A 57,671-nucleotide genomic window follows, 5' to 3' on the forward strand; every position below is an offset into this window, starting at 1 on the left:
GTTGTAGAAGTTGTCGTTGTGGTTGTTGTGGTCGTAGTAGTCTTATCTCCACTACCCTCACCTGAACCTGTTTCTAAACGGGTCAATGCACTGACTGAACGAGATTTTTGGAAGTTACTTGCTGACCATTCCAAAACATTGGCAACTTGAGTACCTTTTGGAAGTTCTGAAGTTAATTCTGTTGTGTACTCAATGTACATTGCCCAGTTCCAGTTGTCACCAAAGTTAATGGTGAACCCTGTGATTTTACCATCCGCATTTCGAGTAAATTCAGCTTTTTTGCTAAAGTTATCAATTGGTTCCAGTTTAAGAAGTGCTGCTTCATTTGGAATCTTCTCTGGTTGCGTTGCATAACGAACCGCACGGAAAGAGCTTTCCACCAAGACTTGTCCACTATCGCTAAAGTCATCTTTAATGACCATGTTGTTCAATTTATCTTGAACAGCATTCAAAACAACACGCCACTTGATGCGATTAGGATTTTCTGAATCTTGGTAACCATACTTCATTTCATAGTCACCAGCTTCACCGTCTGTTTTATTGTAATTGAGGGTATATTTTTCTGTCCCGAATTGGAAAGTATATTTACCAGATTCTGGTAAGTTCGTTACATTTGGACGCACAGAATATTTCAAAGACATTACCTTATCTTTGTAATTCTTAGAGAAATAATCTGTAAATGTGATCGTTACTTTTTGAGTGCTTGGATCTGTCACAGCATTCCCAATCACTTCACCACTACTATGAGTAATTGGAAATTCTAGCTTAGTAATCAAGCCCAATTCTTTAGGAAGGTCAAGTACCAGTATATCGCCTTCCTTAATTTGTTGAGTATCAGGGAAAGAAATGGTATTGGTTGCTTCCAAAACTTTACCTGTTCCGATTTGAGTGTCAGATGTCAATGGTTGACCATCAACAGTGATTGATGTTTTATTGGTATAGTCTGTAACATCAGCTGCAAATACTGTTGTCAGTACCGTCAAAGATAACACGATTATACCCAAAAATGCAAACACGCGCATCGTGTTCTTTTTAAAATAATTCATGGTTGACTCCTCTTAATTAATCAAATATATCATAGCATTTTTTGAATTCGTTTACAAGCTATTTTTAATAATATTCCAGTTTTCCCAACTTTTTATATAAAAATAGTCTTCAATGGTCGGATTTTTTATTAAATAAAAACCAGGAATAAAACCCTGGTTCATTACTTTACTATTAAGAGCCTAATTTTTCAAATACTTCTGAGAAATTTTTACTAATAGCTTCAAGAGAAACTTCTACTTCTTCTCGAGTTTGGTTGTTCTTGACCTGCACTTGACCGCTTTCAACTTCGCTCTCTCCTAGAGTGATAAGTGTCTTAGCTCCAAAGACATCAGCCGACTTAAACTGTGCTTTGAGTTTGCGGTTAAGGTAATCACGCTCTGCTTTGAAGCCTTGTTGACGAAGAGCTTGTACCAACTCTAAAGCCTTGATATTTGCTCCTTCACCAAGAACAGCAATATAAACGTCTAGGGCGTTTTCGATTGGGAGTGCTACACCTTGCTTTTCAAGAACTAAAAGGAGACGTTCTACACCAAGTCCAAACCCAAAACCAGCAGTCTCAGGACCACCAAAGTAAGCAACCAAGCCATCATAGCGACCACCTGCGCAGACTGTTAATTCATTACCCTCGATTTCAGTGATAAACTCAAAAATCGTGTGGTTGTAGTAGTCCAAACCACGCACCATGTTGGTATCGATGATATAGTCTACTCCAAGATTTTCCAGCATCTGACGCACAGCATCAAAGTGGGCTTGGCTTTCTTCATCGAGGTAATCCAAGATAGATGGTGCATTCTCCACTGCTGCCTTGTCTTCTTTTTCCTTAGAGTCCAAGACACGGAGAGGGTTTTCTTCCAAACGACGTTGACTATCCTTAGACAAGCTATCTTTGAGCGGTGTCAAGTAGTCAATCAAGGCTTGACGATAGGCCGCACGACTCTCAGGATTTCCAAGAGTATTTAGATGCAGTTTGACACCCTGAACACCGATTGCTTTCAAGAAGTGGGCTGCCATAGCGATTGTTTCCACATCTGTAGCTGGATTACTAGAGCCAAAGCACTCCACACCAATCTGGTGGAATTGACGCAAGCGACCTGCTTGTGGACGCTCATAGCGGAACATTGGCCCCATGTAGTAGAACTTGCTTGGTTTTTGCACTTCTGGTGCGAAGAGTTTGTTTTCCACATAAGAACGAACGACTGGAGCTGTTCCTTCTGGACGGAGAGTGATATGGCGGTCACCCTTGTCATAAAAATCATACATTTCCTTGGTTACGATATCGGTTGTGTCTCCAACAGAACGACTGATGACTTCATAATGCTCGAAAATAGGGGTACGCACTTCTGCATAGTTGTAGCGTTTGAAAATTTCACGCGCAAAGCCTTCAACGTACTGCCACTTGGCAGACTCAGCAGGTAAAATATCCTGCGTTCCTTTTGGTTTTTGTAATTTCATAGGGAATCCTCTTTATAACTTAATAGTCCTATTTTACCATAAATGAAAGGATTGGGACAGTCAGAGGAGTAAAGAAATAGCTTTAGTCTATTCCTCTTTCATCTAGTTTCCGGACAAATAGCAAATATCGGCCAGTATTTACAATCTAAGCCAGGCATGATACAATGAAAACCATCAGATATACGAAGGAGAACTTATGAAAAAGAATATCTTGACAACTCTTGTGGCTGCCCTTGTCTACTTTCTCTGTATCGGAGTGGGGGTTCTACTAGGAAACCTTATCGACCACACTGGAAATATGTTTTATGCCCCTGCCTTTTCTGCTCTTGTAGGTGGTAGCGTCTATATGATTCTTTTAGAAAAAGTGCCTCGCTTTGGAGCGATTACAACGATTGGGCTCGTTATCTCTCTCTTTTTCCTCGGGAGCAAGCATGGTGCTGGAGCCTTTCTCCCAGGAATCATCTGTGGACTTGCAGCGGATGGCATCGCCCATCTTGGTCATTACAAGGATAAGGTCAAGAACCTTCTTTCCTTCCTAGTATTTGCTTTTGGCACCACCGGTCCCATTCTACTTATGTGGATAACCCCTCAAGCTTATATAGCAACTCTAGTAGCTCGTGGGAAATCTCAGGACTATATTGACCGCATTATGGTCTCACCGAATCTCGGTAATATCCTACTTTTTATCGCAAGTGTCCTCATTGGTGCTTTACTTGGCGCCCTGATTGGACAAGCACTTAGTAAGAAGTTGACACATAAAAGATAAATAAAAAGAGCCGAATGGCTCTTTTTATTTATGACTTAATTTCTTGGTCAAGAAGTCTCCCAAAAACTGAATTGTAAAGATAATCAGGATAATGATGAGCGTCGCAAGGACTGTCACATCATGATTGAAACGGTTAAATCCATAAGCGATAGCTACGTTACCGATACCACCTGCTCCGACCGCTCCCGCCATAGCTGTTTCACCGACTAGTGAGATCAAGGTCACAGTTGTCACACGGATCAAGTCTGGTAGACCTTCTGATAGGTAAACACCTACGATGTCCCAGAAAGTAGCTCCACTAGCTTGAGCTGCCTCGATGACACCACCATCTAGCTCAGCTAATACCACCTGTACTTGACGAGCAAAGAAGGCAAAGACTGCAAAAGATAGGGGTACAATAGCCGCATTTGGCCCGATACTTGTCCCTACGATTAGATGAGAGAAGGGTGACAAGACAGCCAAGAGAATGATGAATGGCACCGCACGGAAGATAGAGGTAATCTTGTCCAAAATCCAGAAAACAACTTTATTTTCCAAGACACCACCTGGAGCTGTCAAGACAAGGAAAAGCCCTGCAACCAGCCCTAGGAAACCTCCGATGATGAAGGAAAGAACCGTCATATAAAGGGTCAAGTAGATTGCTGTTCCCCAGCCAGCTTGACCAGACCAACCCATCTTGTAGACGTTTGGTAAGTATGCTTTAATCAATTCTGCCATCTTACTGTCCTCCCTTCAATACTTTTAGTTGCACACCAGCCTGACGGATGGCATCTTGAGCGCTTGCCAAGGCTTCTTTTTCCCCTGACAAGACAACCACAAGTTCACCAACAGGAGTGCCATCCAAAATTTCAATATTTCCATAAAGAATATTGGCTGTTACTTGGTAGTGCTTGTACAATTCATTCAGAAGTGGTTCATCTGTAGAAGCGCCTGCATACTTGAGTTGTACCAAAATGCTGTTTTCAGATAAGTGCTCTACGATTTCTTGTTTCTCAATCTTGACCATAGCTTCATCGATACCTGTCGCCGTTGAGATAAAGTCCTGGGTCAATGGTTGCTTAGGATCTGAGAAGATTTCAAGAACGCTACCCTCTTCAATCAGACGACCATCCTGCATGACTGCTACACGGTTAGCAATGTCTTTGACAATCTGCATCTCGTGTGTAATCAGGACAATGGTCAAACCTAGTTTACGGTTCAATTCTTGCAAGAGTGACAAAATCTGTTTCGTTGTCTTTGGATCCAGAGCTGAAGTTGACTCGTCCGAAATCAAGATTTTTGGATCATTGGCCAAGGCACGCGCAATAGCCACACGTTGCTTTTGACCTCCAGATAGTTGTGAAGGATAGTTTTCGGCACGGTCAGCCAAGCCCACCAAGTCCAACAACTTAGCTACTTTAGCCTTCTTTTCTTCCTTGCTGAGTCCAGAGTGTTTGAGAGCAAAGGCTACATTTTCCTCTGCTGTTTTCTGGCTCATAAGGTTAAAGTGTTGGAAAATCATCCCAATATCTTGACGTTTATGGCGTAATTGCTCCGCAGTTAAGGTAACCTTGTTGTCAAAGATCACATCATCATCAATGGTAATTCGACCTGCAGATGGTTTTTGCAAAAGGTTAATAACACGAACTAGGGTTGATTTCCCTGCTCCAGAATATCCTACAATTCCGTAGATATCTCCTTCTTGGATGTGAATGGTCACATCCTTGACCGCTGTGATGGTTCTTTTCTTTTGGTGAAAAGTCACATCGATCTGATCTAATTTGATAATATCTCTACTCATAGCTTCTAATCAGCTCCTCTACTAATTCAATATGGGTGTAATAATCGGCGATTCGCACATTTTCATCTCCACCATGGTCTCGGCTATTAGCATTTCCTAGACCAAAGGCAACCATGGGTACTTCTAAGGCATCGAATACCGTATGCATAGGACCTGTCCCAGCCGTTGTTGGCAAGACCGATACGCCCTGTGGATAGAATTTCTTGGCCAGCTCAATAACATTGAGAATAGATGGTGCACTCATATCGCTTCGATAGCTCATCTCACCCAAGGTATAGTACAATTCTACATTATCAAAACCGTTTTTGTCTAGTTGTTTTCGGATTTTCTCCAAAACATCATGGGGTTCTAAGCCAGGAACCAAACGGACTTCTAGCTTGGCACTAGCCTCTGCTGGCAAAATCGTTTTAACCCCTTGGCCTTGATAGCCTGACTGAATTCCTTCGATATTGAATGCTGGTTCAAAGAAAAACCGTTTGAGAAAGGCTGTACGTTCCTCTTGTAAAAGTGGCAATTCCAAGCCATAAATCTGACTAATTTCCTCTGGATTGCGTTGGGCATAGGTTTCAATCAAGGCTAACTCACGTTCATTAGGCTCCTGCACATGTTCGTACAAGCCTTCAACTAAAATGCGCCCATCCGCAGCCCTCAAACTGGTCAAGGCTTGAATGAGATACCAAGGCGCTGACTCCACAACACCTCCATAGCTAGAGTGGATATCCACATCGGCACTCTTGACCTTGGCATCAAAGGTTACAATCCCCTTGTTCCCACCAGAGATTTCTAACTGTTCCAAGGCATTCTTTGTTCCTTGTTCCCAGACCAATAAATCTGCACCACGAAGTTTGTCCGCATGTTTTTCTAAATATTTATCCAAGTCCATAGAGGCAGATTCCTCTGCCCCTTCCATGATGAAGCTGATATTGACTGGAAGATCATCGTGATCTTGCATGTATTTTCTCAGCGCACTGAGTCGAGCAGTGATATGCCCCTTGTCATCATCAACCCCGCGTCCATACATAATGCCATCACGCACAGAGAGTGTAAAAGGATCCTCTGTCCAAACTTGATCACCATCTGCTGGTACTGTGTCATAATGGTTGTAGAAAATGATAGTCTTGGCATCTGGACGTGAACTTTTGAAATGCGCCATGACAAAAGGTGCTGTATAGCTCTCGTCAATCTCGACCTCTGCACCTACGCGCTTGAAGATTTCGCCTAGATAACGAGCCACCTCTTTCAGACCAACTTGTTGGGCAAAGACTGATTTTTTAGAAATCAAGGTACGCAAAACTTCAAAGTAATGCTGCGCTACATGATCCTTTTCAAACTTTTCAATTTGTTCTTCTTGGCTAGGGAAAACCATTTTCTCTCTACCTTTCTACTAGGACTTGTACCTTTGGAATCAATACAAGTGGATGTTCCTTTTCTTTAGTCTCTATATAAAAGCAAGAGGTGGAAAAATCTCTCCCACCTCCCTGTTTTTATTACCAAACTGGTTGATCCAAGCCGTCTGAAGTTTCTTCGATGACTTTTTTCACTTCGTCAGTGTGGTAAGCTGCGATAATTTTCTTGATTGCATCAGCTTTAGGTGATGATTCCCAATCTTTTTTCGCAACGATGATGTTGTACCATTGTTTTGAGTTTTCGTCAGCTTGCTCTTTAAAGAGTGCTTTCTTGTAGTCCAATTTTGCTTCTGTAACAAAAGTGTTGTTTACAACAGCTGCATCAACTGAAGTCAATGAACGAGCTGTTTGGCTAGCGTCCAACTCAGTGATTTTCAAGTTCTTTGGATTTTCTTTGATGTTTGCGATTGTAGCAAGTTCAGTTCCTGAAACATCCAATTTAATCAAACCTGCTGATTGAAGAAGGTAAAGGGCACGGCTTTCGTTAGTAGCATCATTTGGAATTGCAATTTCACCGTTATTTGGGATTTCTTCCACTTTAGTATACTTGTTTTCTTCACCGTTTTTACCTGAGTAAAGGCGGATTGGTGAGATATAAGTATCTGCAATCGCTACAAGGTCTTTACCGTTTTCTTTGTTCCAGTTGTTCAAGAAGTTGTAGTGTTGGAAAGCGTTCAAGTCTACTTCACCATCAGCAGTTGCTTTGTTTGGTTGTGAGTAGTCTGTAAACTCTGTGAATTCCAATTTAATTCCGTCTTTTTCAACCAATTCTTGGACTTTATCCCAACGCGCTTCTTCTGAACCGCTACGGTTAACAGTTGCAATTTTAACTGTAGTTGTATTGTCCGCTTTCTTGTCTGAATTTCCGCAAGCTGCAAGTGTAAGGCCTGCTACTGTAGCAATCGCTGCTACGCTTAACCATTTTTTGATTTTCATGATTCTTTCTCCTTTAAAAATAATACCGTAATAGTATCTCATACTTTATTTGATTTAGCAAATTGTTATTAGATAGGCAGACATATAGTTTGAAACTATATGTCTAAAAGTTACAAAATCATCCACCTACGAGAGAATGGATGATTTAAAAGCTTATTTAATGTCCGCTTCTGCTGGGAGGTAAGAACCACCGAAGAACTGTTGAGATAATTTTTCAAGAGTTCCGTCTTTATATAGTTCTTGGATGCGTTTGTCAACAAATGATTTCAATTCATCTTGATCTTTTGCAAGAAGTGGGTACACGTAAGGTTGTTGGTCGCTTGGAAGTTCGATGACTTTCAAGTTATCCAAACCTTGGTTTTTGATAACTGTTTCTACACCGATTTTATCAAAAATCTTGTAGTCAAATTGACCGTCACTCAAGCGAGACATGATTTGTTGGAAATCAGCTTTTGTATAGTTAAGGACAGTTGGATTATCTGCGTGTTGTTTGTTGTATTCTTCCAGCTGTTTAGCTGATGTTGTTCCTTGTACGACTTCAGTAGATTTTCCACCGATATCATCAAGTGATTTGATGCTGTTGTCATCTTTCTTCACTACAAGGACATTAGGGTTTTGGGCAGTTGGTGCTGCATAAAGATATTTTTCTGCACGTTCTTTAGTGTAGCTGATGTTGTTAACTGCCATTTGGTAACGATCTGCGTCAAGACCTGCAAAGATACCTGACCATTCTGTCTTTTCAAACTTGACATCATATTTGTCAGAGTCTTTAAAGATAGCACGAACAACTTCGATTTCGTAACCAGTCAACTCACCATTTTCTTCATAGTTAAATGGTTTTGGTGAAGCGTTGGTTGCAACGATAATTTCTTTCTTACCAGATGTTGCTTCGCTAGTTGCAGCATCTTTCTTCTCACCACCTGAGCAAGCTGCTAATACACCTGCGACAACAAGCCCTAGAGCAGCAAGTGATGAATATTTAACGATTTTTTTCATGATAATTCCTCCAAAATAAAATACATTCTTATCTTAACAGAAAAAATGAGATCGCGCCATTATATGATTTCTATATTTGTGATAGGTTTTCTTTATGGCTGATTAAAAGACCAAACGTAGGACTGCTATCAAGACTACTCCAAAGAGAACCGTCCCCACCAGATTACGGTAACGAAAGGCCACAAAGGCTGTTGGGAAGACTGCTAGAAAGTCTAGCCATTTTATCTGCGGGAAGCTTCCAGCTTTTCCTGTCACCACACTTGAAAGAATCAAGGCAAAGATAACAGAGACTGGGAGAAATTTCAAAAAGCGCTCTACGATAGGTGGCAACCCCTTGTACTTGGCAAGGATAAAAGGAATCATTCTCGGAATCCAAGTCACCAAGCCAGAAAAGACGATTGCCATTAAAATATACTTACTGACCATCCAAAATCACCCCCATGGTACAACCCAACAAGGTCGCAAATAGGACAGCTAGCGACTGAGACACTACTGTCAAGAGCACAAAAAAGGAAACAGCAACAACTCCCAGAATGATGAAGAGTTTCCGTAAGGGAATCCGTTTTTGCATAATCTGAAACTGGGAAGTGAAAATCCCGATAAACATCCCCACTAGGGCAAAATCTAGACCAAAAACTTCCGGATTTGGCAAAAGGCCACCTAGAGCGGTTCCGACAACTGTTCCCAAAAACCAAGAAATATAGCTATTGAGATTGTTTCCATGCATCCACATAGGGTTGACCTTATCCGTATGAACCCGTTCTCCCATCAAGACCCCATAGGTTTCATCGGTCAAAAGGCTAGACATGCTGATATTATGCCAGAGACTGGTATGACGGAAATAGGTCGAAGCATGCAAACTCAACAAAAAGAGACGTAGATTAATCAAAAAGACCGTCATAGCAATGGCTGCCACAGGTGCTTGAACTGCTATCAAGGCTATCATGGCAAACTGGGCGCTCCCAGCATAGACAAAGAGGCTCATCAAGCCCATTTCCACAGGTGTTACATAGGGAGAACCGATAATCCCACAAGCAAGACCGATGCTGATATAACCTAAAGCCGTCGGCACAGCTGCTTGTACACCCTCCCAAAATCCTTTTTCTTTCATAAACCTCCTCACTATTCATTACTTTATCAACTACTTTCCAGACAGTCACAGCAAAAATTATTATAACACATTCAAAGAGGAGAAAACAGTCTGGAATTTGAAACTAATAGCAAGTATCAGCCCCTGAACAGTATGGTTCATTATGGATACATGAGAAATTGATCAATTCGAATTCTATACTTATAGCCTTCATTTTTTTCAGTATATTCATTTTCTATCGGGTAGACATCAACCCAGAGCTCTCTCCTTTGGCCTTGCAATTTGACTTTATAGCGATAGCCATCATCGTATAATCCTACTGTCTCGGTAGTTACGGATTTGAAAGTCGGAAGAGCTTCAATTTCTTTTTTTATAGTCTGGGATAAATTGTAGAGCGCTACTTGTTGCTCCATTTTTGAAGCTACAGGAATATGAACTGTCGCTTCTTCCAAGCGATGTGATTTTGAAAATGTGAAATCTGCTCGACCTGTATAACCATTCAATGCAATATTTTCGTAATGATAGAAAAGCCGCCCTGTTTTATAGAAATAAGGATCCCTTGCATGCCAAGTGTCCCGATAGGCGGTTTCCGTTTCTTCTATCACTTCATCAGCTTCTCCAAACACTTTTTCAAGAGATTTGAGGGGCATATTGAATGACAGTGACTCAAATAGAATCAATTGTGTCTTTGGAATATGCTGGCAAGCTGACATACAAAGCAATAAAGCTCCAAGAGCAAGCAAACCACTGATTATTTTTGTAAATTTCATATATCTACTATACAAAAAAAGTCTCAGACTGACAAACTTTGGATTTTTCGATTACATTTTGAGATTTGTTCTCTGAATTTTGAGGAAACAAAGAATTGATCAAAAATTAGTAACAGACAGCCAAAATAAAAAAGACTGAAAAACCAGTCTTATTTATAATACTTAGCTAGTCAGTTCTTTTGTTTTTATGATTGGCAGAAACTCTAAAACAGCAAGGGGAGAGTCTGGCCAATGCCGTTGTAAACTATATGCAGTCCAATAGGCCAATAAATGGACTTTGTCACTCTAAACAAGACTGCAAATATGAGACCGCCACCCATATAGAAGAAAAAGTCTGTTAAAACCCAACCGTGGTTACTAATATGCAAGATCCCAAACAAAGCAGCCGAACCAAGCACATCCAGTCCCCATTTCTTTCCTTTCTCCAGAGCAGTCATCACCAATCCACGATAAATCATCTCTTCAAAAATGGGACCTGCAATTACAGGATAGAAAAAATACATCAAAAATGCCGTAGCTCCTGTAAAAGTAGGAACATCCAGTTGATAAGCAATTTCATTTTTAGTAGGTGGGAAAATAAAAAATGTGACGAAATTCCAAATAACAAAAGCAAGAAGAGCTAAAAAGGAATAGAAAAGATAGGAACCCTTAAATTTTCTGCTGCTGATTTTCTGCCATTTACCTAACCAAACCATAACAATAATAGCAAGCAAAACCACAAGAAAATTCAACATCATATCTGACAAATAATAGGCAAAGTCAGATAGACCTGCAGCAAGGTCGCTGTGTAAAACCAGACGAATCAAGAACTGGTCAGCAATGACAAGTAGAATAGCTATAAACAAGTAGTAGCGTGAGATTATCTTTTTCATTTTATTTTCTCCTATACTATGAAATTATGAAATAAGGACAGCATAAGACGAAAAGTGCCCTAGTTCAAACTTGGATAGCTGGGATGCTGTCAGTCCATCACAAGCAACATCTGACTGCTTGAGTTTTCTCGCCAGACGCAATTCCTTGTAAAATTCTCCCAATTCCATTTTTTCAATCATGGCCAAACTCCCCTTACTATTCTATTCGTAAAACTTTTCCTTTTTTAACATATTATAAAATATTTTAGCAAAAAAGTCAGCCTCAAGCTGACTCTTTATTCCATGGTATCAAAGGCGAGACTTGGTTTGGCATTGAGGTCCAGGCCTGCGAAGTTTTCTTTGTTCCACTCGCTGATGCTGGCATAGGCAATCATACCTGCATTGTCTCCACAGAGGCGCAGAGGCGGAATGATAACTTTGACATCGGTAATTTCGGCTGCTAGGCGTTCTCTAAGACCTTTGTTAGCTGCTACACCACCAGCCACGACTAGGGTTTTAACAGGATATTTCTCCAAGGCCTTCTTGGTTTTTGCCATGAGAATATCCATGACAGCTGCTTGGAAGGAAGCAGATAGGTCTTCCTTGGACAAGCTTTCTCCCTTTTGCTCGGCATTGTGGTGAAGATTGATAAAGGCAGACTTCAAACCAGAGAATGAAAACTCCAGATTGTCTTCCTTAATCATAGCACGTGGGAAGTCATACACATCCTGACCTTGATGAGCCAACTCGTCAATCTCACGACCTGCTGGATAGGTCAAGCCCATGACACGTCCAACCTTATCATAGGCTTCACCAACTGCATCATCACGGGTCTCCCCAACAATCTTATAATCACCAGCTTCAGAAACATAGACCAACTCTGTGTGTCCACCACTGACTAGAAGGGCTAGCAAAGGAAACTCCAAGGGTTCCACACTTTGAGCCGCCATGAGGTGACCAGCCATGTGATTCACAGGAATCAGAGGAAGACCATGAGCCCAAGCAAAAGCCTTGGCAGCTGACAAGCCAACTAGCAAAGCTCCAACCAAGCCCGGTCCGTAGGTAACCGCCACAGCTGTCACATCGTTTTCAGTAATTCCTGCTTCTGCTAACGCCTCCTCGATACAGGCTGTAATGACTTCAACATGGTGGCGGCTAGCCACTTCTGGCACCACGCCACCAAAACGTTTATGACTCTCAATTTGACTAGCAATGACATTGGACAAGAGCTCATCGTCGTTTTTCAGGACGGCGACACTGGTCTCATCACAGGATGTCTCAAATGCTAAAATATATCTATCCTTCATCTATTTCTCTCTTCATGATAATGGCATCCTCAACTGGATCATGGTAGTAGGCTTTTCGCTCAGCGATGACCGCCATTTTTTCTTTCTTGTAAAATGCTTGCGCTCGGTGATTTGACTTTCTAACTTCGAGGAAAATCTCCTTGTCTGTCGGCAATGTTGCAAACAAGGCTAAAGCTACCCCCTGTCCTTGATAGGCTTTCTTGACAGCGATTTGCAGGACTTCTGCTTCAAAAAGATTCTCCTGAATTGCTAGAAAACCTATCACTTCTGCCCCATCATAAGCTAGAGCATACCAAGTCTGGTCTTGAGACAGGTCTGCTTGGATTTGTTCCAGCGTCCAAGGGCTGACTGGGTAAACATCTACCATAACAGCATAGATAGCTTGAGCCAAGTCAGGTTGCTGTTGGATTCGTTTGATTCCTACCATAGGCGTTTAATGTAAGACTCGCCGGACTCGGCATGATTCTTAAGCCAGTTTTCCTCAGCTTCGACACGCTTGAGGTAATTCGGCACAAAGTCGTGCAAGGAGTCTGCTTCCTTGTCCCAGGCCCAAAGAGCTAGATTCGCTGCGTTTGGTATGGTTTCTTGGTAGTTAGCTTGTGGCAATTGTTCTTGGATTTGATCCACAAAGGCTCCAACTTCTCCAACAAAGGTTACCTGCTCAGCATCCTTGACTTTTTCTAACACCTCTTCAAAAGATAGATGCGCTTCTGGAAAGACTGGTTGGGCATTTTCATAAAATCCTGCATAAACATTGTTGCGACGCGCATCCATCAAAGGGACAACCAAACCTTGCTGCCGGCTCGGTACCAGGGCTAAAAGGCTAGACATCCCCACTAACTCAATGTTTAGAGTATGAGCCAAAGTCTTAGCAGTTGCTACTGCAATTCGCAAACCTGTATAGCTACCCGGTCCCTCTGCTACTACGATTCGATCCAAATCTCTAGGTGTCAAATCTAGACTGGCCATCAAAAAATCGATGACAGGCATGAGGGTAATGCTGTGATTTTTCTTAATATTGATCATAGTCTCGGCCAGAAGCTGCTTGTCCTCTAAAATGGCTAGAGAAAGAGCCTTGCTGGACGTATCAAAAGCTAATACTTTCATAACACATTCCTATCTTTTTGTCTGCTTACTATTATACTACAAAAGCTGACACATGGGAATTTTCTTTGTTTTGAAACAAAATTGTCCTGCCAAATAGACAGGACAAGCACTCAAGAATTCAAACCAAAGTAAAACACAAACCAGACCACATAGGTCACCAGGAGAAGGAAAAACGAATACAGAGTCACGAAACCAATCTTCCAAATGAGTTTGGCTTTCCGATACTCTAGCCGAGTATACAAAACATTTCCTCCGTAAACACAGGCAACGAATACCGCAAAGGCCAGAAGACGAATGATAATAGCTAGTTGAAACATATCCTGCCCTCCTTCATAAGGAAAAACCTCTTTTCTAACTTTATTATAGCACTTGATTCCAAAGTCTTCAAATACTTGTATCGGGCACAATGAAACACATTTCAAGCTCCTTACTTTCATGTTTCCTGCTTTTACTAATTCCCCTTTTTATGTTATAATTGAGATAATTGTAACGAATCAAGGTCAATACAGGCAGAAAATGAAATAGAAACAAACAGCTTCAAGCTGGTAATTTTTTGAATACAGCTGACCTGAAAACAGAAAGGAAACACATGATTTACAAAGTTTTTTATCAAGAAACTAAAGACCGTAGCCCACGTCGTGAAACAACACGCTCACTTTACTTAGACATTGATGCTAACTCAGAACTTGAGGGACGTATCATTGCCCGTGAACTTGTTGAAAAAAACCGTCCAGAATTCAACGTTGAATATATCGAGCTCTTGTCAGACAAATTGCTAGACTACGAAAAAGAAACTGGCGCATTCGAAATTACGGAGTTCTAATATGGCCTATACTCTTAAACCAGAAGAAGTGGGCGTTTTTGCCATTGGTGGTCTAGGAGAAATCGGTAAAAATACATACGGAATCGAATACCAAGACGAAATCATCATCGTTGATGCAGGGATTAAATTCCCCGAGGATGATCTTCTTGGTATCGACTACGTTATCCCTGATTACTCTTACATTGTCGAAAATATCGACCGCGTCAAGGCTCTCTTGATTACCCACGGACACGAGGACCATATTGGTGGGATTCCGTTCTTGCTCAAGCAAGCAAATATCCCTATCTATGCAGGTCCACTAGCTCTCGCTTTGATCCGTGGAAAACTCGAAGAGCACGGACTTTTGCGCAACGCTACACTTCACGAAATCAACCACAATACTGAGTTGACCTTTAAAAATCTTAAGGCAACCTTCTTTAGAACAACCCACTCGATTCCAGAGCCTTTGGGTATCGTTATTCACACCCCTCAAGGGAAAATCGTTTGTACGGGTGACTTCAAGTTTGACTTTACACCAGTTGGTGAACCTGCAGACTTGCACCGTATGGCAGCCCTAGGTGAAGACGGAGTGCTTTGCTTACTCTCAGACTCGACAAATGCTGAAGTGCCAACCTTTACAAACTCTGAAAAGGTCGTTGGTCAGTCTATCATGAAGATTATCCAAGGTATCGAAGGACGTATCATCTTTGCATCCTTTGCCTCAAATATCTTCCGTCTCCAACAAGCGACTGATGCTGCTGTCAAAACAGGGCGTAAGATTGCTGTCTTTGGACGCTCTATGGAGAAAGCCATTGTTAACGGAATCGAGCTTGGCTACATCAAAGCTCCTAAGGGAACCTTCATCGAGCCAAATGAAATCAAAGATTACCCTGCGGGTGAGATTCTTATCCTCTGTACGGGTAGCCAGGGTGAACCTATGGCTGCTCTCTCTCGTATCGCTAACGGAACTCACCGTCAGGTGCAACTCCAGCCTGGTGACACGGTTATCTTCTCATCTAGCCCAATTCCAGGAAACACCACTAGCGTCAACAAGCTGATTAACATCATTTCTGAAGCTGGTGTTGAAGTTATCCATGGTAAGATTAACAACATCCATACATCTGGACACGGTGGTCAGCAAGAACAAAAACTTATGCTCCGCCTCATCAAACCAAAATACTTCATGCCTGTCCACGGTGAATATCGCATGCAAAAAGTCCACGCTGGACTTGCCGTAGATACTGGAGTTGAGAAGGACAATATCTTTATCATGAGCAATGGTGATGTCCTTGCCCTTACTGCAAACTCTGCTCGTATCGCTGGTCATTTCAATGCTCAAGATATCTACGTCGATGGAAATCGGATTGGTGAAATCGGTGCTGCAGTCCTAAAAGACCGCCGAGACCTATCCGAAGATGGTGTTGTACTTGCTGTCGCAACGGTAGACTTTGAGTCTCAGATGATTATTTCTGGACCAGATATCCTTAGTCGTGGTTTCGTCTACATGCGCGAATCTGGCGACTTGATCCGTCAAAGCCAACGCATCCTTTTCAATGCTATTCGTATCGCTTTGAAAAACAAGGACGCTAGCGTCCAATCAGTCAACGGTGCTATCGTAAACGCCATTCGACCATTCCTTTACGAAAACACTGAACGTGAACCAATCATCATTCCGATGATTCTCACGCCAGATGAAGAATAAGAAAAAATTCTCTGAAATCCTATGACTTCAGAGAATTTTTATTATTTAACAACGATTTCGTAACGAGTTTTGCTGGTAAAAGTTTCACCTGCTTTGAGGATAACTTGATTTTTAAGATCACTATGAATAGCATCTGGTAAGGCTTGCGCCTCAAGAGCAATCCCATTATGTTGAATCATTGGTTGACCAGCTATCATGACACTCTCATCCACAAAGTTAGCTGTGTAGACTACAAAGCAAGATGCTTCTGTCTTGAAGAGCAGGAAGCGACCTGAAGCTTGGTCATAGAGGAAACCAGCATTATCATGTCCTGCAGGAAGAGCAAATGGATGGTCCAATCCAGATACGAGTTGAATCTGTTCATCTTCGTCTGCAAAGATATCTTTCAACAAGGCACCATTGTAGATATGTTTGACTACATCTCGGTTAGCATCTGGAGTTTTTGCAGGTACACCGTCAGGAGCGATTGGGTAAATACCTTCTGTATTCAGTTGGAAAACATGGCGATCAACCGTCTGAGTGAAATCCCCAGACAAGTTAAAGTAACTATGGTTGGTCGGATTGACCAAGGTATCCTGGTCCGTCGTCACCTTATAGCTAACTTCGTAAGCACCATTTTCTTCCAAGTGGTAGCTGATCCAGATATTAAGATTTCCAGGGAAACCTCCTGTACCGTCTGTTCTTTCTGTGTAAAGAGTCAAACCATGGTCGCTGACTTCAACCAATTCAAACAAGCTAGAATCCCAACCTGTCGAACCGCTGTGGTTACAGTTGCTAGCGTTGTTGACTTCGAGTTCATAGGTTTTCCCATTCAATTCGAATGTCGCACCTGCGATACGACCTGCAACTGGTCCTACACTCGCTCCATGTTTAGGACTGTTACCTACATAGCTGTCAAAATCATCAAAGCCTAGGATAACATTGGCAAAATTACCAGCCTTATCAGGAGTTACATAGCGTAGAATCGTTGCACCATAGGTCATGACTTCTAGTTGGTAGCCTGCTTCTGTTTCAAAGCGATAAGCGACAACATCCTTGTCATCCACTTTCCCAAATACACGTTCTGTGTATGCTTTCATCCTTCTCTCCTTATTATTTAAATTCGTGAATAATGACACCTTGAACGACGCGGTTTACTGTACCTGTAGGTGATGGTGTATCAGGTCTGTTGCCAACTTTAAGTGAAGTCAAGAGAGCAAATAATTGACCATAAACAATATAAGGGAATACACGGTAAACGTCATTCAAAACTCCACCACAGCCAAGTGCTACTTCCTTAACGTTTTCAAGACCAAAGGCTTGATCACTCAAGAGAACAACGCGACGAGCGATTTGGTCCCCTGCAACTTCACGAACCAAGTCTAAGTCATACTTACGAGTATAGTCTGTCGTAGTACCAAAAACTAAAACTACAGTATCTTCATTGATAAGAGATTTTGGACCATGACGGAAGCCAACTGGGCTTTCATACATTGTCGCAACCTGACCAGCAGTCAATTCCAAAATTTTCAGTTGTGCCTCATGAGCAAGCCCGAAGAATGGACCTGCACCTAAGTAAATTACTCGATTAAAGTCTAGGTCAACCAATTCTTTCACATCTGCCACATTGTCAAGAACTTTACAAGCAAGACTAGAAAGCACTTCAAAACGTTCAGCTTTAACAGCAAATTCAGTTGGATCGAAGACCAAAAGTGCTGTCAACATCATAGAAGTAAAGCTTGATGTCATTGCAAATCCAGCGTCATTTGAAGCTGCAGGTTGCAAGAGCAATAGATTACGATCATCTCCATGTGCTTGAAGAGCCAATTCCCCTTCAGCCGCACATGTGATTGTTACTTGATAAAGCTCATCAACTAAAGCTTTTGCCAAGTCAACTGTTGCTACACTCTCAGGTGAGTTTCCACTACGTGCAAATGATACCAAAACAGTCGCCACGTCTTTTTTCAAATAAGTTTGTGGGTTTGCAACGATATCTGTTGTCGCAATAGCATTGAAATTCCATTTACGTTCGTCATAGACTTCCTTGAAGTATGGAACTAAGGTGTCGCCTACATAAGCTGAAGTTCCAGCACCAGTCAGGATAACCTTGATGTAGTCATGTTTAGCTGCAATCCCTTGCAAGAATGCGGCAATTTCATCACGGCGGGCTTGATAGGATTCAAAAGCTTCCTTCCAAACATCTGGTTGTTGGTAAATTTCGCGTGTGGTGATCTCTGCTCCCAACTCAAGCAAATCTTCTTTTGTATAATCTAGCATTGAAAACCTCTAATCTAATATTGTTTCATGATTGAAAACATGGGAATGGGAGTCGCTCCCATTCCCATGTATATTTTTTATAAGATGGTTTGTGACATCTTATTCATCTTCATCGTCATCGAAGCTAGCCAATAAATCATTAACTTTCACAATGCTTTCTGAAGCACGACTCTTATAGTCCGCATCAATGCCTGTTAGGCTTGCATTGATAAATTCAATAACCATTGGAAGGTTCATTCCTGCATAAAGTTCAATGTCACGACCTTCCATAATCAGACGGCTCACCACGTTACATGGTGTTCCACCAAGAAGATCTGCAAAGACTAGGAAATCATCCAATCCTTCAATAGCAGCTTCAAATTTAGCAGTAAATTCTTCTGGTCCATCTTCTGGAAGAAGAGCCACCGCATGAATGTTGTCTTGTGGTCCCATAATCATTTCTGTGCTACCTTTAAGTTCTTCACAGAAACGACCGTGGCTCACTAAAATCAATGATTTAGTCATAAATTATGCGCCCATTCCAAGTGCAAATTTACCAAGAGCAGAAAGAGCCAAGGCAAGCACGATAATGATACCGATAGCTTTTGTAGAGTTCATGCCTTTCTTACCAAGCAACCAGAAGATGAATGCAGTGAAGATTGCTGGAAGCAAACGTGGGAAGATTGAGTTCAAGATGTCTTGGAAGTCAATCATCTTTTCACCGATTGGCAATTTGTATGAAATTTCAAAGTTGATCATTGTTGCTACAAGAGCACCCATCATGAATACACCAAGTACAGATGCAGCTTCAATCAAAGCTGTCAAAGTACTTTGCATGTTGTTGATAAGGTTAACCCCTTCTTTGTATGCAAATTCCAACTGTTTCCAACGGAAGATGTCATACGCTACTGCAACTGCGATCCAAAGGAAGATACCCCAAGGTTGACCAGCGATAGCCATTGTTGCAGCGATAGATCCCATGATAGCAGGTACAAGTGAACCAAAGATTGTATCTCCAAGAGGAGCGAATGGTCCCATCAAACCTGTCTTGATACCGTTAACCGCGTCTTTTGAGACAACGCCATCTTTTTCTTCCATGGCAAGGTCAAAACCAGCGATGATTGTGTGGAAGAATGGTGAAGTGTTGAAGAATTGAGTATGAACTTTCATCATTTCTTTCAACTCAGGAGTTCCATCTCCATACATTTTACGCAATTGTGGCAAGATCATGTAAAGGTAACCTGATGCTTGCATACGTTCGTAGTTCCATCCCAATTGGAAAGTGAACAAGCTACGTTTGTTAATTTGATTAAAATCTTCTTTTGTTAATTTGTAATTAGAATTCGTCATCTTCAATTTCCCCACTTTCTGATGGTGTAGAAGGTGCTGCTACAGCAACTTTTTGGCTGTTCTTGAAGTGAACAACCGCAAGGAAGATACCTACGATAGAGATACCGATCATAGACAATCCTTTGAAGTTGTTAGCAAAGCCAATTTTTTCAGCAACGTCAGCAGGAAGAGTGCCAATGATACCAGCAACTGCTCCACCAAGACCTGTTACGTATGAGTAAAGTACAGTCAACATAGCTGTCAAACCGAATCCCATAGCAAGGTAGTGAAGGTTACGTTTAACTGGAAGGTAACGAAGCAAGATAGCGAATCCAAGACCTGGAAGCATACGACCTGCAAGAGTCAAACCGTCTGCAACCCATTGGTATTCTTTAACAAGGTTTACAACACCTTGTACGAATTCTCCACCGAAAGCAAGGGCGAAGAATACTGGAAGGGCACGAGATAGAGCCCAAGGAACTGCACCAAGAAGATAGTTACGTTCGATTCCTTTGTAGTCAAAGCGTTCGATCGCAGCATCAATACGGTGAGCGAAGAATGTTGTAGTCATACGACCAAGTACGTCGAAGTAAGTCAAAAGTGCTGCTACTGGTACAGCGATTGTAGTGATCGCAAGGTCTGTTTCGATTCCTTGTGAAACTGAGAAAGCAGTCGCAAGAACCGCACCAGAAGTTGCGTCGATACGAGAAGCACCACCGAAGGTACCTACCCCAAGTACGAACAACTGCAAGCTACCACCGATAAACAAACCAGTTGTCAAATCTCCCATGACTAAACCAGTAATGAAACCAGCGAATACAGGCGAACCTGCAGAAGAAACGATCGTCAACTCATCACAGATTTGATAAGCTGAGTACAAAGTGAGAAGTAAAATTTGCCACCATTGTATCATAACAATGACCTCCTAAAAATTTTTTCCTATTTTAATAAGCTCAAAAAGTCTGAAACTGGATCATTTGGAACCATTTGAGCAGTAAGTTTAACACCTTTTTCCGCCAATTTGCGGAAATCTTCCACGTCTTTATCAACTACGTTGATAGAACGAGTGATAGCACGTGTTTCTGGTGTTTGCGACATATTGCCGACATTGAGAGTTTCAAGCGGAACACCTGCTTCTACCAAACCAAGAAAACGGTCTGGTTTACGAGCCACGATAAAGAGACGTTGGCTATCATATTTACCAGCAAGAAGATTCGCTGCCGCTTTTTCAACCGACAAGATACTAAGTTTTACACCTGGTGGTGTAGCAAGTTTCAAACCACTCTTTTCAATATCGTTGTTAACAACTTCGTCGTCTACAACCATAATGCGAGAAACATTTAGCTTCCCAGCCCAAAGATTGGCTACTTGACCGTGGATTAAACGTCCATCGATACGGCATCCTACTATTGTCATAAGTTTTCCCCCTTTATGTGTTTAAATGTAGGTTTACTAGTTAAATGTATGTGCTCTTTGTACTCCCCTTCAGTTTCAAAGATAATGATGCGGTTGGCACCCTCTTTGAGGTAACTATGTGGAATATAAAGAGATAGGGTCGGACCAACGTTCCAGAAGCGTCCTAGATGATGACCATTGACAAAGGCAATCCCTTTACCAAACTCAGAACAATCTAAATAGGTGTCCTTTGGAGTCTCAACTTCAAAGTCAAAGGCGTAAAAGGCTGGTTGCCCTTCTGTCCATCCTTTAGAAAAATCAATCTTCTCAGGATTATCTAATGGAAGTGGATAGTGTTCCCAGTTGAGCAAGAAATGCAAATCTTTACAAACACCTGTGCGAATCCCTTTTCGCTGTGTATCTGCTAAGAATTTGTGTCCATAGTTGACACGCCCCATATTTTCAATAAGGATGTCAAATCTAGAGAGCGTTTTCTTTTTACCTTGATAAAAGATATCTTCACCGATTTCTGTTTGGTACTGTGTTGCCACCCATTTACCATCGATAAAGAGTTGAGCTCTATCGCGTCCGTCAATGATTCGAATGCGTTCTTCATCCGCATCCCAACTTGCTTCCGTACGATAGAGTAGATATCCGTAACCTTGTCCCAGCTCTTCCATTTTCTTAGGGTAGAGACTTTCAATCGGACTTGTCAGGCTATCCAAGGTTTCGAAAAGAGAAACTTTCTCGACCAGTGGAATGTTTTCAACTTCCATACTCTCTTTGTAAAGCGGGTCAGATTGCGGATACTCAGGATAGTAAGTCGCCATCATTTCTTTCACTGCAAAATATTTAGCAGTTGGGTTTCCAGATTCATCAAGAAGAGCGTCATAATCATAAGATGTTACTTGTGGTAGATCAATGGTTCCTCGAGCTGAACAACCATTCATAAAACCAAAGTTCGTTCCACCGTGGAACATGTAAAGGTTAATAGAGCCTTGCTCTAAAACCTCGTGGACAGCTTCTGCTAATTCCTCAGGTTCACGCTTGATGATTGGTTCTTTCCATCGATTGAACCAGCCATCCCAGAATTCCATACACATGAGTGGCCATTTCTTGCCGTGCTCATCAAAGAATTCTTGCATCTGCGAGAAATTATAAGTAGCCTTGGAACCAAAGTTCCCTGTCACAAAGAGATCATCCTCAATTAAGGTTCCAGCCTTAAGAGTTGCTCGCCATGGTCCATCTGATGTGAAAAGCGGACAAGTAACTGCTCGTTCTTCCATCAAACGTCGAATTCCCCTCAAGTAGGTCTTGTCCTCGCCATAGGAACCATACTCATTTTCTACTTGCATCATGAGAATGTTCCCACCGTTTTCCAATAATCTCGGAACTAGACGCGGAAGCAACTGATTATAGTAGCGACCAACCATGTCAATGAAAGCCGGGTCAGATGACCGAATTCTCATCTCCTTGGTCAAGAGCCATGCGGGTAAACCACCGAATTCCCACTCTGCACAGATAAATGGAGAAGGACGTACAATTGCATATAAGCCCAAATCTTGTGCAGTTTGAAGAAATCTCTCTAAATCAAGATTAGCTTCAAAATTAAAGTGTCCTTCAACAGGTTCATGCATGTTCCAAGCGACGTAAGTCTCAACTGTATTGAAGCCTAATGCTTTGAGGTTGTACAATGAATGATGCCAATCTTCCGCAGGAACTCTAAAATAGTGAATGGCCCCAGACAAAATCTTGAATGGTTTCCCATCCAGATAGAAATCATCTTTAATTTCAAATCTTGCCATTCTTCCTCCCCTAAAAGCGAAAAGTTTGCGCTTTCATTTATTGTTATATCAACTATAAACCAATCGGGGAATAATGTCAATAGTTTTTGAAATTTTCTTTAAAATTTTTCTATTTTTTTACTGAATCTTTTCTAAAAATCTCCACAAATCCCATAAAATCAGCATTCTGAATAACTAACTAAAACAAGGAGCAAAACACGAATTATTTATTTGTATTCTAATTTCTTATTCTGATAGTTTAATTTTTTTAAGTGCTTTTCTACTATTTTCCCCGATTTTATGTTAAAATCATATGTGGAGAAGGAAAAAATGAGGTGAAATTATGGCAATTCCAAAGTATCAATACATTAAAGATGAATTAAAAAATAAGATTATTTCTGGTCAATTTGCTAGTGGAGATAAGTTCTACACTGAAGCAGAATTGATTTCCATGTATGATGTTAGTTCAATCACAGTAGTTCGTGCCTTGAATGACCTTGCTAAAGACGGATACATTGTTCGTCAACAAGGTAAAGGAACTTTCGTAGCTCGTGCCCGCAAGCATAAACTCGTTGAATTTTCTGATGTAGAAATCTTCGAAACCAAAGATGATAAAGTAACTGTTCTTTCTATCGAACGCGGAAACGATCTTAAATATTTAGAAAAACTTGGCCTACGTGGCGATCAATTCTATTACAAGATTGAACGTGTTCGTGAAACAAACGGTATCACTTATATCTATCATAGTTCATACATTCCTGAACAATACATCAATGCCAACTATCCAAATCTTGAATACTATAGTTCTATCTATACTCGTTTCAAATTGGACTACCACATTCACATGAATGACGAGCATTTTGAAGAAATTAACGAAATTGTATTTCCGACTCCAGAACATGCCGCTTCTATTTTAGGAATCGACACTAAATTTCCAACTGTCTTCCAAACTAAGACAACTAAGCTTGAAGCAACCGGTCAAGTTTTGGAATACATCGAAACTTATAAACGTTCTGATTTCTACAAAATTAAATTCATCTCTTGTGACCGTGATCACTAATTTTTAAAAAACCTGAGGCTGTTGCCTCAGGTTTTTTATATACCCATTATAGCATTAGCTCCCTTTCTTGAGAACAGTATTTCAGGTAATTCTATAATTAGTAACCTTTTTACTAAAAAATAGTCAAAACTAGAAAAATATATCTTAATTTATAAATTATTCTATTTTTTATAGTAATTTCCTCAAAAACTTGACTTTATTTTAGTTAGAACATACAATAGGATTAGTATGTGAAAACGCTATCAAAAATTCAAAAGGGAGGTTTTTTAATGAAACCAGAAAATAAACAGCGCTTCTCTATTCGTAAATATGCAATCGGGGCAGCTTCTGTATTGATTGGCTTTGCCTTTCAGGCTCAAGCTGTTGCTGCTGACGGAGTTGTGCCTGCTACAACAGAGAATCAGTCTGCTGTCCAAACTACTGGAGAAGTCACTCCACCAACGAGTGAAGAAAAGCTCGAGACTACTCCAACAACAGAAAACGTAGCTCAAGCGTCTCCAGCCGCTCCAGTAACAACTACTGAAGCTCCAAAAGCTGAAGTTGCTTCTGCACCTGCCGTCGAAGAGCCTCTTGCAACAGAAGTAGCTCCAGCTAAGGCAGAAATCACTGAAGAAGCTAAAAAGACAGAATCTGAAAAAGAAAAAGAAGAAAACAAAGAAGTTGCTAAGGTCGAAGCACCCGCAGTCGCTACAGAGAAAGCAGCTCAAGTCAATGAAAAACTGGCTAAAAAGAAAATCGTTTCAATCGATGCAGGGCGTAAATACTTCTCTCCTGAACAACTGAAAGAAATCGTCGATAAAGCCAAACACTATGGTTACACTGATCTTCATCTCCTAGTAGGAAACGATGGCTTGCGCTTCATGCTTGATGATATGTCTCTAACTGTAGGGGACAAAACATACGCAAGCGACGATGTTAAACGTGCTATTGAAAATGGAACAAATGCCTACTACAATGATCCAAACGGTAATCATTTAACCGAAAGTGAAATGACTAACTTGATTAGTTATGCTAAGGATAAAGGAATTGGACTTATCCCAACAGTCAATAGCCCAGGTCACATGGATGCTATCCTTAATGCCATGAAAGAACTTGGTATTGAAAAACCTAACTTCAACTACTTTGGTAAAGAATCTGCACGTACTGTTGACCTTGATAATGAAAAAGCAGTTGCCTTTACAAAAGCTTTGATTGATAAATACGCTGCTTACTTTGCTGGAAAGTCTGAAATCTTCAATATCGGGTTGGATGAGTATGCTAACGATGCTACTGATGCCAAAGGTTGGAGTGTGCTTCAAGCCTATAAATGGTATCCAGAAGATGGCTTCCCAGATAAGGGTTATGATAAATTTATCGCCTATGCTAATGACCTAGCTCATATCGTCAAATCTCATGGTCTGAAACCAATGGCCTTTAACGACGGTATATACTATAATAGTGATACTACTTTCGGTACCTTTGATAAAGACATTATCGTGTCTATGTGGACTGGTGGTTGGGGCGGTTACAATGTTGCCTCATCTAAACTTCTATCTGAAAAAGGACACCAAATCCTCAATACTAATGATGCTTGGTACTATGTTCTCGGACGTAATGCTGACGGGCAAGGTTGGTATAACCTGGACCAAGGTTTGAATGGTATTAAGAGCACACCGATTACTTCTGTTCCAAAAACTGAAGGTGCGGATATTCCTATTATCGGTGGTATGGTAGCTGCTTGGGCCGATACTCCATCTGCACGCTACTCTCCATCTCGCCTATTCAAGCTTATGCGTCAATTCGCAAACTCTAACGCTGAGTACTTCGCTGCCGACTACGAGTCTGCTGAACAAGCTCTTAAAGAAGTTCCAACAGACCTTAGTCGCTATACAGCCGAAAGCGTAACAGCTGTTAAAGAAGCTGAAAAAGCCATTCGTTCTCTTGATAGCAACCTTAGCCGTGCTGAACAAGATAGCATTGACCAAGCAATTGCAAAACTCCAAGAAGCCGTTAGCAACTTGACCTTCACTCCTGAAGCTCAAAAAGAAGAAGAAGCTAAACGTGAAGTTGAAAAAGTTGCTAAAGATAAAGTCATTTCTATCGATGCTGGCCGTAAATACTTTACTTTAGATCAACTCAAACGTATCGTAGATAAGGCTAGCGAACTTGGTTACTCTGACATTCATCTCCTCCTTGGAAATGACGGACTTCGCTTCCTTTTGGATGACATGACGATCACCGCAAACGGCAAGACCTATGCAAGCGACGATGTAAAAAATGCCATCATTGAAGGAACAAAAGCTTACTACGATGATCCAAATGGAACTACTCTGAGCCAAGCTGAAATTACTGAACTTATCCAGTATGCTAAAGATAAGGGTCTCGGGCTCATCCCTGCTATCAACAGCCCAGGTCACATGGATGCTATGCTTGTCGCTATGGAAAAATTAGGCATCGCAAACCCTCAAGCTAATTTTGATAAAGTTTCAAAAACAACCATGGACCTTGAAAACGAAGAAGCAATGAACTTTACAAAAGCCCTTATTGGCAAGTACATGGACTTCTTTGCAGGTAAGACTAAGATCTTTAACTATGGTACAGATGAGTATGCCAATGATGCTACCAATGCTCAAGGTTGGTACTACCTCAAGTGGTATGGCCTCTATGGTAAATTTGCTGAGTACTCAAATAGTCTAGCTGCTATGGCTAAAGAAAAAGGCTTACAGCCAATGGCCTTTAACGATGGCTTCTACTACGATGATAATGACGATGTTGAGTTTGATAAAGATGTCATCATCTCTTACTGGTCTAAAGGCTGGTGGGGTTACAACCTTGCATCTCCTCAATATCTAGCAAGTAAGGGTTACAAAATCCTTAACACTAACGGAGACTGGTACTATGTTCTAGGCAATCATAAAAATGACGAAGCCTACCCTCTATCAAAAGCAATTGAAAATACTGAAAAAGTACCATTCAAGCAACTAGCTTCAACCAAGTATCCGGAAGTCAATCTTCCAACAACTGGTAGTATGCTAGCCATCTGGGCAGACAAACCTCAAGCTGAGTACAAGGAAGAAGAAATCTTTGAACTCATGACTGCCTTTGCAGACCACAACAAAGACTACTTCCGTGCTGACTACAAGGCTCTACGTGAGGAACTTGCTAAAATCCCTGAAAACTTAGAAGGATATAGCACAGAAAGCCTCGATGCTCTCAAGGCTGCTAAAGATGCTCTGAACTACAATCTCAACCGTAATAAACAAGCTGAGTTGGATACGCTTGTAGCCAACCTTAAAGCTGCAAGACTTGGCCTCAAACCAGCTGCAACTCACTCAGGAAGTCTTGACGAAAATGAAGTTGCTGCCAACGTTGAAAATCGACCAGAGCTTATCACAAGAACGGAAGAAATTCCATTTGAGACTGTCAAGAAGGAAAATCCTAACCTTCCAGCAGGACAAGAAAAAGTTGTCACTGAAGGTGCCAAAGGCGAACGTACAATCTACGTCTCAGTTACTACTGAAAATGGTAAAGAAACCGAAACAGTTCTTGAAGAAAAAGTCACAAAAGAAGCTGTCAACCAAGTTGTTGAAGTTGGAACTCCTGTCACTCATGTCGGAGACGAAGAAGGAGTTGCTCCTGTGGCAGATGCAAAACCACGTGTTGTCATCGAGGACGAAGAAATTCCGTTTACAACTATCACTCGTGAAACTGATTCCTTACCTAAGGGAGAAACTCGTGTAGTAACCGAAGGCGTTAAGGGACGTCGTAGTCATTTCTATTCTGTATCTACTGCTGCTGACGGAAGCGAAGTTAAAACATTGGTTACAAGTGTTGTCGCTCAAGAACCAGTTGCTCAAATCATCGAAATCGGAACTCCTGTAACGCATGTGGGAGATGAAAAAGGACTAGCTCCTGTAGCGGAAGAAAAACCAGCACTAGAGATTCCAAATATACCGGCTCCAATTGCAGAAGAAAAACCAAAATTAGAGATTCCAAATGTGCCAGCTCCTGTTGCAGAAGAAAAACCGAAATTAGAAATTCCAAATGTACCAGCTCCAGAAACTGTTCCTGCTAAGGAAAACAAAGCACTTCCTCAAGGACCAGCTCCTGTAGCAAAAGAAAATAAACTTCCTGAGACAGGAAGCCAAGGTTCAGAATGGTTGATTGCTACAGGTCTTATGGCTGCTCTCACAGCATATGGACTTAGCAAGAAAAAAGATTAAGCACAAATAAAAAGCGAGATATAATCTCGCTTTTTTGTTTTATAATTAGTCACCCAAACCGATGCGTTCGAAGATGTCATCCACCCGTTTGGTGTAATATGTTGGGTTGAAGATCTCGTCGATTTCTTCTTGAGTGAGACGTGAAGTTACTTCTGGATCTGCTTCAAGAAGTGGTTTGAAGTCTACTTGGTTATCCCATGATTGGGCAGTCTTTGGTTGTACAAGGTCGTAAGCTTGCTCACGAGTCATACCTTTTTCAATCAAAGCAAGCATGGCACGTTGGCTGAAGATAAGACCAAATGTAGAGTTCATGTTGCGGATCATGTTTTCTGGGAAGACTGTCAAGTTCTTAACGATGTTTCCGAAACGGTTGAGCATGTAGTCAATCAAGATTGTTGTGTCTGGTGCGATAATACGCTCAGCTGATGAGTGAGAGATATCACGTTCGTGCCAAAGGGCTACGTTTTCATAAGCTGTCACCATGTGACCACGGATGACACGCGCAAGACCTGTCATGTTTTCAGAACCAATAGGGTTACGTTTGTGAGGCATTGCTGAAGACCCTTTTTGACCCTTCGCAAAGAACTCTTCCACTTCACGTTGTTCAGATTTTTGAAGTCCACGAATCTCTGTTGCCATACGCTCGATGGAAGTTGCGATGCTAGCAAGAACTGCAAAGTACTCAGCGTGAAGGTCACGAGGAAGGACCTGTGTAGAGATTTCTTGAGCACGGATACCCAATTTGTCGCAGACGTATTTTTCAACGAATGGTGGGATGTTGGCAAAGTTACCAACCGCACCAGAAATCTTACCAGCTTCCAAACCAACAGCCGCATGCTCGAAACGCTCGATATTCCTTTTCATTTCGCTGTACCAAGTCGCCAATTTTAGACCAAAAGTTGTAGGTTCAGCGTGCACACCGTGGGTACGACCCATCATGATGGTGAACTTGTGTTCTTTCGCCTTGTCAGCGATGATGTTGGTGAAATTTTCAAGGTCACGACGGATGATGTCGTTGGCTTGTTTGTAGAGGTAACCATAGGCCGTATCTACCACGTCAGTAGAAGTCAAACCATAGTGAACCCACTTACGCTCTTCACCAAGCGTCTCAGAAACCGCACGTGTAAAGGCAACCACATCGTGGCGCGTCTCCTGCTCAATTTCCAAAATACGGTCGATGTCAAAGTCCGCTTTTTCGCGAATTAAAGCCACATCTTCCTTAGGGATTTCTCCCAACTCAGCCCATGCTTCGTCCGCCAAGATTTCCACCTCAAGCCAAGCACGGTATTTATTTTCTTCAGTCCAAATGTTCGCCATTTCTGGGCGAGAGTAACGTTCGATCATGTTTAATTTTCCTTTCTTTTGATGTTTCACATCAGTTAGCAACTGGCAATCACTTTATTCAAATTCTTCTTTCCCAATCCACACTGACGGATAATGATCCAGTGTATTCAAATCCGTATCCATCGGGACATCATAGATAGCTAAATAGTTTTCAGGATATTGAGCAGTCAGCTCTTCATACTTAGCTTTCACTTTTTCGTGATCGCTACTAGCATACAAGACTTCGACGACTGCTCCCGTCTTTTCTTTTTCAACAAATGCGTTGACAATGAGTTGAATCATAAGACCTCCTAAATCGAAATTCCCTTCATATTTGCTTCCAGAATAGGCATTTTCACACCTAACTCCTGACCAGTCTGATAAACACTTTGACAGCAGTAAAAAATGTCCTGTTTATCATTGTGCAAGGTCATGATTTTTCGGGTCAGCTCATTTTTAGCAAACATGACTTTCATGGCTTTGCCGGCTATCCAAGCGGGAATTTTGTAAGGTAAGAGTTCAGCTTTGTAAAGCTTCAAATTCACGCCACGCGCTTCTACGACTTTCAAAGCCTCTCGAATGGCCTTGATGGCCAATGATAATTCCGAAGAACTATTCATCAAGTTCAAAGCCAGCTGTTCTGGATTTTCCAGATTTCCCGAACGCGCAGCTGTCGAAGTAACACCTGCGTTAATCGCCATGTGAATCCAAATCCACTCGACCATATCATGAGGCACTTCCCACTTCAAATCTGCAGAAACTAGTAAAGCCGTCAGATCAGCATAGTTAGAAATGTGTGCTTTTTGCTCACCTTCTAGCATTAAATGATCAAACAAGACTCCATCCAAATGGTTCTCCTGCATGTGACCACCCGCTGTCGGAAAGGCCAAAATATAGTCGTAATCCCCTGCCCACTCTTGGACCTCTTTTCGAGTATCCCAGAAATTACAGAAGAAAACAAGGGTGCCTTTGATATTGTTTTTTCGCAAGGTCTCCACAGCTTCTTTGACAAGTCCATGACGCACACTGAGAAAAATAAAATCATATTCCGAATCAGCTTCTGCCACATGAACCTCATAGGTATCATGCTTGTTCTCACCTTTGGAATGATAACGACCATCTAGCAGATCAACTGACAACTCCTTAGGTGCATTGTTTTTCTTACTATCTCTCAGTACGTGTTCCACTTGATGACCTGCTTTTTGAAAGGCGTAGGCATAAGTGGTCCCGATGACTCCAAGTCCTAGAATCGCTATTTTCACTTAAAAATCAATCCCTTTCCCAAATTCCTCAACCTTATCCGGCATATCACTAAACAAAGTCACATGTCCCATTTTTCGGTTGTGCTTTGCTTCTAGTTTACCATATAAGTGGAGGTGAGCGCTTGGATTTTCTGTGACATATTTTTCAGCGGCCTCGACGTGCTGGCCGAGGACATTGAGCATGACTGCTGGGGCATGCAGGTGGATAGCTGGCAATGGTGCTCCTAGAACACCGAGAATATGGGTATCAAACTGTGAGAAGTCACAGGCTTCAATCGAGTAGTGTCCTGAGTTATGTGGACGTGGGGCAATTTCGTTGACAATGATATCATCAGCCGTCGCAAACATTTCTACACAAAGCGTTCCAGACAGCTTGAGTTGTTCAGCGATTCGTACTGCTATGGCTTTGGCTTTTTCTGCTAAACTGGCTGAAATACGTGCTGGAACAATGGTTTTAGACAGGATATTGTTGCGGTGGATATTTTCCTGAACTGGGAAAACCGTCACATCCTTGCCATTTCCTGACACGATGACAGAAATCTCAAGGTCAAAGTTGACAAATTCTTCCAAGACACAGTCTGCTGAATCAGCTAGTGCATAGGCTTCTTCCAAGTCTGCTTCCGAACGAACGACCTTCTGACCATGGCCATCGTAACCACCGGTCGCCGTCTTGAGGACATAGTTTTTCGATAGGTCGATATCTGCCAAGTCTTGACTTGAGGTCACAACCTTGTAAGGTGCAACGGTGACTTTGGCCTTGTTTGAGAGAAAGTCCTTTTCAAAAATGCGATTTTGAGAAATGCGGAGCAAGTCCGTTCCTTGAGGGAGTTGCCCATCATTGATAACAGCATCAAGACCATCGGCGTCCACATTTTCAAATTCATAAGTGAGAACATCACAGCGGTCCGCCAACTGACGAAGAGCGTCTACATCATTGTAAGGGGCCACGATGATTTCTGCCACACGAGAGGCCGGGCAATCCGTCGCAGGATCCAGCGCGATAACCTTGTGCCCCATGTAGATAGCAGAAATGGCCATCATCTGACCCAGCTGACCACCACCGATAATTCCGATTGTTTTAGATGAGCTCATTTGTAGACTCCTCTGCAATTTTTCCTTGTTCTTCAGCAAAATTAGCAAGTGCAGTCGCGATGGTTTCGTCTTCTACTGAGAGGAGGCGGAGGGCAAAGAGGGCAGCGTTAGTCGCTCCAGCCTCACCGATAGCCATTGTCGCAACAGGTACGCCTCCCGGCATCTGAACGATAGAGTAGAGAGAATCCACCCCGCTAAGGGCACGAGATTTGACTGGCACACCAATGACCGGAAGGGTAGTTTTAGCAGCTACCATACCTGGCAAGTGAGCCGCGCCCCCCGCACCTGCGATGATGACCTTAATGCCACGGCTGCGTGCTTCTTCGGCATGTTTGAACATGAGGTCTGGTGTCCGGTGAGCAGAGACAACTTTCTTTTCGTAAGCGACACCGAAGTTGTCGAGGACTTCAGCGGCTTTTTGCATGGTTGCCCAGTCGGACTTTGAGCCCATGATGATGGAAATTACTGGTTTCATAGTTAATAATATCCTTTTCTTTTTTGATAATGGTCTTAGGTGGTGGGGACGGAAGCAAACCTTCGGTTTCATTCCTAAACTTTGAGCCTAAGGTCTCAAAGTTTCCCCCGACCAGAACAGATGCTGTTCTGGTCTTTTCACCACGGCAACCATTATCTTAGTTTGGCTCGCTTTCGCTCGCCATGACAAAGTTAGTATCTGTTAATCTTTTATGGCCTTGCTACCGATATCTTTTCGGTAAAAGAGGCCTTCTGTGTTTTGTTTGTTGAGTTCATTGTAGATGATGTTTTGGCCATCTTTGACGGTGTCTGCTGTTGTGACAAGCATGTAGACGCGTCCGCCGTTTGAGAGGAGGTCTTGGCAATTTTCAGCGAATTTGGCACCAGCATAGTAAGTGATGATGTCGCCTTCTGTCTTGGCTGGAAGCTTGACACCCTTCTCATAAGCGAGTGGGTAGCCGTTTGATGCGACAACCACACCCAGTGTCACACCCTTGTCCGTCCAAGTGATGGTCGGCTCTTTGCCATCCAAAATATCAGTAATATTTTGTGCAAAATCAGATGTCAAACGAGGCAAGATGATTTGCGTTTCAGGATCTCCGAAACGAGCGTTAAACTCGATAACTTTAGGGCCATCAGCTGTCAGGATAAGCCCCGCGTAAAGGACACCAAGATAAGGGCGACCTTCTTTAATCATACCTTCGAGGACTGGCTTGACAATGGTGTCAACCGCTGTGTCAACCACGCTCTGTGGCAAATGAGGAACTGGCGCATAGGCACCCATCCCACCAGTGTTAGGGCCCTTGTCGCCATCGTAGGCACGTTTGTGGTCCTGTGCCGTTGGCATAATGTAGAACTTATCCCCATTGACAAAGGCAAAGAGAGAGAACTCTTCTCCTTCAAGGAATTCCTCAATAACCACGCGCGCGCCTGAATCACCGAATTTATTGTCCAAAAGCATCTCATGAGCGGCTTCAACTGCTTGCTCGACTGTCTCCGCAACGACGACACCTTTCCCAAGAGCCAGCCCATCTGCCTTGACGACGATTGGAGCGCCTTTTTCTTCGATGTAAGCCTTAGCTTCCTCGAAATCTGAAAAGGTGCCATAGGTTGCTGTCGGAACGTCGTATTTGACCATGATTTCCTTAGCAAAATCCTTGGACCATTCCAGCTCCGCTGCCAATCTTGTCGGACCAAAGGCTTTGAGACCTTCCGCATTGAAATCATCCACAATACCAGCCGCAAGGGCGTCATCTGGACCAATGAAGGACCAAGCAATATCGTTGGCTTTTGCAAACTCAATTAATTTAGAATGTTCGGAAATAGAGATATCCACCAATTCCAGACCATCCAGAGTCATCCCGTCATTCCCAGGAGCTACAAAGACTTTTTCAACGTCTTTTGACTCAAGCAACTTCTTAGCAATGGCATGTTCACGACCACCTGAGCCGACAACTAACAGCTTCATCTTACAACCTCTTTTGCGAATTATTTACCAATATTATACCATAAACGTTCGTTTTAATCTTGTTTCGTTTCGCTTTTTAAGCAAAAAAAGGAAAGAAACTGTTTTCTTCCCTTTTATTTTCTTAATGTCTAAAATGTCTCACGCCTGTGAAGACCATGGTCAAGCCGTATTTATCAGCCGCTTCGATGGATTCTTGGTCACGGACAGAGCCCCCTGGCTGGATGATGGCCTTGATACCTGCTTTGGCGATTTCTTCCACGTTATCCGCAAATGGGAAGAAGGCATCCGAAGCAAGAACAGCACCGTCAAGACGGTCTTTAGCTTGGTCAATAGCGATGCGGACAGATGCCACACGATTGGTTTGACCTGGGCCAACACCAAGTGTCATGTGGTCGTTGGTCACGATGATCCCATTTGATTTGACGTACTTGATAGCTTTCCAAGCAAACTCAAGAGCTGTCGCTTCTGTTTCAGTTGGTTGGCGTTTGGTCACTACTTGCCAGTCAGCTGGACTTTCTTTAACAACGTCTTGGTTTTGAACGAGGAGACCACCAACAACACCAGTGTATTCTGCTTCCACTTCGCTAGCATCTTGAGCATCAAACGGCAACTCAAGGATGCGCAAGTTTTTCTTCTTGGTTGTCAAAATTTCAAGCGCCTCGTCTGTGTAGCTTGGTGCAATGATGATTTCGAGGAAAACGCCGTGCATCTTTTTAGCTGTCGCAGCATCTACTTCACGGTTGAGAACGACAATACCACCAAAGATAGACACTGGATCAGACTCATAAGCGTAGTCCCAAGCAGTTTCGATATCATCAGCTTGACCGATCCCACATGGATTCATGTGTTTGAGAGCCACCACGGTTGGACGATCTTTGAAGTCACGGATGATACGGATAGCGGCATCAGCATCACGGATATTGTTAAAGGACAATTCTTTACCGTTAAGTTGTTTCGCTGATGCAATCGAATAATCCGTTGGTAAAGCTTTTTGGTAGAAGTCAGCGTCTTGTTGAGGGTTTTCACCGTAACGCATTGGTTGCTTAAGGTCGTAAGTCAAAGTAAGTTTTTCAGGTTTTGTTTCACCCACTTGAGCTGTGAAGTATTCTGCAATCAAGGCATCGTATGAAGCTGTGTGACGGTATACTTTCGCTGCCAAACGTTGGCGAGTTTCGTAGCTTGTTTCGCCGTTCGCTGATAATTCGTCAAGAACAACAGCATAGTCAGCAGGGTCTACCACAACTGTTACGCTAGCGTGGTTTTTAGCTGCTGAACGAAGCATAGACGGACCACCAATATCGATATTTTCAACCGCATCAGCGTAAGTCACGTCTGGTTTAAGAATCGTTTCCTTGAATGGGTAAAGGTTTACCACAACAAGGTCGATAAGTTCGATATTATTATCCTTAGCTGCTTCCAAGTGGCTATCCAAGTCACGACGAGCGAGAAGCCCTCCGTGGATATTTGGGTGGAGGGTCTTCACACGACCGTCCATCATTTCCGGGAAACCAGTCACATCATCGATAGCAATGGTCTCCACCCCAGCATTGTCAAGGGCAACTTTAGTACCACCAGTTGAGATGATGTCCCAACCGAGTTTTTTTAGTTCTTGGGCAAATTCAACAATACCCGCTTTGTCTGAGACTGAAATAAGTGCTCGTTTTGTCATTTTTTCTCCTTTTGAATAAATAGGATTTTGAGGTGATTAAAGACTAATCTAACTCATATAAAAGGTAGTTATCAAAATTTATGATTCCTTTGAGGTAATCTCGGTCTGCCTTAGACAACTCAAATTCTGGAAAAGTCGCAATTAAACTGGACAAATAAAAATAATTCGGGTGCCGACGATAAGAAAAACCTGCTTGACCGAATTTCCCTTGACAAAAATCATAGGCAAGTTTTAATTCTTGACTTGTGACACCGTCTAAAATTTTATCTAACTCTGAAAGCTGACTTTTATCAGTATTTTCTATCATGGCTTTCACTGTATTTACTAAAACAAAAAGAAAATCATTTGTATTATCCAGTAGGATTGGTCTGTTAGATAACTTATTCTTTAACTCCATATAGTATTGGTCCATAATCATTTCTTCCTCTCCACTCCCAAATGTTCCAACACTTCTGGATACAACTTGTACTCCGCTTCATGGATGCGAGTCTCGAAAGTATCAAGGGTATCCCCTTCAAGGCGGGGCACTCGGACTTGTTTGATGACCTTCCCAGTATCAACACCAGAATCCACCCAATGGATAGTCACACCGCTCTCAGCAACGCCTGCATTCCAAGCATCCTCAATGCCATGAGCACCTGGAAATTCAGGGAGATAAGCCGGGTGAATATTGATGATACGACCTTCATAAGCTGCTAACAAGGCTGGCCCGACGATTTTCATGTAGCCTGCGAGACAAACGAGGTCAATCTGGTGTTCATCCAAGAGTTCGACGATGGCTCCTTCATAGTCTGCCTTGTTTTCAAACTCCTTGAGTTCAAAAGCGTAGGATAATACCCCAAGATTCTCTGCACGCTCAAGTACATAGGCATCCCGATGATCTGAAAAGACAAATTCTACTGGAAATTGTTCTGCAATCACCTGAAAGTTTGAGCCGTTACCAGAGGCAAAAACAGCAAGCCTTTTAGTCATTATTTAATCACCACACTTGCATCTGTCTTCTTGACAATCCGACCAATTTCATAAACAGGTTCGTCAAGAAGTTCTTTGACACGTTCCACATTTTCTGGTTTGACCGCAAGCATGAGACCAATTCCCATGTTGAAGATTTCAAACATTTCTTCGTGTTTGATTTGGCCATATTTTTCAAGAGCTTTGAAAATTGGAAGAACTGGCACTTTGCTTTCGTCAATTTCAGCAGCCAAGTCATCCGCGAACATACGTGGTACATTTTCGATGAAACCACCACCTGTGATGTGGGCAATTCCGTTGACCAATTCTTCTTTGATGAGTGGCAAAGCTGCTTTGACGTAGATACGAGTTGGTTCCAAAAGAACGTCTTTAAGTTTCTTCCCTTCCAATTCTGGGAGAACTTCCTCACCTGTGTAATCTGCAAAGACACGACGAACAAGTGAGTAACCATTTGAGTGGATACCGCTTGAAGCAAGTCCAAGAATCACATCCCCTTCAGCTACTTTTGAACCGTCAATGATTTGAGATTTTTCTGCAACACCGACAGCAAACCCAGCCAAATCATAGTCATCTTCACCATACATACCAGGCATTTCAGCTGTTTCGCCACCGATAAGGGCTGCACCAGCCTGCACACAACCTTCTGCAACACCAGCAACGACTTGCTCTAATTTAGCTGGTTCATTTTTACCAGTTGCGATATAGTCAAGGAAGTAAAGGGGCTCCGCACCTGCAGCGATGATATCGTTAACACACATGGCCACACAGTCTTGACCGATGGTATCGTGTTTGTCGTACTTGATAGCAAGCATGAGTTTAGTACCGACACCATCTGTACCTGAAATCAAAACAGGCTCTTTGACACCTGTTTTTGAAAGGTCGAACATACCACCGAAGCCACCGAGAGCTCCCATAACACCTGCACGCTCCGTACGTGCCACGTGTTTTTTGATACGTTCAACAACTTCATAACCCGCTTCAACGTCCACACCAGACTGCGCATAAGCATTTTTATTTGTCATTTGTTTATTCCTTTTCCTTTCCTTCAATGGGGAATTTTATTTGTAAAAACTCGTTTTTTCTTCCAAACTTCTACGATATTCTTCTTCATAGTCATAGAGAGGAGTTGGATATTTCCCATCAAAGTAAGCCACACAGAGACCGCCATTTGGCGCATCTGTTTCAATCCCAATAGAGTCAATCAAGCCATCAATCGAAAGATAAGTCAGGCTATCCGCACCAATGATTTGGCAAGTTTCCTCAACGGTATGATTGGCCGCAATCAACTCCTGACGTGTCTGGATATCAATCCCGTAGAAACATGGATAGGCAAGAGCAGGACTACCGATGGCAACGTGTACTTCTGACGCTCCTGCTTCTTTCAAAAGTTGGACAATACGACGAGATGTTGTTCCTCGCACAATCGAGTCATCAATCATGACCACACGTTTGCCTTTCACGACACCAGAAACGGCAGACAATTTCATTCGAACCCCTTGCTCACGCAATTCTTGAGTTGGTTGGATAAATGTCCGTTGCGTATATTGGTTCTTGATAAGACCCATTTCATTTGGCAACCCTGATTCTTCCGCAAAGCCCATCGCTGCGCTGAGTGAGGAATTTGGAACACCAACTACGATATCGGCTTCATGCTTGAACTCACGTGCCAATTGAGCTCCCATTCTCTTACGAGCCGTATGGACATTGACACCATGGATATTCGAGTCAGGACGGGCAAAGTAGATATACTCCATGGAACAGATTGCCAACTGAGTATCGTTTGTATAGCTGTCATACTGGATGCCATTATCATCAATAATGACAATCTCGCCTGGTTTCACGTCACGAATCCACTCAGCACCAATGACTTCAAAGGCACAGGTTTCAGAGGAAACGACAACTGCTCCATTCGCCATTTTCCCGATTGACAGAGGACGGAAACCATTTGGATCAAGCGCTGCAATTAACTTATCTTCAAACATCAAGAGATAAGCGAAACCACCTTTGACAAGACTGAGTGCTTCCTTGATTTTGCCCATCAGGTTTGGATTGTGGCTACGACGAATCAAGTGAGCCAAGATTTCTGAATCAGAGGTTGAACTGAAGATTGCCCCTCTTTGTTCCAATTCTTGCTTGAGAGATTCTGCATTGGTCAGATTCCCATTGTGAGCCAAACCAAACTGCATATCGTGAAAACGGAAGAGGAAAGGTTGGATATTGTCTACAGAAGCTTCTCCCGCAGTCGCATAACGCACGTGTCCAATAGCTCCAGTTCCTGTCAATTTATCCAAATTAGCAGGATTTTTGAAGACTTCTGATAAAAGCCCCATATCTCGATGACGCTTCAATTGTCCATGATCATTGGAGAGGATCCCTGCCCCCTCCTGACCACGGTGCTGAAGACTATGGAGGCCAAAATAGGTTAATTTGGCAGCATCTGGGTGGCCCCAGATACCAAAAACACCACATTCTTCATTAAGAGATTTTACTTCGTATGTCATTTTGTATACCTTTTATTTTCCAGTAAAGTATTTAACCGCTGACGCAAAGAGGTGTTGGTCTTTATTTCCTGGAATATTTTGGAAGAGACCGTCTTCGAAACGTTCTGAGTGACCCATCTTACCAATAATTTGACCGTTCTTACTTGTGATACCTTCGATCGCATTTACAGATCCGTTAGGATTGTATTTAGAATCCATGCTTGGTTTACCATCAAAGTCAACGTATTGGGTAAAGATTTGACCATTGTCACGAAGTTCCGCAAATTCCTCAGCAGTCACGACAAACTTACCTTCACCGTGTGATACTGGGATGGCATGGATGTCACCAACTTTTACTCCAGCAAGCCATGGTGAGTTCGTGTTGGCAATACGTGTTTCCACCATCTTGGCCACGTGTTGGTTGGCATCATTGTAGAAGAGGGTTGGACTCGTGCTACTTGCATCTTCAAAGTTACCATATGGAAGAAGACCTGATTTAACAAGGGCTTGGAATCCGTTACAGATACCGATGATCAAACAACCGCGTTCGATGAAGCTATCAATGGCTGCACGTACTTTTTCATTGAGCAAGATGTTCACGATGAATTTAGCTGATCCATCTGGTTCATCCGCTGCTGAGAAACCACCTGCAAAGAAGATAATGTTAGCTTTTTCGATATTGTCAACCATGGTGTCAACAGACTTGACAATTGCTTCTTCATTAAGTGTTACAAATGGTACCAAGTTGACTTTTGCACCTTCTTTTTCAAAGGCTTTAGCTGAATCGTACTCAGAGTTAGTACCTGGGAATACTGGGATGTAAACCACTGGTGTCTCAACTGTTTCTTTAACTTTGATCACAGTATCAGATGCCACAGCAGGTACTTCTTCGATTTCAGTAGCTTGTACAAATTCAGTTGGGTAAACCTCTTCCAATTTACCTTGGAAGGCACTGTCAAGTTTGTGCCCATCAAGCGTTACACCGTTGACAGTAAGTGTAAAGTCAGCTGCGGTTTGTCCAATCTTGGCAACACCTGCAATCTCTTCAGGAGATGTGAAGACGAATCCACCCAATTGACCTGTCAAGGCAGTCTCAAGATTTTCAAGGCTTACAGTGGCACCAATATGGTTACCAAATGTTGCAAGGGCAAGAGTTTCAACCACACCACCATATTTGACAGCTGATGCAGATGTGACTTTACGCTCTGCTTGGATAGCTTCAAATTGAGCGAAGTTGGATTTAATAAGATCAAAGTCAATTTCTTGTGCCAAAGCTTGACCAGGAATGTAGTAAATATTTTCACCAGCAGCTTTAAATTCTGGAGAAAGAACCTTACGACTATCTGCAGTTGTCACACCAAAAGCAACCAAGGTTGGTGGTACTGTCAATTCTTCAAAGGTACCAGACATAGAGTCTTTACCACCGATAGATGGTAAACCAAGTTGAATCTGGGCTTCAATGGATCCAAGGAGAGCAGCTACTGGTTGACCAAAACGCTCTGCTTGTTTATCCATACGCTCGAAGTATTCTTGATAAGAGAAACGAGCCTTAGACCAATTTGCACCAGTAGCAACCAAACGAGCTGTTGCTTCGATTACTGCATAGGCAGCGCCATGATATGGAGACCATTCTGCTACATAAGGGTTGAATCCTTGCGCCATAACAGAAGCAGTTGTTGTCACGCCATGTTGGACTGGCAATTTCTGTACAGAAGCTTCCGTTGGTGTGATTTGGTAGCGACCACCGAGTGGGTGATTGACTGTTGAACGACCAACTGAACTATCAAAGATGGTTTGTAACCCTTTTTGACTGGCATGGTTCAGGTCAGCCAAGACTTCAAGAGTATCCGCTTCAAGTGTTTCAGCAGATGTTTGACGTTCTTCTGGAAGCTTGACATCCTTGTCAACCACCTTAGCATCTACAACCACACGTACACCGTTTGTATCAAGGAAACGACGTTCCAAATCAACGATGGTTTCACCATTCCAGTGCATGACAAGATTTGGTTTTTCAGTCACTGTCGCAACGACAACAGCATCAATATTTTCTTTATTACATGCTGCAACGAAAGCATCTACATCTTCTGGACGAACCACTACGGCCATACGCTCTTGAGATTCAGAGATAGCAATTTCTGTACCGTTCAAGCCTTGGTATTTCAATGGCACTTTGTCTAGATCAATTTCAAGACCATCTGCCAATTCACCGATAGCCACACAGACACCACCAGCACCAAAGTCATTTGATTTCTTGATCAGACGGGTCACTTCCCCATTACGGAAAAGACGTTGAATCTTACGTTCTTCGATGGCATTCCCTTTTTGAACCTCAGCACCAGCTGTTTCAACAGATTCAACCGTTTGAACTTTAGAAGAGCCTGTCGCACCACCGACACCATCACGTCCAGTCTTACCACCGAGCAAGATAATCACATCACCTGCTTCAGGTTTCTCACGGACAACATTTTCCTTAGGAGCCGCACCGACAACTGCACCTAGCTCCATACGCTTAGCAACGAAACCTGGGTGGAAGTATTCACGAACGTAAGTTGTTGCAAGACCAATTTGGTTACCGTATGAAGAATAACCGTGAGCCGCTGTTTTAGAAATCACTTGTTGTGGCAATTTACCAGCACGAGTTTCAGCAATTGGTGTTGTAATATCACCAGCACCTGAGATACGCATAGCTTGGTAAACGTATGAACGACCTGACAATGGGTCACGAATGGCACCACCGATACAAGTAGCCGCTCCACCAAATGGTTCAATCTCAGTTGGGTGGTTGTGGGTTTCATTCTTGAACATAAGAAGCCATGGTTCTTTGACACCATTGACATCCACTTCAATTTCAACAGAGCAGGCATTGATTTCATCAGACACTTCCATGTCATCCAAACGACCATTAGCACGCTCATAACGGCCAAAAATAGTCGCCATGTCCATCAAGGTTTGAGGTTTTTCTGTACGTCCCAACTCATCACGCATGGCAATATACTTGTCATAAGTTGCTTGCAATTGTTTTTTGAATTTAGAAGCTGAGAAGTCGATGTTTTTCAACTCAGTCTCGAAAGTTGTGTGACGGCAGTGGTCAGACCAGTAAGTATCCAACACCTTCAACTCAGTCTCAGTTGGCACACGGCCAATAGATTTGAAGTAATCTTGGATGAAGAGAAGGTCATCCACTTCCATTGCCAATCCTTGCTCAGCCTTATACTGTGCAAAATCTTCTGCCGTATAAGTTTCAAAGAAATCCAAGCTTGGAATGGTCTTATCAGACTCAGAAAATTCTTGTTTGGCAATACCAACAGTGATGTCTTTGAAACGAGAATCAACTGGGTTCAAGAGATAATTTTTGACAGCTTCCAACTCATTCGCATCAATATCCTTGTTAACCAAGTACAATTGTGCTGTGTTCACTGTTACATCATTTGAACTACCCAACAACAGCAAAGCTTCCTGTGAAGATGCCGCACGTTGGTCAAATTGACCCGGCAAGCTTTCGATAGCAAAGAAAGCATACTTCTCAAGATCAGCCTTAACCGTAGCTTCATCCAAAACAGTATCGGTCACCTGCTCAGAGAAGATATGTTTTTCCGCACGCGCAAACAAGTCCTCTGCCAAACCAAAAACATCATAAACCTGAACAATCCGAAGATCATTCAAAGTTTTCAACTGAAGATTATGCTGTAATTCTTTTACCAAAGAGTCAGATTTGACACGAAAATCAGCTTTTTTCTCAACGAAAATACGTTTATCCATTTTAGTTCCTTTATCTATTTCTACTTAAAGATTGTAGTGACGACCAAGCAGAACTTTACTTCAAGCCCTGCAATTTTTCCAATACAACTTCATAAACATCTGTCAAGCTACCAAGATCACGACGGAGTGAAAAGGTCTAGTAGACCTTTTCAGCCTGAGTCCTTTTACTTGAAAGACGAAGGTTTCCCGTTTCAAACAACTTATTTCAAGTCTTGCAACTTCTCTAACACAACCTTATAAACATCCGTTAGACTGCCCAAATCCCTACGGAAAACATCCTTGTCCATATGGTGCCCTTCAGCATCCCAAAGGCGGCAGTTATCTGGTGAAAATTCATCTGCCAAGATAATCTTGCCATCCTTATCAAAACCAAATTCCAATTTGAAGTCAATCAAACGAAGACCAATTTGTGCAAACCAATCTTTCAACAATTCATTGATACGACGCGTTTCTTCCTTGATATAAGCAATTTGCTCATCATTGGCAATATCCAAGAACTTGACATGCTCATCATTGATAAATGGATCATCCAACTCATCATTTTTGTAGTAAAATTCAACGATTGGAGTTTTCAAGTCCAAACCTTCTTCAACACCGAAACGTTTTGAGAAAGAACCCGCAGTCACGTTACGAAGCACAACCTCCAAAGGAATGATTGAAACCTTCTTGTTCAATTGTTCGGTATCAGAGATACGTTCGATAAAGTGAGTAGCCACACCCGCAGCATTCAATTTTTCAAAAATAAGAGACGAAATCTGATTATTGAGCACACCTTTGCCTTCGATGGTCTCTTTACGAGCACCATTCAGCATGGTAGCCTGGTCCTTATAAACGGACCTAATCACATGTTCGTCTTCTGTAGTATAGATATCTTTAGCTTTTCCCGTATAAATAAGTTTACTGGACATTTTCTTGTTCGCCTTTCGTATTACTTGGCCTCATTCTAACACAAAAACAAGCAGAAATCAAATGTTTTACGAACGTAAACGTATTCTTCGTTCTAAAACGTTTAGAAAAAAATCAAATCAGACTATTTAGATAACCAGACCATAATCATTCAAACTCCACACAATCAAAAAAGCAACATGGCCAGCATGTTGCTTTTTCTTATATTCTATTTTTAATGATGGCTAATACGTCTGCGACACTTTGGAGGTTGTCAATTTCTTCATCACTGATCTCAATTCCAAATTCATCCTCAATGGTTAGGATAAATTCCATCAAATCTACTGAATCAGCATCCAAATCATCCTTTAAACTCAAGTTTTCGGTTACGACAAAGTCTTCTCCTTGACGCTCTTGAATGATGGTTACGATACGGTCAAAAATTTGTTGAGCTGTCATATTATTCTCCTTATTCCTCTGAAAATTCACGCGCAGTTTGGGCAACTACATCTGTCTCGAGCATGGTACGAATCTGGCGTATTGTGCTATAGACAGCTTTGGCATCACTTGAACCATGAGTCTTAACTACTGGCGCCTTAACACCAAACAAGACCGCACCTCCAACATCTGAATAGTTGAGCTGTTTTTTCAAACCTCTGAGGTTATCCTTAAGAAGGAAAGCACCTAGCTTGGCTCTAAGACCGCCACCTACAATAGCATTTTTGAGCAAGCCCATGATACCCATAGCAGTCCCTTCAATAGCTTTGAGCACAGCGTTTCCCGTGAAACCATCTGTTACGACTACATCAGCAACACCATCCATCAAATCACGCGCTTCCACATTTCCGACGAAATTCAGACTCTCGTCAGCAGCTAATAGGTCATAGGCTTCCTTGCGGAGTGAATCTCCCTTGCTACTCTCTGTCCCGTTATTAAGCAAACCTACACGAGGTTTTTCAATACCACGAACATTTCTAGCATAGAAGGAACCTAAGATAGCGTATTGATGAAGGTGATGGGCGGTATTTTCTGCATTAGCACCAAGGTCAAGCATATCAAAGCCTTTTCCATCTATAGTTGGCAATGTTGACATCAATCCAGGTCGATCAATATTTTTGATACGACCAACGATGAAGAATCCCGCTGCCAACAAGGCACCTGTATTTCCTGCAGAAAGAACTGCATCTGCCTCTCCATCTTTGACAGCCTTAGCTGCCAATACCATGCTGGAATTTTTCTTCTTGCGAATGGCTTTTGTAGGCTCATCCTCTGAGTCGATTTTTTCATCAGTATGGATAATACTAACTCGCTCTGTAGCTGTTAGATATTGCTTGATTTTGCTTTCATCTCCATAAAGTTGGACTTCAATATCTGAAAAGTCAGCAAGGGCTTGATTAACTCCCTCTACAATAGCTTGTGGTGCGTAATCGCCACCCATTGCATCAACTGCGATTTTTTTCATTTGTCTTCCTCTTTCAGTAGTTGTCCCCAGTCGGCTAGGGAATCAATAAATTTCTTTGATTTCAGATGAATGCCGACATATTCCTCATAGATTTGGTCCATAAACTTGCGCAAGTCCTGCTTGATTTCGGCCTTAAGTGAGATAGTCTCCAAGGTCTCAAAATCAATGGCTTGAAATTGATTGAGCAGATAAGGAATATTGGGATTTAAATGACATCGTTTCTCATCTTCATGGTAATGATCGGGACAAAGACAACCCCCGTATTTGAAGGAGAAGTCAAAGGCTTGCCCCACACGATGACAAAAAGTGCACTCGTTAAAATTAAGGCTAATTCCGAAACGTGTCAATATTTGAATTTCAAAAATATTGGTCAAAACTTGATAATCCAGACCCTCTTCCATCAGCTCTAAAGTCTTTTGCAAAAAAGCAAATAGGGGAGCATCTTCTTGATTATCCTGCAAACTCGCATCTGCCAAGGCCGCAACGTAGGTCGCATAAGCCATAACAAAGAGGTCACTATTGATTTTCGGAAAAGTCTTCACCTCATGATAATCTTCTATATAACTAAGTCCATCGTCATTGACTTTTAGGAGAAAATGGGCCAAGACTAAAGGCTGAATAACCGGAGCTAGTTTGGATTGACCAGCATGCTTCACAAAAAACATGCGCTTGCCTGCCTGTTCTGTAAAGATTTTAACAAGCTTATCATCCTCTCGAAAGTTTCGGTTGTAAAGTACTAAACCCTGACTCGTAATCGATTGAATCATGCTTCTCTCATGTACTCCTCAAGTCGTTTCATAGCTTCTCTGATGGTTTCCATGCTAGCTGCATAAGATAGGCGAACATAGCCCTCTCCATACTGACCAAAGGCAGCACCAGGAATAAAAGCAACAGCCTTCTTCTGGGCAAAATCCTTCAGAAAAGCAAAAGAATCTTGATTATAGCCTGCCGGAATCTTAGCAAAGATATAAAAAGCACCGTCCGGCTTGATGATTTCAAACCCAAGCTTAGTCATCTTCTCAATAATGTAGTCCCGACGTTGGATATATTCCTTCTTCATGGATTCTGCATCGTTCTTACCAGCTGTCAATGCTTCCACCGCAGCATGTTGCGCCATGGTGTTTGCAGCAGTTACCAAATACTGATGACTCTTGATGAGTTGAGCTGTGAAGTTTGCTGGTGCAAAGATAAAACCTAAACGCCAACCTGTCATGGCATGGGATTTAGAAAGACCGTTAATGATAATTGCCTGATCTCTCAACATAGTCCCCAAAGATACATGATTTCCCCCTGTATAGGTCAATTCTGAGTAGACTTCATCACAGACTACGAAAATCTCATACTTACGTAAAACAGCTGCCAAGGCTTCTAATTGCTCGCGACTATAAGTAATTCCTGTAGGGTTAGCTGGATAGTTGAGAATAACTGCCTTGAGCTTGTCACCTTGCTCTAAAATCGCTTTTTCTAGCATTTCTGGAGTTAAGACAAAACCATTCTCAGTCGTATCAATCTCGACAATCTCTGCACCAACTAGATTAACTATTGGCTCATAGCCAGGATAAGCAGGAGCTGGCAAGAGAACCTTGTCTCCTTCCTCCAAAATAGCTGTCAGAGTAGCTGATAGAGCCTCTGTCGCACCAATTGTGACCAAAATTTCATTCTCTGGATTATAATCTAGCTGATATTTCTCTTTTACAAAATCACTCGCCGCCTGACGCAATGTCAACAAACCGCTCATCCCTGTATAGTAGGATTGATCTTGGTCAATGGCTCGCTTTGCAGCTTCCTTGACATGATCTGGCGTTGTAAAATCTGGTTCTCCCAAGGTCAATCGCAAGACACCAGGAATCTCTGAAATAGCCTGGTCAAATTGACGAATCAAGGAAACTTGTATCTTATCTAATTGTTTATTAAAGCGTTTGGTTAAATCCATATATATCCTCCTTGATCAAAGAACATATATCTATTATACTACAAAAGCTCTCTGACCGCAAAATTCCGTTAATTTACAACCTTATTCCTACTTTCTATTTTACTTTTCTGACAGATAAGATTATAATAAGGAGTATTTATTTTCGGAGGTTTTTATGTCATTTCTATCAAAAAATTGGGCAGGACTGTTAGCCTGTCTTATTATATCTATCATTTCTTGGGTTTTAGGAGGCTTTCTGCCTGTTGTGGGAGCACCTGTTTTCGCCATTTTTATCGGAATGATTCTCTACCCCTTTCTCACTCCCTATAAACAACTGGATGCTGGTTTGACTTATAGCTCCAAAAAATTGCTTCAGTATGCTGTTATCTTGCTTGGGTTTGGACTCAATATCTCACAAGTTTTCGCAGTTGGAAAATCTTCCCTTCCTGTCATCCTCTCAACTATTTCAATTGCTTTGATTATAGCTTTCTTTTTCCAACGCTTTTTTAACCTTGATACAAAGCTAGCTACTTTGGTTGGGGTAGGCTCTTCTATCTGTGGCGGTTCTGCCATTGCAGCGACTGCTCCTGTTATTCACGCCAAGGAAAAAGAAGTAGCCCAAGCCATTTCTGTTATCTTTTTCTTCAATGTCTTGGCAGCTCTTATCTTTCCAACTCTAGGTTCTTGGCTCCATCTTTCCAACGAAGGTTTTGCTCTCTTTGCGGGTACTGCAGTCAACGATACATCCTCTGTAACAGCCACAGCTAGCGCCTGGGATAGTCTTTACCAAAGCAATACTCTCGAATCTGCTACTATTGTCAAACTGACACGCACCCTGGCTATTATCCCTATTACTCTCTTCCTCTCCTACTGGCAGAGCCGTCAACAAGGAAACAACCAAGGAGTAAAGCTTAAAAAAATCTTCCCCGTTTTCATTCTCTACTTCATCCTAGCTTCTCTGCTAACTACTCTTCTCACATCTTTCGGTGTCAGCAATAGCTTCTTTTCACCTCTCAAACAACTCTCCAAATTCCTCATCATCATGGCTATGAGTGCTATTGGTCTCAAAACCAACCTCATTGCTATGATCAAATCCAGTGGAAAATCCATTCTTCTTGGAGCCCTTTGCTGGATTGCCATCATCCTGACTAGTCTTGGTATGCAAACACTCATCGGCATTTTCTAATACTCTTCGAAAATCTCTTCAAACCACGTCAACGTCGTCTTGCCGTACTCAAGTACAGCCTGCGGCTAGTTTCCTAGTTTGCTCTTTGATTTTCATTGAGTACAACATAAAAGGTAGCCCATCAGCTACCTTTTTATTGTTCAAGAATTAAACGTGTATGTTCTCTCTTAATACAACGGTTCATCACGATGTCATCGCATCCCCCAGCACGCAAGATTTCTTCTGCTTCCAAACTTTCAAGTCCTAGTTGTGCCCAGAAAATCTTAGCATCCGCCTTGAGAAAGTCTCGTGCTACATCAGGTAAAAATTCACTGCGACGATATACATTGACGATATCTACAGGGAAAGGAATTTCAGCTAGACTGGCATAAGCCTTTTCTCCCAAAATCTCGCTACCTGCAGCTTTAGGGTTAACTGGAATAATTTTATAGCCACGATCCTGCATTTCTTTAGTCACTCGATTGCTAGTGGTTTCCTCACGATCGGATAAGCCTACTACAGCTAGAGTTTTACTGGTTGCTAGATACTGACGGACCACTCCATCACTTGGATTGATAAATTCTTGAGTCATAGAAACCCTCCTTTTCATCAGTATAGCACATTTTGAAAAGGCTTGCAGAAATTTACTATAAAAATCAAAATCAAAAAATCCTCCCAAAATTAAACTATTTCATTTAATTTTAAGAGGATTCATATAGTTTTTTTAATTTTATTATCTTGTTGGTTTATACTGAAGTTCTTCACCATGTTGTTTGACAAAGTCAGTCATCTCTGAATCAGGAATTTGTCGAAGGTAAATATTTGTACGAATCGTATCATCTTCTTCAAGACAAGTTGACAGAACCATATATTTATCTTTTGGAGACACCTTAACATTTGGTTTCTTAACTTTTGCCTCGTCATAAATAGCTGTCAATTGCTTTTCAAAATCCGCGTCATCTTCAAAAGAAGTACGATAAAACGCTGTTGTTTCTGGAACTATAACCACTGCAATGGCTTCATAATAGTACTTTCTTTCCGGCGTTTCAATGACTACATAAGGATGTTTATCGAAATAATCTTGACTACTGAAGTAATTTACGTCTTTAAACATACGATGGTCAGGTACTTTACTTCCTCTAGCGTGACCAAATAACCATGTTAAACGATCACTAAAATCCTTCTTGTTATCAGCATCCATAAAGACTGCTCCCATTAGAGGTTGATGCACACCTTCAAACGTTTTATCTAGATAAGTTGCGTTATCCGTTGTTTGAACGACCGGTTCATCTAACTGTGTGCCAGGAATATATACATAACCAACCGTTTCAGAGTTTGTTGCGAGCAAGCCTTTAAATTTATTAGCGAGATATTCCTTTTCTTCTGCACTAACAGTATAGGTCTGCTTAGGAGCTTCCTGAGTAACTTTTACATCAGTAACATTATTTTGTTTATCTGGTTTTGGAGCTAGGAAGCTATTATAAACAAAGAAACCACCAAAAACAATGACAACGAATGTAAGAATGGAAGCTATTATTTTACCAATGGGTGATTTTTTTATCCTAGAATGTTCACTCATTATTTTCTCCCTCATTATTTACCAAAAAAATCACTGAAACCAAGTTTCAGTGATTGGTTACTTCATTAAACAAATGAATTATTTAACTGCACTTGTTTTAGGAAGAGCTTTTTGACCTGCAGCTGCTGGAGCTTTTTGACCTGCAGCTTTTTGGTCTGCAGCTTTTTGGTCTGCAGCTTTAGCAGCGTCACCTTTGTCAACTTTAAGGTGTTCACCTTTTTTAAGTTTGTTAGCGTCGCGAGTCCATTGTTCAGACTTAGTACCAAGGTCTTTGTCGTTGTACTCTTTAATTTGGTCAGGAGTTGCTGCTACATCGTTGTTGTCAACCCAAACACCTGATTCGTTTGACCAACGAGTTGCTCCAAGTCCATATGCTCCGTCTTCGGCAAATACTGGCGCTGCTGATGCGAATACAGCAAGTGCTGCTACTGATGATAATAAAACTTTTTTCATTGTTTTATCTCCTCTTTTTTTTAAAATTTATTTCATGAGGGATTACCTCACTAATCAGATTATATCACATATATTTAAGTTGTCAAGCTTTTTTAAAAATAAATTTATTTTTTTCTGGTAAAAAATAAGTAAAATTCATTCTAATTTAAAAAATCAAATAATATTCTTGAAACAATTGATACAAAAACATTTAAACTCCGAACAATACAGAATTCTGTGAGCGATAGGGTTCTGAATTTATAAGCGTTTTTTTATTTCCTCAACTGTAAATTTAAATAGTCTTCTCAATACTAAACAATGGAGAAAGAGGACGTTTTTCGTGGATACGGATGATTGCATCGCCTAAAAGATGAGCGATAGAGATTTGCTCAATCTTATCAATCAAACGTTCCTCTGGTAGGTAGATAGTATCCAAAACAACCAATTTTTTAATAGCTGATTTTTGGATGTTCTCCATAGCTGGCCCTGAAAGAACTGGGTGTGTACAGCTTGCGTAAACTTCAACAGCTCCAGCTTCAGCAAGTGCATCTGCCGCGTGACAAATGGTTCCGGCTGTATCAATCATATCGTCAATCAAGATACAAGTTTTACCTTCAACCTTACCAATGATGTTCATCACTTCACTAGTATTCATCTTGTCTACGCTACGACGTTTATCAATAATCGCAATCGGAGTTTTCAAGAATTCTGCTAATTTACGAGCACGAGTGACACCACCATGGTCTGGACTGACAACAACATAGTCAGAACCAACCATACCACGACGCTCAAAGTAATCCGCAATCAAAGGAGCACCCATCAAGTGATCAACAGGAATATCAAAGAATCCTTGAATCTGTGCAGCGTGCAAATCAATTGTCAACAAACGATCTACTCCAGCTACTTCAAGCATATTTGCCACGAGTTTTGCAGTGATTGGTTCACGCGCTCTAGCCTTTCTATCCTGACGCGCATAACCATAGTAAGGCATTACAACGTTGACGGATTCTGCACTGGCACGTTTCAAAGCATCAACCATAATCAAAATCTCTAGTAGATTGTCATTTACAGATGAGCTAGTTGATTGTAAGATAAAGACATGTTTCCCACGGATAGATTCTTCGATGTTAACTTGAATTTCTCCATCTGAAAATTGACGAACAGTCGATTTTCCCAACTCTATCCCAATCTCTTGCGCCACACGCTCTGCCAATTCTCTATTTGAAGAAAGGGCAAACAGCTTTAAATCAGAAAAAGACATGATTTCCTCCGGTATTTATGTATCACTTGTGTTTTTCACAACATTTTTCCATCTACCATTGTAGCGCTTTTTTCTCGATTTTTCAATAAAAAATAAGACAAGAGCAGACTTTTATACTCTTATCTTATGCTATCTTATATTAGTGATATCAAAGGAGAAACTTGTCAACCTTCTCATCCTACTTCATGCTACTCCAGAAACTTTTAATTAGAAAGTTAGTATATCTCCCTCATACTACCTGTATCCACATCGTAAACAGCTCCTGAAATAATAACATCATCTGGAATTAAGGGGCATTCTCGCAGCAATTTCATATCCTCTCGAACACTCTCATCGATGTCTTGAAACGGTAAAAAGTCCTGCCCAGATACATCAACTCCCAATTCACATTTTAGGTGCTCTTGAAAATCCTCGTTATTGAAGGTTTGAGCCCCGCAGTCTGTATGATGAAGAACCACAATTTCTCTTGTCCCCATTTGTTGTTGAGAAATTACAAGTGAACGAATCATATCCTCAGTCACTCGACCACCCGCATTCCGTAAAATATGGGCATCTCCCAGAGCTAACCCCAGAGCTGGCGCAACGTGTAGACGCGAATCCATACAAGTTACGATTGCAACCTTGGTCTTAGGTTTAATGGATAAATGCAAATCTCCATGTAGTTCTACATAAGCTTGATTGGCTTTTAAAAAATTTTCAAAATAGGACATGACAACTCACTTTCTAGTCTGCCAGATAATTTGAACACCAAATTATTTATCTCCTATCTTACCATCTTTTCTTTGTCTTGTCAGCTGTTAACTTTCATATAAAAAAACTGGGACAGAGACATCCAGCGTCTAGCTTGGGTTTCTGTCCTAGTTTTTTTATTATTATGAACCTTTTTGGATATACTTGTTAAGTGAGCCTGCAAAGCTTTGAAGATTGAGACTTTGTACATAGACCTCACCGCTACCTCGGAAGGTATTCACCACTCCTTCGCCTGTACCAATAGACTGCCAGAAACCATTTTCTAGGTGAATATCATAGTCCAAAGACTGGCTCCAAGCCACCACATGAGCATTATCAATCGTTACTTCTTGGTTTTGTAGTTCAATTTTTTTAATCGAACCAAAAGCATTGGCCAAAAGAGTTCCTTGACCTTGAGTAGTCATCACAAAGAGACCGCCTTGCCCTCCGAACAGAGCTTTCCCAATAGACTGGCGCTCCATTGTATAGAAAGCTGTACCATCAAGAGCTAGAAAGGCTCCATCATTCAATCGATATTGCTTTTCACCTATCTCAAGAGCAATCACTTGACCAGGAGTATCTGGTGCTAAAGCAAGATTCCCGTTGTCAGACTCAGCAACAGCTTGAGTGATAAAGGTACTTTCACCAGAAACCATTGAACGCCCTACAGCTTTGACAAAACGTCCCAAACCAGATCCGCTAGCATTGAGCTGGGTATTGAGACTTACATTGGGTGTATGGTAGACCATGCTTCCACGCTGGATAAAGACTGTTTCTCCTTGGTTGAGCGACAACTCTACCAAAGGAAATTGCATTTGACTGTCCATAGAAAATTTCATCAGAAATTCCTCCTTGTTTTAATAATTGTTAGCAATAAAATAATTAGTCATCTAAAACTGACCATAACTATTAAGAGAACACCTTTTTCAAGACTTCCTGAATAGTCGTCACCCCAATCACCTGAATTTCCTTAGGTGGCTTGATTCCAGTTAAAGAATTCTTTGGTACATAGATTTTTGTAAATCCAAGCTTAGCAGCTTCGTTGATTCGTTGTTCGATACGATTCACACGCCGAATCTCTCCAGTCAAGCCCAACTCTCCCACAAAACATTCCTGAGGGTTGGTTGGTTTATCCTTGTAACTTGATGCAATAGCAACTGCTACCGCAAGGTCAATGGCAGGCTCATCCAATTTGACGCCACCTGCAGATTTGAGGTAGGCATCCTGATTTTGGAGGAGCAAACCTGCCCGTTTCTCCAAAACAGCCATAATCAAGCTAACACGATTGAAATCAAGACCAGTTGTAGTTCGCTTGGCATTCCCAAACATAGTCGGTGTCACCAAGGCCTGCACCTCCGCCAAAATCGGACGTGTCCCTTCCATAGTCACAACGATTGACGAACCAGTTGCCCCATCCAAACGTTCTTCTAGAAAGACCTCGCTTGGATTGAGTACCTCTACTAGCCCACCTGACTGCATCTCAAAGATTCCAATCTCATTAGTCGAGCCAAAACGATTTTTGACTGCTCTTAAGATACGGAAGGTATGGTGGCGTTCCCCTTCAAAGTAAAGCACGGTATCTACCATATGCTCCAGCATACGAGGACCAGCCAAGGTTCCTTCCTTGGTTACATGACCGACGATAAAGATGGCAATGTTATTAGTCTTGGCCAGCTGCATGAGTTCAGCTGTCACCTCACGTACTTGGGAAACCGAGCCTTGTACCCCTGAAATTTCAGGAGACATAATGGTCTGAATCGAATCGATGATAAGGAAATCCGGCTGGATACGTTCGACTTCTGCACGAACGCTCTGCATATTGGTCTCGGCATAGAGATAAAACTCACTATCAATATCCCCCAAGCGCTCTGCACGAAGTTTGATCTGTTGAGCAGACTCCTCCCCACTGACATAGAGAACTGTTCCTACTTGAGACAACTGGGTTGATACTTGTAAGAGAAGGGTTGATTTCCCAATCCCTGGATCCCCACCAATGAGGACAAGACTTCCTGGCACCACACCTCCACCAAGCACTCGGTTAAACTCCTCCATCTCAGTCTTAGTTCGATTGACATTAATAGAAGTTACTTCAGCCAATTTCATAGGCTTGGTTTTCTCACCTGTCAAGGAGACACGCGCATTTTTGACTTCTGCGACCTCAACTTCTTCTACAAAAGAAGACCAGGCTCCACAGTTTGGACAACGTCCTAAATACTTAGGTGAATTATATTCACAATTTTGACACACAAATGTCGCTTTTTTCTTTGCTATAATTCTAATCCTCTCATTTTAAAATCTCTTATTAATTTTTATATTAATGACTATTTCTTTTCAAAACAGTAAGCCCGCCATCATCCGCATGGACATAATACTGACCATCAGGGCTAAATCCAAAAATATAGGGTAAATAACCTTTATAGATTTGACTTCTATCTTCCTTATCTTTTTCCCAATAAATGGTTAAAATCGGATAATCTTCAGATTGGTCTTTATCCATTGTCACTCTGATGTCTTTGCCATTATCCAGAGGGAGATATCCACCGTATTGACCAGCGATAGGGATAGGTGAATCATATCCCTCACACATGGCTACTAACTCTACCTCATCGTAATCTCCGTCTATCGGTGTTACTTGCCCATTTTCGCTATCAATGATTGACATGTAGTCTGAAGAAATACACAGAATTTTATGATAGGCATCAGGGAGAAATGCTAGGTAAAGAAACCCTCCAATACTAATCTCAAAAATCTTCTTATACCCTCGACAATTCTCGGCGCTAAAAGCCTGAAAATCCTTATAACTCATTTCATTGTGCTTCTTTCTATATCTCTATCTCACACTCAATCACTTGGCAAAAATCAATCTTCTCATTTGGCACAAACTGGCGCATGAGCATTCGATGAGTGACAACAACGACTGTCTGATAGTCTCGATACTTGCGCATAGATTTTAGAAACCGAGACCTCATTTCCTCAGCTGTCTCATATTGAATAGGACTATTAGGAGGTAAGGAGCCATTATTTTCTAGAAATAGAGTACGAGCTTTTTCAAAATTCTCTACGCCACTTTCATAGACTTGCCATTCATGCAATAATGGCTCCACTCTCAAAGGAAATCCAATAGCACTAGCAAGATAAGAAGCCGTTTCTAAAGCTCGTGTCACTGAAGAAGCTACTAGCAGATCAGCTGATTGGAACAAGGGATTTTGGCAAAGGTCCTGAGCCTGTTTCCTTCCCTTCTCAGATAAGGGAGCTAGATCCATTCCAAATCCGGAATAAGCATGCTCCTCTAACACACGATAATCTGGCTCCCCGTGACGTACAAAAATAATCTTCATCTTAGTGCCCAGTCGATCCAAATCCACCAGTACGAACTCCGTCTGCCTCATCTCCATCTGCAATTAAAAATGGAGCAAAGACAGCCTGAACTACACGTTCTCCAACTTCAAGAACAACTTCCTGATCGGTAATATTTTTCATCTGAGCAAAGATATGGCCTTCATTTCCCGGATTTCCATAATAATCCCCATCAATAACGCCAACAGAGTTGATCAAGACCAAGCCCTTCTTACGAGGATTTGATGAACGGTCATAGAGATAGAGCACTTCAGTCGGCTGCATATAAGCCTTAACACCCGTTGGGACGAGAACAATCTCTCCTGGAGCGAGAACCGTACGCACCGCAACCTTTAAGTCGTACCCAGCTGCATGCGCTGTCTCACGCTTTGGTAGCAAATTTTCATCTGTAAAGCTAGAAACTAATTCAAAACCACGAATTTTCATATTATTCCTCTTTTTAATCTTTTATTCTAGGCTATTTTATCTTATTTATTCGAAAAAAGCACGAAAAAAGAGCACACAATTCACACTCGCTTAGGGCTGCTGGATTCCTCCCCTGACCCGCTTCACGCAGAACTGTTGCTCCACTAGTTATTATACCACATTCCCTTCTGTTTTTAAAGAGAAATTATTTTTTACGTCGATTTCGGAAAAAGTCCTGCATAATCCCTGCACAATCACTCTCTAAAATGCCTGTTTCAACAACCACACGGTGATTGAGCCGCTCATCCGTCAAAATATCATACAAACTTCCAGCAGCGCCAAATTTCTGGTTTTTAGCCCCGTAGACCACGTTTGGAATCCGTGCGAGACCAATTGCCCCACTACACATAACACAAGGCTCAATGGTCACAAAAAGCGTACAATCGAGCAAACGCCAACTCTCTTCGCTCAAATTAGCATCCTCTATAGCCATAATTTCCGCATGCATGACTGCCCGTTGCAACTCCTCTCGCGCATTGTGTCCTCTCCCAATGACTTTTCCATCCTTGACAATTACACAACCAATCGGGATTTCATCATGCTCTAAAGCAATCTCTGCCTCTTTTAAGGCCTCTCTCATAAAAGCTTCTTTTTCTTCAAGCGTGTAATTCATCTCTTCTCTCTTCCTAGCTATCAATTCTATCATTATAGCATGTTTTCCTAGACAAAAAAAGAGCTCTATAATATTTGCAGAAACCAACTTTAGATAGTATTCAATCTCTGGTTTGTAGAAATAATGTTATAAAAAGAGTATAATGGTAGCAAAATTTAGAGAAACACTAGAAATCATGAACTGAGAGTAATGGAGACAACTGATACAGAATGTCCAGATCTGTCGGAAGATTTTTAACTATAAGTCTCCAAGAGATGATTATCCTGAGATTTAAATAATAAACAAGATGAAAGGGTAACTAATGCAATTAGAATTTTTACAGGATGAACCAAAACTTACCTTGATGTTTCCATATAAAGATACATTTAATAGAGTAGGGGGACCATCCATGATATCTATATCTGTTATGATTCTCTGGATTCTAAAGCGTCTGATGACTTACAATACTGATTTTGCAGACAAAATTGTTATGGCAGTAGCGCTGATTTATGCTCCCCTCCTTATATGGTTTATGGGGTATTATCTCTTCATAAATGGAGTAAAATTAGAAATTTATAAAAACAATATTGTTCAGTATTATACCTATAGCAGTAGAGGCCACAGCCTATTACATTATCAATTTGGACTTCAAGATATCGAACAAATAACCATTATAAAGCGTCCTTTTAATTGCGTAAAGTTAAGCATAAAAATTAGAAATCCTATTTTTTTAGAAGGACATGAAAAAAAACTAAATAAGCTAGTCAGAGTCAGTATCATCACAGGCAAACTAAAAGCAGATGCTTTTATGCACGAAATGAAGCAATTTCAAAGTGATAAATCAGATAATCAAGTAAGCTGATTCAGAAAAAATTCAAGTTTGTCTAACTTACAAATTCTCAAGAAAATAGTTCACTGAAGAGGCTGGGATCAGAAATCCCAACCTCATTTTTTCTTAGTTATGCGCCTTTGATGTGATGGCAAATTGAACGATTTGTTGGTATTTGAGAATTCAAAAAGTTTTTTTACCAAAACTTCTTTTCTCAATTCACAACTTTAACAAATTTACCCAAATGTTGAAACCTCACAGATCTGGGTGTACCAAATCGAGAGTTGGTCTAAAGATTTCTGTCTCACTGTTTTTTTCTTTGTCTTAAAAGTAAAGAAGCCACCTAAATATGACTTAAAAGCTGACAAAAAAAGCCACCGAATGCGGTGACTTTATAGGGAGATTATTATGAAAAAGAAAAGTTTAGGAAATTTGTTACAACAAGTTAGGAGGTCTTCTTGTAACTGTCTATAGTATATCCGACCTG

57 protein-coding genes, 1 other RNA gene and 1 pseudogene are annotated in these 57,671 nt (G+C 41.6%); 7 read left to right on the plus strand and 52 right to left on the minus strand.

Annotation, left to right across the window (positions count from 1 at the left end):
* A partial coding sequence (locus NMM19_RS06880) for an Ig-like domain-containing protein (RefSeq protein WP_254730700.1) occupies positions 1-1,046 on the minus strand: 1,046 nt, incomplete at its 3' end.
* A 172-nt stretch (positions 1,047-1,218) separates the two neighbouring features.
* Positions 1,219-2,499: a histidine--tRNA ligase gene (gene hisS / locus NMM19_RS06885; RefSeq protein WP_178894432.1), complete on the minus strand. Its 1,281-nt coding sequence runs from the start codon at positions 2,497-2,499 to the stop codon at positions 1,219-1,221.
* 196 nt (positions 2,500-2,695) lie between these two features.
* Here hisS and NMM19_RS06890 point away from each other — a divergent pair, with 196 nt between their 5' ends.
* The gene (locus NMM19_RS06890) at positions 2,696-3,265 is read left to right on the plus strand and encodes an MptD family putative ECF transporter S component (RefSeq protein ID WP_178894431.1); all 570 of its coding nucleotides are present in this window, start codon (positions 2,696-2,698) and stop codon (positions 3,263-3,265) included.
* A 24-nt stretch (positions 3,266-3,289) separates the two neighbouring features.
* Here the strand turns inward: NMM19_RS06890 and NMM19_RS06895 are convergent, their stop codons facing one another.
* From NMM19_RS06895 to NMM19_RS06960, 14 genes and pseudogenes are all read right to left on the minus strand, one after another.
* Positions 3,290-3,982 (minus strand): methionine ABC transporter permease, encoded by a 693-nt coding sequence (locus tag NMM19_RS06895; RefSeq protein ID WP_004250431.1) that lies wholly within the window; start codon positions 3,980-3,982, stop codon positions 3,290-3,292.
* Between the two features lies 1 nt (position 3,983).
* A complete protein-coding gene (locus NMM19_RS06900) occupies positions 3,984-5,045 on the minus strand; it encodes a methionine ABC transporter ATP-binding protein (protein WP_178894430.1) in 1,062 nt (353 codons plus the stop codon).
* Entirely contained in the window at positions 5,038-6,411 is a 1,374-nt protein-coding gene (locus tag NMM19_RS06905) for a M20/M25/M40 family metallo-hydrolase (RefSeq protein WP_178894429.1), read from the minus strand. Before NMM19_RS06905 ends, NMM19_RS06900 begins: the two co-directional genes overlap by 8 nt.
* Before the next feature lie 121 nt (positions 6,412-6,532).
* Entirely contained in the window at positions 6,533-7,387 is an 855-nt protein-coding gene (locus tag NMM19_RS06910) for a MetQ/NlpA family ABC transporter substrate-binding protein (RefSeq protein WP_016466399.1), read from the minus strand.
* Positions 7,388-7,540: 153 nt separating this feature from the next.
* Positions 7,541-8,383: an amino acid ABC transporter substrate-binding protein gene (locus NMM19_RS06915; protein WP_178894428.1), complete on the minus strand. Its 843-nt coding sequence runs from the start codon at positions 8,381-8,383 to the stop codon at positions 7,541-7,543.
* A gap of 102 nt (positions 8,384-8,485) precedes the next feature.
* Positions 8,486-8,809, minus strand: a complete 324-nt coding sequence (locus tag NMM19_RS06920) for an AzlD domain-containing protein (protein ID WP_178894427.1) — start codon at positions 8,807-8,809, stop codon at positions 8,486-8,488.
* The gene (locus tag NMM19_RS06925) at positions 8,799-9,494 is read right to left on the minus strand and encodes an AzlC family ABC transporter permease (protein ID WP_178894426.1); all 696 of its coding nucleotides are present in this window, start codon (positions 9,492-9,494) and stop codon (positions 8,799-8,801) included. The genes NMM19_RS06920 and NMM19_RS06925 overlap by 11 nt, the downstream gene beginning before the upstream one ends.
* Positions 9,495-9,634: 140 nt before the next feature.
* Positions 9,635-10,243, minus strand: a complete 609-nt coding sequence (locus NMM19_RS06930; protein ID WP_178894425.1) for a hypothetical protein — start codon at positions 10,241-10,243, stop codon at positions 9,635-9,637.
* 203 nt (positions 10,244-10,446) lie between these two features.
* On the minus strand, positions 10,447-11,115 hold the full coding sequence (locus NMM19_RS06935) for a CPBP family intramembrane glutamic endopeptidase (protein WP_178894424.1): 669 nt from the start codon (positions 11,113-11,115) through the stop codon (positions 10,447-10,449).
* A 57-nt stretch (positions 11,116-11,172) separates the two neighbouring features.
* Positions 11,173-11,295: pseudogene (locus NMM19_RS06940) on the minus strand (MutR family transcriptional regulator); the annotation flags it as partial.
* Positions 11,296-11,390: 95 nt separating this feature from the next.
* Positions 11,391-12,401, minus strand: coding sequence for a tRNA (adenosine(37)-N6)-threonylcarbamoyltransferase complex transferase subunit TsaD (gene tsaD, locus NMM19_RS06945; protein WP_178894422.1), 1,011 nt, complete (start codon positions 12,399-12,401; stop codon positions 11,391-11,393).
* The gene (rimI, locus tag NMM19_RS06950) at positions 12,391-12,828 is read right to left on the minus strand and encodes a ribosomal protein S18-alanine N-acetyltransferase (protein WP_178894421.1); all 438 of its coding nucleotides are present in this window, start codon (positions 12,826-12,828) and stop codon (positions 12,391-12,393) included. Before rimI ends, tsaD begins: the two co-directional genes overlap by 11 nt.
* Positions 12,822-13,508 carry a tRNA (adenosine(37)-N6)-threonylcarbamoyltransferase complex dimerization subunit type 1 TsaB gene (gene tsaB / locus NMM19_RS06955; RefSeq protein WP_178894420.1) on the minus strand — a complete coding sequence of 229 codons (687 nt, stop codon included), beginning with the start codon at positions 13,506-13,508 and terminating at the stop codon, positions 12,822-12,824. The genes rimI and tsaB overlap by 7 nt, the downstream gene beginning before the upstream one ends.
* Before the next feature lie 110 nt (positions 13,509-13,618).
* On the minus strand, positions 13,619-13,825 hold the full coding sequence (locus NMM19_RS06960) for a hypothetical protein (protein WP_178894419.1): 207 nt from the start codon (positions 13,823-13,825) through the stop codon (positions 13,619-13,621).
* A gap of 272 nt (positions 13,826-14,097) precedes the next feature.
* Here NMM19_RS06960 and NMM19_RS06965 point away from each other — a divergent pair, with 272 nt between their 5' ends.
* Entirely contained in the window at positions 14,098-14,331 is a 234-nt protein-coding gene (locus NMM19_RS06965) for a DNA-dependent RNA polymerase subunit epsilon (RefSeq protein WP_049496700.1), read from the plus strand.
* A 1-nt stretch (position 14,332) separates the two neighbouring features.
* Positions 14,333-16,012 carry a ribonuclease J gene (locus NMM19_RS06970; RefSeq protein ID WP_004250408.1) on the plus strand — a complete coding sequence of 560 codons (1,680 nt, stop codon included), beginning with the start codon at positions 14,333-14,335 and terminating at the stop codon, positions 16,010-16,012.
* A gap of 41 nt (positions 16,013-16,053) precedes the next feature.
* On the opposite strand, the gene NMM19_RS06975 is transcribed toward NMM19_RS06970, so the two are convergent.
* From NMM19_RS06975 to NMM19_RS07005, 7 genes are all read right to left on the minus strand, one after another.
* Positions 16,054-17,091, minus strand: coding sequence for an aldose epimerase family protein (locus NMM19_RS06975; protein WP_178894418.1), 1,038 nt, complete (start codon positions 17,089-17,091; stop codon positions 16,054-16,056).
* Between the two features lie 13 nt (positions 17,092-17,104).
* Positions 17,105-18,268, minus strand: a complete 1,164-nt coding sequence (locus NMM19_RS06980; protein WP_178894417.1) for an SIS domain-containing protein — start codon at positions 18,266-18,268, stop codon at positions 17,105-17,107.
* 99 nt (positions 18,269-18,367) lie between these two features.
* Positions 18,368-18,772 (minus strand): PTS sugar transporter subunit IIA, encoded by a 405-nt coding sequence (locus NMM19_RS06985; protein WP_006149628.1) that lies wholly within the window; start codon positions 18,770-18,772, stop codon positions 18,368-18,370.
* Positions 18,773-18,775: 3 nt separating this feature from the next.
* A complete protein-coding gene (locus tag NMM19_RS06990; RefSeq protein WP_178894416.1) occupies positions 18,776-19,597 on the minus strand; it encodes a PTS system mannose/fructose/sorbose family transporter subunit IID in 822 nt (273 codons plus the stop codon).
* Complete coding sequence (locus NMM19_RS06995) at positions 19,584-20,489, minus strand: PTS mannose/fructose/sorbose/N-acetylgalactosamine transporter subunit IIC (RefSeq protein WP_178894415.1); 906 nt, start codon at positions 20,487-20,489, stop codon at positions 19,584-19,586. The genes NMM19_RS06990 and NMM19_RS06995 overlap by 14 nt, the downstream gene beginning before the upstream one ends.
* Before the next feature lie 26 nt (positions 20,490-20,515).
* Entirely contained in the window at positions 20,516-20,992 is a 477-nt protein-coding gene (locus NMM19_RS07000) for a PTS system mannose/fructose/N-acetylgalactosamine-transporter subunit IIB (RefSeq protein WP_178894414.1), read from the minus strand.
* Positions 20,989-22,776, minus strand: a complete 1,788-nt coding sequence (locus tag NMM19_RS07005) for a beta-galactosidase family protein (RefSeq protein ID WP_178894413.1) — start codon at positions 22,774-22,776, stop codon at positions 20,989-20,991. The genes NMM19_RS07000 and NMM19_RS07005 overlap by 4 nt, the downstream gene beginning before the upstream one ends.
* Before the next feature lie 322 nt (positions 22,777-23,098).
* Here NMM19_RS07005 and NMM19_RS07010 point away from each other — a divergent pair, with 322 nt between their 5' ends.
* Positions 23,099-23,815: a GntR family transcriptional regulator gene (locus NMM19_RS07010; RefSeq protein ID WP_178894412.1), complete on the plus strand. Its 717-nt coding sequence runs from the start codon at positions 23,099-23,101 to the stop codon at positions 23,813-23,815.
* Positions 23,816-24,084: 269 nt separating this feature from the next.
* Positions 24,085-28,017 (plus strand): LPXTG-anchored beta-N-acetylhexosaminidase StrH, encoded by a 3,933-nt coding sequence (gene strH, locus NMM19_RS07015; RefSeq protein WP_254730703.1) that lies wholly within the window; start codon positions 24,085-24,087, stop codon positions 28,015-28,017.
* 45 nt (positions 28,018-28,062) lie between these two features.
* On the opposite strand, the gene purB is transcribed toward strH, so the two are convergent.
* From purB to NMM19_RS07100, 17 genes are all read right to left on the minus strand, one after another.
* Entirely contained in the window at positions 28,063-29,361 is a 1,299-nt protein-coding gene (purB, locus tag NMM19_RS07020) for an adenylosuccinate lyase (RefSeq protein WP_178894410.1), read from the minus strand.
* Positions 29,362-29,415: 54 nt separating this feature from the next.
* Complete coding sequence (locus tag NMM19_RS07025; protein WP_013904397.1) at positions 29,416-29,643, minus strand: hypothetical protein; 228 nt, start codon at positions 29,641-29,643, stop codon at positions 29,416-29,418.
* Between the two features lie 8 nt (positions 29,644-29,651).
* On the minus strand, positions 29,652-30,602 hold the full coding sequence (locus tag NMM19_RS07030) for a ketopantoate reductase family protein (protein WP_178894409.1): 951 nt from the start codon (positions 30,600-30,602) through the stop codon (positions 29,652-29,654).
* Entirely contained in the window at positions 30,603-31,694 is a 1,092-nt protein-coding gene (gene purK / locus NMM19_RS07035) for a 5-(carboxyamino)imidazole ribonucleotide synthase (protein ID WP_178894408.1), read from the minus strand.
* Positions 31,681-32,169 (minus strand): 5-(carboxyamino)imidazole ribonucleotide mutase, encoded by a 489-nt coding sequence (gene purE, locus NMM19_RS07040; RefSeq protein ID WP_178894407.1) that lies wholly within the window; start codon positions 32,167-32,169, stop codon positions 31,681-31,683. The genes purK and purE overlap by 14 nt, the downstream gene beginning before the upstream one ends.
* 201 nt (positions 32,170-32,370) lie before the next feature.
* Positions 32,371-33,636 carry a phosphoribosylamine--glycine ligase gene (gene purD / locus NMM19_RS07045; RefSeq protein WP_178894406.1) on the minus strand — a complete coding sequence of 422 codons (1,266 nt, stop codon included), beginning with the start codon at positions 33,634-33,636 and terminating at the stop codon, positions 32,371-32,373.
* A 121-nt stretch (positions 33,637-33,757) separates the two neighbouring features.
* A complete protein-coding gene (gene purH, locus NMM19_RS07050; RefSeq protein ID WP_178894405.1) occupies positions 33,758-35,305 on the minus strand; it encodes a bifunctional phosphoribosylaminoimidazolecarboxamide formyltransferase/IMP cyclohydrolase in 1,548 nt (515 codons plus the stop codon).
* A gap of 43 nt (positions 35,306-35,348) precedes the next feature.
* Positions 35,349-35,717, minus strand: a complete 369-nt coding sequence (locus tag NMM19_RS07055) for a hypothetical protein (protein WP_002224354.1) — start codon at positions 35,715-35,717, stop codon at positions 35,349-35,351.
* A 2-nt stretch (positions 35,718-35,719) separates the two neighbouring features.
* Entirely contained in the window at positions 35,720-36,277 is a 558-nt protein-coding gene (purN, locus tag NMM19_RS07060) for a phosphoribosylglycinamide formyltransferase (protein ID WP_178894404.1), read from the minus strand.
* On the minus strand, positions 36,277-37,299 hold the full coding sequence (gene purM / locus NMM19_RS07065) for a phosphoribosylformylglycinamidine cyclo-ligase (protein WP_045762506.1): 1,023 nt from the start codon (positions 37,297-37,299) through the stop codon (positions 36,277-36,279). Before purM ends, purN begins: the two co-directional genes overlap by 1 nt.
* A gap of 36 nt (positions 37,300-37,335) precedes the next feature.
* Positions 37,336-38,778 carry an amidophosphoribosyltransferase gene (gene purF, locus NMM19_RS07070; RefSeq protein WP_045613307.1) on the minus strand — a complete coding sequence of 481 codons (1,443 nt, stop codon included), beginning with the start codon at positions 38,776-38,778 and terminating at the stop codon, positions 37,336-37,338.
* A 12-nt stretch (positions 38,779-38,790) separates the two neighbouring features.
* Entirely contained in the window at positions 38,791-42,516 is a 3,726-nt protein-coding gene (locus NMM19_RS07075; RefSeq protein WP_254730706.1) for a phosphoribosylformylglycinamidine synthase, read from the minus strand.
* Positions 42,517-42,716: 200 nt separating this feature from the next.
* Positions 42,717-43,424, minus strand: coding sequence for a phosphoribosylaminoimidazolesuccinocarboxamide synthase (gene purC / locus NMM19_RS07080; RefSeq protein WP_178894402.1), 708 nt, complete (start codon positions 43,422-43,424; stop codon positions 42,717-42,719).
* Positions 43,425-43,623: 199 nt separating this feature from the next.
* The gene (locus NMM19_RS07085) at positions 43,624-43,860 is read right to left on the minus strand and encodes an acyl carrier protein (protein WP_178894401.1); all 237 of its coding nucleotides are present in this window, start codon (positions 43,858-43,860) and stop codon (positions 43,624-43,626) included.
* Positions 43,861-43,870: 10 nt separating this feature from the next.
* Positions 43,871-44,863, minus strand: coding sequence for a phosphate acyltransferase PlsX (plsX, locus tag NMM19_RS07090; RefSeq protein ID WP_178894400.1), 993 nt, complete (start codon positions 44,861-44,863; stop codon positions 43,871-43,873).
* Positions 44,860-45,630 carry a DNA repair protein RecO gene (recO, locus tag NMM19_RS07095; RefSeq protein ID WP_006150509.1) on the minus strand — a complete coding sequence of 257 codons (771 nt, stop codon included), beginning with the start codon at positions 45,628-45,630 and terminating at the stop codon, positions 44,860-44,862. The genes plsX and recO overlap by 4 nt, the downstream gene beginning before the upstream one ends.
* The gene (locus NMM19_RS07100) at positions 45,627-46,796 is read right to left on the minus strand and encodes a pyridoxal phosphate-dependent aminotransferase (protein ID WP_178894399.1); all 1,170 of its coding nucleotides are present in this window, start codon (positions 46,794-46,796) and stop codon (positions 45,627-45,629) included. The genes recO and NMM19_RS07100 overlap by 4 nt, the downstream gene beginning before the upstream one ends.
* Positions 46,797-46,950: 154 nt before the next feature.
* Between NMM19_RS07100 and NMM19_RS07105 the strand changes: the two genes are divergently transcribed.
* Complete coding sequence (locus tag NMM19_RS07105) at positions 46,951-47,961, plus strand: YeiH family protein (RefSeq protein WP_178894398.1); 1,011 nt, start codon at positions 46,951-46,953, stop codon at positions 47,959-47,961.
* A gap of 133 nt (positions 47,962-48,094) precedes the next feature.
* Here NMM19_RS07105 and NMM19_RS07110 read toward each other — a convergent pair whose 3' ends face one another.
* The 12 genes from NMM19_RS07110 to tadA form a co-directional block, all read right to left on the minus strand.
* On the minus strand, positions 48,095-48,532 hold the full coding sequence (locus tag NMM19_RS07110; RefSeq protein WP_178894397.1) for a CoA-binding protein: 438 nt from the start codon (positions 48,530-48,532) through the stop codon (positions 48,095-48,097).
* A 141-nt stretch (positions 48,533-48,673) separates the two neighbouring features.
* Positions 48,674-49,519 (minus strand): class B sortase, LPKTxAVK-specific, encoded by an 846-nt coding sequence (gene srtB / locus NMM19_RS07115; RefSeq protein WP_178894396.1) that lies wholly within the window; start codon positions 49,517-49,519, stop codon positions 48,674-48,676.
* Between the two features lie 78 nt (positions 49,520-49,597).
* Positions 49,598-49,972, minus strand: a complete 375-nt coding sequence (locus NMM19_RS07120; RefSeq protein WP_178894395.1) for an LPKTxAVK-anchored surface protein — start codon at positions 49,970-49,972, stop codon at positions 49,598-49,600.
* Between the two features lie 271 nt (positions 49,973-50,243).
* Entirely contained in the window at positions 50,244-51,212 is a 969-nt protein-coding gene (locus NMM19_RS07125) for a ribose-phosphate diphosphokinase (RefSeq protein ID WP_254730709.1), read from the minus strand.
* A gap of 215 nt (positions 51,213-51,427) precedes the next feature.
* Positions 51,428-51,922, minus strand: coding sequence for a carbonic anhydrase (locus tag NMM19_RS07130; protein ID WP_004250355.1), 495 nt, complete (start codon positions 51,920-51,922; stop codon positions 51,428-51,430).
* A gap of 162 nt (positions 51,923-52,084) precedes the next feature.
* A complete protein-coding gene (locus NMM19_RS07135) occupies positions 52,085-52,780 on the minus strand; it encodes a TIGR00266 family protein (RefSeq protein WP_178894393.1) in 696 nt (231 codons plus the stop codon).
* A gap of 70 nt (positions 52,781-52,850) precedes the next feature.
* Positions 52,851-54,215, minus strand: a complete 1,365-nt coding sequence (radA, locus tag NMM19_RS07140; protein ID WP_178895638.1) for a DNA repair protein RadA — start codon at positions 54,213-54,215, stop codon at positions 52,851-52,853.
* 40 nt (positions 54,216-54,255) lie between these two features.
* A complete protein-coding gene (locus NMM19_RS07145) occupies positions 54,256-54,747 on the minus strand; it encodes a hypothetical protein (RefSeq protein WP_178894392.1) in 492 nt (163 codons plus the stop codon).
* Between the two features lie 16 nt (positions 54,748-54,763).
* Positions 54,764-55,330: a histidine phosphatase family protein gene (locus tag NMM19_RS07150; protein WP_178894391.1), complete on the minus strand. Its 567-nt coding sequence runs from the start codon at positions 55,328-55,330 to the stop codon at positions 54,764-54,766.
* On the minus strand, positions 55,281-55,724 hold the full coding sequence (locus NMM19_RS07155; protein ID WP_006149117.1) for a dUTP diphosphatase: 444 nt from the start codon (positions 55,722-55,724) through the stop codon (positions 55,281-55,283). Before NMM19_RS07155 ends, NMM19_RS07150 begins: the two co-directional genes overlap by 50 nt.
* 53 nt (positions 55,725-55,777) lie before the next feature.
* An RNA gene (gene ffs, locus NMM19_RS07160) (signal recognition particle sRNA small type) lies at positions 55,778-55,876 on the minus strand.
* Positions 55,877-55,908: 32 nt separating this feature from the next.
* The gene (gene tadA, locus NMM19_RS07165) at positions 55,909-56,376 is read right to left on the minus strand and encodes a tRNA adenosine(34) deaminase TadA (RefSeq protein ID WP_178894390.1); all 468 of its coding nucleotides are present in this window, start codon (positions 56,374-56,376) and stop codon (positions 55,909-55,911) included.
* Between the two features lie 301 nt (positions 56,377-56,677).
* Here tadA and NMM19_RS07170 point away from each other — a divergent pair, with 301 nt between their 5' ends.
* The gene (locus NMM19_RS07170) at positions 56,678-57,217 is read left to right on the plus strand and encodes a hypothetical protein (protein ID WP_178894389.1); all 540 of its coding nucleotides are present in this window, start codon (positions 56,678-56,680) and stop codon (positions 57,215-57,217) included.
* Positions 57,218-57,671: the final 454 nt, after the last annotated feature.

The sequence above is a fragment of the Streptococcus sp. CF8_St5-17 genome (assembly GCF_024295665.1).
In the GTDB taxonomy this organism is placed as follows: Bacteria; Bacillota; Bacilli; order Lactobacillales; family Streptococcaceae; genus Streptococcus.

Bases quoted from the DNA above. Each gene is read 5' to 3' on its own strand.
- plsX (WP_178894400.1), bottom strand. From the start codon at position 44,863: ATGAAAAAAATCGCAGTTGATGCAATGGGTGGCGATTACGCACCACAA.
- recO (WP_006150509.1), bottom strand. From the start codon at position 45,630: ATGATTCAATCGATTACGAGTCAGGGTTTAGTACTTTACAACCGAAAC.
- NMM19_RS06925 (WP_178894426.1), bottom strand. From the start codon at position 9,494: ATGAAAGAAAAAGGATTTTGGGAGGGTGTACAAGCAGCTGTGCCGACG.
- NMM19_RS06990 (WP_178894416.1), bottom strand. From the start codon at position 19,597: ATGACGAATTCTAATTACAAATTAACAAAAGAAGATTTTAATCAAATT.
- NMM19_RS06900 (WP_178894430.1), bottom strand. From the start codon at position 5,045: ATGAGTAGAGATATTATCAAATTAGATCAGATCGATGTGACTTTTCAC.
- NMM19_RS07130 (WP_004250355.1), bottom strand. From the start codon at position 51,922: ATGTCCTATTTTGAAAATTTTTTAAAAGCCAATCAAGCTTATGTAGAA.
- purC (WP_178894402.1), bottom strand. From the start codon at position 43,424: ATGTCCAGTAAACTTATTTATACGGGAAAAGCTAAAGATATCTATACT.
- NMM19_RS07025 (WP_013904397.1), bottom strand. From the start codon at position 29,643: ATGATTCAACTCATTGTCAACGCATTTGTTGAAAAAGAAAAGACGGGA.
- purE (WP_178894407.1), bottom strand. From the start codon at position 32,169: ATGAAACCAGTAATTTCCATCATCATGGGCTCAAAGTCCGACTGGGCA.
- tadA (WP_178894390.1), bottom strand. From the start codon at position 56,376: ATGAATTACACGCTTGAAGAAAAAGAAGCTTTTATGAGAGAGGCCTTA.
- purK (WP_178894408.1), bottom strand. From the start codon at position 31,694: ATGAGCTCATCTAAAACAATCGGAATTATCGGTGGTGGTCAGCTGGGT.
- srtB (WP_178894396.1), bottom strand. From the start codon at position 49,519: ATGAGTGAACATTCTAGGATAAAAAAATCACCCATTGGTAAAATAATA.
- NMM19_RS07010 (WP_178894412.1), top strand. From the start codon at position 23,099: ATGGCAATTCCAAAGTATCAATACATTAAAGATGAATTAAAAAATAAG.
- strH (WP_254730703.1), top strand. From the start codon at position 24,085: ATGAAACCAGAAAATAAACAGCGCTTCTCTATTCGTAAATATGCAATC.
- NMM19_RS07155 (WP_006149117.1), bottom strand. From the start codon at position 55,724: ATGAAAATTCGTGGTTTTGAATTAGTTTCTAGCTTTACAGATGAAAAT.
- NMM19_RS07170 (WP_178894389.1), top strand. From the start codon at position 56,678: ATGCAATTAGAATTTTTACAGGATGAACCAAAACTTACCTTGATGTTT.
- NMM19_RS07005 (WP_178894413.1), bottom strand. From the start codon at position 22,776: ATGGCAAGATTTGAAATTAAAGATGATTTCTATCTGGATGGGAAACCA.
- NMM19_RS06980 (WP_178894417.1), bottom strand. From the start codon at position 18,268: ATGCTAGATTATACAAAAGAAGATTTGCTTGAGTTGGGAGCAGAGATC.
- purH (WP_178894405.1), bottom strand. From the start codon at position 35,305: ATGACAAAACGAGCACTTATTTCAGTCTCAGACAAAGCGGGTATTGTT.
- NMM19_RS07145 (WP_178894392.1), bottom strand. From the start codon at position 54,747: ATGAGTTATAAGGATTTTCAGGCTTTTAGCGCCGAGAATTGTCGAGGG.
- NMM19_RS06960 (WP_178894419.1), bottom strand. From the start codon at position 13,825: ATGTTTCAACTAGCTATTATCATTCGTCTTCTGGCCTTTGCGGTATTC.
- NMM19_RS06995 (WP_178894415.1), bottom strand. From the start codon at position 20,489: ATGATACAATGGTGGCAAATTTTACTTCTCACTTTGTACTCAGCTTAT.
- NMM19_RS07105 (WP_178894398.1), top strand. From the start codon at position 46,951: ATGTCATTTCTATCAAAAAATTGGGCAGGACTGTTAGCCTGTCTTATT.
- NMM19_RS06930 (WP_178894425.1), bottom strand. From the start codon at position 10,243: ATGAAATTTACAAAAATAATCAGTGGTTTGCTTGCTCTTGGAGCTTTA.
- NMM19_RS07085 (WP_178894401.1), bottom strand. From the start codon at position 43,860: ATGACAGCTCAACAAATTTTTGACCGTATCGTAACCATCATTCAAGAG.
- purF (WP_045613307.1), bottom strand. From the start codon at position 38,778: ATGACATACGAAGTAAAATCTCTTAATGAAGAATGTGGTGTTTTTGGT.
- purM (WP_045762506.1), bottom strand. From the start codon at position 37,299: ATGACAAATAAAAATGCTTATGCGCAGTCTGGTGTGGACGTTGAAGCG.
- NMM19_RS07150 (WP_178894391.1), bottom strand. From the start codon at position 55,330: ATGAGGCAGACGGAGTTCGTACTGGTGGATTTGGATCGACTGGGCACT.
- tsaB (WP_178894420.1), bottom strand. From the start codon at position 13,508: ATGAAAGTATTAGCTTTTGATACGTCCAGCAAGGCTCTTTCTCTAGCC.
- tsaD (WP_178894422.1), bottom strand. From the start codon at position 12,401: ATGAAGGATAGATATATTTTAGCATTTGAGACATCCTGTGATGAGACC.
- NMM19_RS06895 (WP_004250431.1), bottom strand. From the start codon at position 3,982: ATGGCAGAATTGATTAAAGCATACTTACCAAACGTCTACAAGATGGGT.
- NMM19_RS07100 (WP_178894399.1), bottom strand. From the start codon at position 46,796: ATGGATTTAACCAAACGCTTTAATAAACAATTAGATAAGATACAAGTT.
- purD (WP_178894406.1), bottom strand. From the start codon at position 33,636: ATGAAGCTGTTAGTTGTCGGCTCAGGTGGTCGTGAACATGCCATTGCT.
- NMM19_RS06965 (WP_049496700.1), top strand. From the start codon at position 14,098: ATGATTTACAAAGTTTTTTATCAAGAAACTAAAGACCGTAGCCCACGT.
- purN (WP_178894404.1), bottom strand. From the start codon at position 36,277: ATGACTAAAAGGCTTGCTGTTTTTGCCTCTGGTAACGGCTCAAACTTT.
- NMM19_RS07055 (WP_002224354.1), bottom strand. From the start codon at position 35,717: ATGGACCAATACTATATGGAGTTAAAGAATAAGTTATCTAACAGACCA.
- NMM19_RS07135 (WP_178894393.1), bottom strand. From the start codon at position 52,780: ATGAAATTTTCTATGGACAGTCAAATGCAATTTCCTTTGGTAGAGTTG.
- purB (WP_178894410.1), bottom strand. From the start codon at position 29,361: ATGATCGAACGTTACTCTCGCCCAGAAATGGCGAACATTTGGACTGAA.
- NMM19_RS06890 (WP_178894431.1), top strand. From the start codon at position 2,696: ATGAAAAAGAATATCTTGACAACTCTTGTGGCTGCCCTTGTCTACTTT.
- NMM19_RS06935 (WP_178894424.1), bottom strand. From the start codon at position 11,115: ATGAAAAAGATAATCTCACGCTACTACTTGTTTATAGCTATTCTACTT.
- NMM19_RS06910 (WP_016466399.1), bottom strand. From the start codon at position 7,387: ATGAAAATCAAAAAATGGTTAAGCGTAGCAGCGATTGCTACAGTAGCA.
- NMM19_RS07120 (WP_178894395.1), bottom strand. From the start codon at position 49,972: ATGAAAAAAGTTTTATTATCATCAGTAGCAGCACTTGCTGTATTCGCA.
- rimI (WP_178894421.1), bottom strand. From the start codon at position 12,828: ATGGTAGGAATCAAACGAATCCAACAGCAACCTGACTTGGCTCAAGCT.
- NMM19_RS07125 (WP_254730709.1), bottom strand. From the start codon at position 51,212: ATGTCTTTTTCTGATTTAAAGCTGTTTGCCCTTTCTTCAAATAGAGAA.
- NMM19_RS07110 (WP_178894397.1), bottom strand. From the start codon at position 48,532: ATGACTCAAGAATTTATCAATCCAAGTGATGGAGTGGTCCGTCAGTAT.
- NMM19_RS06975 (WP_178894418.1), bottom strand. From the start codon at position 17,091: ATGAAAGCATACACAGAACGTGTATTTGGGAAAGTGGATGACAAGGAT.
- NMM19_RS06970 (WP_004250408.1), top strand. From the start codon at position 14,333: ATGGCCTATACTCTTAAACCAGAAGAAGTGGGCGTTTTTGCCATTGGT.
- NMM19_RS06915 (WP_178894428.1), bottom strand. From the start codon at position 8,383: ATGAAAAAAATCGTTAAATATTCATCACTTGCTGCTCTAGGGCTTGTT.
- NMM19_RS06985 (WP_006149628.1), bottom strand. From the start codon at position 18,772: ATGACTAAATCATTGATTTTAGTGAGCCACGGTCGTTTCTGTGAAGAA.
- NMM19_RS06905 (WP_178894429.1), bottom strand. From the start codon at position 6,411: ATGGTTTTCCCTAGCCAAGAAGAACAAATTGAAAAGTTTGAAAAGGAT.
- NMM19_RS06920 (WP_178894427.1), bottom strand. From the start codon at position 8,809: ATGGTCAGTAAGTATATTTTAATGGCAATCGTCTTTTCTGGCTTGGTG.
- NMM19_RS07000 (WP_178894414.1), bottom strand. From the start codon at position 20,992: ATGACAATAGTAGGATGCCGTATCGATGGACGTTTAATCCACGGTCAA.
- hisS (WP_178894432.1), bottom strand. From the start codon at position 2,499: ATGAAATTACAAAAACCAAAAGGAACGCAGGATATTTTACCTGCTGAG.
- NMM19_RS07075 (WP_254730706.1), bottom strand. From the start codon at position 42,516: ATGGATAAACGTATTTTCGTTGAGAAAAAAGCTGATTTTCGTGTCAAA.